The 57671-nt window shown below is 52.9% G+C and carries 50 protein-coding genes (2 of these 50 cut by a window edge); 8 read left to right on the top strand and 42 right to left on the bottom strand.

From position 1 onward, the window contains the following. Nucleotides 1–1235 carry the 5' portion of a gamma-glutamyltransferase family protein gene (locus CJP46_RS05660; protein ID WP_094594585.1) on the bottom strand. 373 nt of this gene lie to the left of the window's left edge, so the window shows 1235 of its 1608 coding nt (coding positions 1–1235); its start codon is at nucleotides 1233–1235; the stop codon falls past the left edge of the window. A 368-nt stretch (nucleotides 1236–1603) separates the two neighbouring features. On the opposite strand from CJP46_RS05660, the gene CJP46_RS36455 reads away from it, so the two are divergent. Beyond that, nucleotides 1604–1747: a hypothetical protein gene (locus CJP46_RS36455; protein WP_179281042.1), complete on the top strand. Its 144-nt coding sequence runs from the start codon at nucleotides 1604–1606 to the stop codon at nucleotides 1745–1747. Here the strand turns inward: CJP46_RS36455 and CJP46_RS05655 are convergent. Next, nucleotides 1728–2693 (bottom strand): DMT family transporter, encoded by a 966-nt coding sequence (locus tag CJP46_RS05655; RefSeq protein ID WP_094594584.1) that lies wholly within the window; start codon nucleotides 2691–2693, stop codon nucleotides 1728–1730. The two genes, CJP46_RS36455 and CJP46_RS05655, sit on opposite strands and share 20 nt — an antisense overlap. Before the next feature lie 124 nt (nucleotides 2694–2817). Here CJP46_RS05655 and pdxR point away from each other — a divergent pair, with 124 nt between their 5' ends. After that, nucleotides 2818–4233 (top strand): MocR-like pyridoxine biosynthesis transcription factor PdxR, encoded by a 1416-nt coding sequence (pdxR, locus tag CJP46_RS05650; RefSeq protein ID WP_094594583.1) that lies wholly within the window; start codon nucleotides 2818–2820, stop codon nucleotides 4231–4233. On the opposite strand, the gene CJP46_RS05645 is transcribed toward pdxR, so the two are convergent. The 10 genes from CJP46_RS05645 to CJP46_RS05600 form a co-directional block, all read right to left on the bottom strand. After that, a complete protein-coding gene (locus CJP46_RS05645) occupies nucleotides 4230–5051 on the bottom strand; it encodes an isocitrate lyase/PEP mutase family protein (RefSeq protein WP_094594582.1) in 822 nt (273 codons plus the stop codon). The two genes, pdxR and CJP46_RS05645, sit on opposite strands and share 4 nt — an antisense overlap. A 257-nt stretch (nucleotides 5052–5308) precedes the next feature. Next, entirely contained in the window at nucleotides 5309–7678 is a 2370-nt protein-coding gene (locus CJP46_RS05640) for a glycoside hydrolase family 2 TIM barrel-domain containing protein (protein ID WP_094594581.1), read from the bottom strand. Nucleotides 7679–7720: 42 nt separating this feature from the next. Next, complete coding sequence (locus tag CJP46_RS05635) at nucleotides 7721–9802, bottom strand: alpha-glucuronidase family glycosyl hydrolase (RefSeq protein WP_256992198.1); 2082 nt, start codon at nucleotides 9800–9802, stop codon at nucleotides 7721–7723. A 20-nt stretch (nucleotides 9803–9822) separates the two neighbouring features. After that, nucleotides 9823–10497: a GntR family transcriptional regulator gene (locus CJP46_RS05630; protein WP_094594580.1), complete on the bottom strand. Its 675-nt coding sequence runs from the start codon at nucleotides 10495–10497 to the stop codon at nucleotides 9823–9825. Between the two features lie 117 nt (nucleotides 10498–10614). After that, the gene (locus tag CJP46_RS05625) at nucleotides 10615–11412 is read right to left on the bottom strand and encodes a Nif3-like dinuclear metal center hexameric protein (RefSeq protein WP_094594579.1); all 798 of its coding nucleotides are present in this window, start codon (nucleotides 11410–11412) and stop codon (nucleotides 10615–10617) included. 161 nt (nucleotides 11413–11573) lie between these two features. Beyond that, the gene (locus tag CJP46_RS05620) at nucleotides 11574–13205 is read right to left on the bottom strand and encodes an ABC transporter substrate-binding protein (RefSeq protein ID WP_094594578.1); all 1632 of its coding nucleotides are present in this window, start codon (nucleotides 13203–13205) and stop codon (nucleotides 11574–11576) included. A 72-nt stretch (nucleotides 13206–13277) separates the two neighbouring features. Further along, entirely contained in the window at nucleotides 13278–14147 is an 870-nt protein-coding gene (locus CJP46_RS05615) for a carbohydrate ABC transporter permease (RefSeq protein ID WP_094594577.1), read from the bottom strand. A 13-nt stretch (nucleotides 14148–14160) separates the two neighbouring features. After that, on the bottom strand, nucleotides 14161–15123 hold the full coding sequence (locus tag CJP46_RS05610) for an ABC transporter permease (protein ID WP_094594576.1): 963 nt from the start codon (nucleotides 15121–15123) through the stop codon (nucleotides 14161–14163). 522 nt (nucleotides 15124–15645) lie between these two features. Further along, the gene (locus CJP46_RS05605) at nucleotides 15646–16641 is read right to left on the bottom strand and encodes a BadF/BadG/BcrA/BcrD ATPase family protein (protein WP_094594575.1); all 996 of its coding nucleotides are present in this window, start codon (nucleotides 16639–16641) and stop codon (nucleotides 15646–15648) included. A gap of 139 nt (nucleotides 16642–16780) precedes the next feature. After that, nucleotides 16781–18082: an arsenic transporter gene (locus CJP46_RS05600; protein ID WP_094594574.1), complete on the bottom strand. Its 1302-nt coding sequence runs from the start codon at nucleotides 18080–18082 to the stop codon at nucleotides 16781–16783. A gap of 304 nt (nucleotides 18083–18386) precedes the next feature. Between CJP46_RS05600 and cypC the strand changes: the two genes are divergently transcribed. Then, nucleotides 18387–19640, top strand: a complete 1254-nt coding sequence (cypC, locus tag CJP46_RS05595) for a CYP152 family fatty-acid peroxygenase CypC (protein ID WP_094594573.1) — start codon at nucleotides 18387–18389, stop codon at nucleotides 19638–19640. A 158-nt stretch (nucleotides 19641–19798) separates the two neighbouring features. Here the strand turns inward: cypC and CJP46_RS05590 are convergent, their stop codons facing one another. Next, nucleotides 19799–20068, bottom strand: coding sequence for a YrhK family protein (locus tag CJP46_RS05590; RefSeq protein WP_179281041.1), 270 nt, complete (start codon nucleotides 20066–20068; stop codon nucleotides 19799–19801). 331 nt (nucleotides 20069–20399) lie between these two features. Between CJP46_RS05590 and CJP46_RS05585 the strand changes: the two genes are divergently transcribed. After that, complete coding sequence (locus CJP46_RS05585; RefSeq protein ID WP_094594571.1) at nucleotides 20400–22136, top strand: ABC transporter ATP-binding protein; 1737 nt, start codon at nucleotides 20400–20402, stop codon at nucleotides 22134–22136. 102 nt (nucleotides 22137–22238) lie between these two features. On the opposite strand, the gene CJP46_RS05580 is transcribed toward CJP46_RS05585, so the two are convergent. The 7 genes from CJP46_RS05580 to CJP46_RS05550 form a co-directional block, all read right to left on the bottom strand. After that, on the bottom strand, nucleotides 22239–22502 hold the full coding sequence (locus CJP46_RS05580; protein WP_076166519.1) for an HPr family phosphocarrier protein: 264 nt from the start codon (nucleotides 22500–22502) through the stop codon (nucleotides 22239–22241). Between the two features lie 3 nt (nucleotides 22503–22505). Further along, nucleotides 22506–24230 carry a phosphoenolpyruvate--protein phosphotransferase gene (gene ptsP / locus CJP46_RS05575; protein WP_094594570.1) on the bottom strand — a complete coding sequence of 575 codons (1725 nt, stop codon included), beginning with the start codon at nucleotides 24228–24230 and terminating at the stop codon, nucleotides 22506–22508. A gap of 72 nt (nucleotides 24231–24302) precedes the next feature. Continuing rightward, the gene (locus CJP46_RS05570; RefSeq protein ID WP_094594569.1) at nucleotides 24303–25442 is read right to left on the bottom strand and encodes a mannitol-1-phosphate 5-dehydrogenase; all 1140 of its coding nucleotides are present in this window, start codon (nucleotides 25440–25442) and stop codon (nucleotides 24303–24305) included. Then, nucleotides 25439–25876 carry a PTS mannitol transporter subunit IIA gene (locus CJP46_RS05565; RefSeq protein WP_094595085.1) on the bottom strand — a complete coding sequence of 146 codons (438 nt, stop codon included), beginning with the start codon at nucleotides 25874–25876 and terminating at the stop codon, nucleotides 25439–25441. The genes CJP46_RS05570 and CJP46_RS05565 overlap by 4 nt, the downstream gene beginning before the upstream one ends. A gap of 5 nt (nucleotides 25877–25881) precedes the next feature. After that, nucleotides 25882–28053 (bottom strand): BglG family transcription antiterminator, encoded by a 2172-nt coding sequence (locus CJP46_RS05560; protein WP_179281040.1) that lies wholly within the window; start codon nucleotides 28051–28053, stop codon nucleotides 25882–25884. An 86-nt stretch (nucleotides 28054–28139) separates the two neighbouring features. After that, nucleotides 28140–29612: a PTS mannitol transporter subunit IIBC gene (locus CJP46_RS05555; RefSeq protein ID WP_094594567.1), complete on the bottom strand. Its 1473-nt coding sequence runs from the start codon at nucleotides 29610–29612 to the stop codon at nucleotides 28140–28142. A 537-nt stretch (nucleotides 29613–30149) separates the two neighbouring features. Then, nucleotides 30150–30575 carry a DoxX family protein gene (locus CJP46_RS05550; RefSeq protein ID WP_373557960.1) on the bottom strand — a complete coding sequence of 142 codons (426 nt, stop codon included), beginning with the start codon at nucleotides 30573–30575 and terminating at the stop codon, nucleotides 30150–30152. Between the two features lie 150 nt (nucleotides 30576–30725). Between CJP46_RS05550 and CJP46_RS05545 the strand changes: the two genes are divergently transcribed. After that, nucleotides 30726–31277 (top strand): helix-turn-helix domain-containing protein, encoded by a 552-nt coding sequence (locus CJP46_RS05545; RefSeq protein ID WP_094594566.1) that lies wholly within the window; start codon nucleotides 30726–30728, stop codon nucleotides 31275–31277. 159 nt (nucleotides 31278–31436) lie between these two features. After that, a complete protein-coding gene (locus CJP46_RS05540; protein WP_094594565.1) occupies nucleotides 31437–32096 on the top strand; it encodes an NADPH-dependent F420 reductase in 660 nt (219 codons plus the stop codon). A 178-nt stretch (nucleotides 32097–32274) separates the two neighbouring features. On the opposite strand, the gene CJP46_RS05535 is transcribed toward CJP46_RS05540, so the two are convergent. The 19 genes from CJP46_RS05535 to CJP46_RS05440 all read right to left on the bottom strand — a co-directional run bounded on the left by CJP46_RS05535 (nucleotide 32275) and on the right by CJP46_RS05440 (nucleotide 54401). Next, on the bottom strand, nucleotides 32275–32799 hold the full coding sequence (locus tag CJP46_RS05535) for a GNAT family N-acetyltransferase (protein WP_094594564.1): 525 nt from the start codon (nucleotides 32797–32799) through the stop codon (nucleotides 32275–32277). A 64-nt stretch (nucleotides 32800–32863) separates the two neighbouring features. Continuing rightward, nucleotides 32864–33193, bottom strand: coding sequence for a helix-turn-helix domain-containing protein (locus CJP46_RS05530; protein ID WP_094594563.1), 330 nt, complete (start codon nucleotides 33191–33193; stop codon nucleotides 32864–32866). Nucleotides 33194–33349: 156 nt separating this feature from the next. Then, nucleotides 33350–34354, bottom strand: a complete 1005-nt coding sequence (locus tag CJP46_RS05525) for a LacI family DNA-binding transcriptional regulator (RefSeq protein WP_094594562.1) — start codon at nucleotides 34352–34354, stop codon at nucleotides 33350–33352. A 12-nt stretch (nucleotides 34355–34366) separates the two neighbouring features. Further along, complete coding sequence (locus CJP46_RS05520) at nucleotides 34367–35257, bottom strand: CehA/McbA family metallohydrolase (RefSeq protein ID WP_094594561.1); 891 nt, start codon at nucleotides 35255–35257, stop codon at nucleotides 34367–34369. Nucleotides 35258–35291: 34 nt separating this feature from the next. Further along, the gene (locus CJP46_RS05515) at nucleotides 35292–36200 is read right to left on the bottom strand and encodes a carbohydrate ABC transporter permease (protein WP_094594560.1); all 909 of its coding nucleotides are present in this window, start codon (nucleotides 36198–36200) and stop codon (nucleotides 35292–35294) included. A 17-nt stretch (nucleotides 36201–36217) separates the two neighbouring features. Beyond that, a complete protein-coding gene (locus CJP46_RS05510; protein ID WP_094594559.1) occupies nucleotides 36218–37942 on the bottom strand; it encodes an extracellular solute-binding protein in 1725 nt (574 codons plus the stop codon). A 95-nt stretch (nucleotides 37943–38037) separates the two neighbouring features. Continuing rightward, nucleotides 38038–38988 (bottom strand): ABC transporter permease, encoded by a 951-nt coding sequence (locus CJP46_RS05505; RefSeq protein WP_094594558.1) that lies wholly within the window; start codon nucleotides 38986–38988, stop codon nucleotides 38038–38040. 601 nt (nucleotides 38989–39589) lie between these two features. Further along, nucleotides 39590–40588 carry a LacI family DNA-binding transcriptional regulator gene (locus CJP46_RS05500; RefSeq protein WP_094594557.1) on the bottom strand — a complete coding sequence of 333 codons (999 nt, stop codon included), beginning with the start codon at nucleotides 40586–40588 and terminating at the stop codon, nucleotides 39590–39592. A gap of 78 nt (nucleotides 40589–40666) precedes the next feature. After that, complete coding sequence (locus CJP46_RS05495; RefSeq protein WP_094594556.1) at nucleotides 40667–42133, bottom strand: CoA-acylating methylmalonate-semialdehyde dehydrogenase; 1467 nt, start codon at nucleotides 42131–42133, stop codon at nucleotides 40667–40669. A 21-nt stretch (nucleotides 42134–42154) separates the two neighbouring features. Beyond that, nucleotides 42155–43156 carry a 5-dehydro-2-deoxygluconokinase gene (gene iolC / locus CJP46_RS05490; RefSeq protein WP_094594555.1) on the bottom strand — a complete coding sequence of 334 codons (1002 nt, stop codon included), beginning with the start codon at nucleotides 43154–43156 and terminating at the stop codon, nucleotides 42155–42157. After that, nucleotides 43153–43977 carry a 5-deoxy-glucuronate isomerase gene (gene iolB, locus CJP46_RS05485; protein WP_094594554.1) on the bottom strand — a complete coding sequence of 275 codons (825 nt, stop codon included), beginning with the start codon at nucleotides 43975–43977 and terminating at the stop codon, nucleotides 43153–43155. Before iolB ends, iolC begins: the two co-directional genes overlap by 4 nt. 14 nt (nucleotides 43978–43991) lie before the next feature. Then, the gene (gene iolE, locus CJP46_RS05480) at nucleotides 43992–44903 is read right to left on the bottom strand and encodes a myo-inosose-2 dehydratase (RefSeq protein WP_094594553.1); all 912 of its coding nucleotides are present in this window, start codon (nucleotides 44901–44903) and stop codon (nucleotides 43992–43994) included. Between the two features lie 23 nt (nucleotides 44904–44926). Continuing rightward, on the bottom strand, nucleotides 44927–46789 hold the full coding sequence (gene iolD / locus CJP46_RS05475; RefSeq protein WP_094594552.1) for a 3D-(3,5/4)-trihydroxycyclohexane-1,2-dione acylhydrolase (decyclizing): 1863 nt from the start codon (nucleotides 46787–46789) through the stop codon (nucleotides 44927–44929). A gap of 66 nt (nucleotides 46790–46855) precedes the next feature. Next, entirely contained in the window at nucleotides 46856–47881 is a 1026-nt protein-coding gene (gene iolG, locus CJP46_RS05470) for an inositol 2-dehydrogenase (protein ID WP_094594551.1), read from the bottom strand. Between the two features lie 335 nt (nucleotides 47882–48216). Beyond that, on the bottom strand, nucleotides 48217–49350 hold the full coding sequence (locus CJP46_RS05460) for a Ger(x)C family spore germination protein (RefSeq protein ID WP_094594549.1): 1134 nt from the start codon (nucleotides 49348–49350) through the stop codon (nucleotides 48217–48219). Continuing rightward, complete coding sequence (locus CJP46_RS05455; RefSeq protein WP_094594548.1) at nucleotides 49347–50441, bottom strand: GerAB/ArcD/ProY family transporter; 1095 nt, start codon at nucleotides 50439–50441, stop codon at nucleotides 49347–49349. The genes CJP46_RS05460 and CJP46_RS05455 overlap by 4 nt, the downstream gene beginning before the upstream one ends. Nucleotides 50442–50478: 37 nt before the next feature. Further along, nucleotides 50479–51900: a spore germination protein gene (locus tag CJP46_RS05450; RefSeq protein WP_179281039.1), complete on the bottom strand. Its 1422-nt coding sequence runs from the start codon at nucleotides 51898–51900 to the stop codon at nucleotides 50479–50481. Between the two features lie 162 nt (nucleotides 51901–52062). Next, entirely contained in the window at nucleotides 52063–53943 is a 1881-nt protein-coding gene (locus CJP46_RS05445; RefSeq protein ID WP_179281038.1) for a WG repeat-containing protein, read from the bottom strand. Between the two features lie 266 nt (nucleotides 53944–54209). After that, nucleotides 54210–54401 (bottom strand): hypothetical protein, encoded by a 192-nt coding sequence (locus CJP46_RS05440; RefSeq protein ID WP_094594545.1) that lies wholly within the window; start codon nucleotides 54399–54401, stop codon nucleotides 54210–54212. Nucleotides 54402–54724: 323 nt separating this feature from the next. On the opposite strand from CJP46_RS05440, the gene CJP46_RS05435 reads away from it, so the two are divergent. Beyond that, nucleotides 54725–54880 carry an aspartyl-phosphate phosphatase Spo0E family protein gene (locus tag CJP46_RS05435; RefSeq protein WP_094594544.1) on the top strand — a complete coding sequence of 52 codons (156 nt, stop codon included), beginning with the start codon at nucleotides 54725–54727 and terminating at the stop codon, nucleotides 54878–54880. 69 nt (nucleotides 54881–54949) lie between these two features. On the opposite strand, the gene CJP46_RS05430 is transcribed toward CJP46_RS05435, so the two are convergent. Continuing rightward, entirely contained in the window at nucleotides 54950–55702 is a 753-nt protein-coding gene (locus CJP46_RS05430; RefSeq protein ID WP_094594543.1) for an SDR family oxidoreductase, read from the bottom strand. A gap of 128 nt (nucleotides 55703–55830) precedes the next feature. Between CJP46_RS05430 and CJP46_RS05425 the strand changes: the two genes are divergently transcribed. After that, nucleotides 55831–56697 (top strand): pentapeptide repeat-containing protein, encoded by an 867-nt coding sequence (locus CJP46_RS05425; RefSeq protein WP_256992254.1) that lies wholly within the window; start codon nucleotides 55831–55833, stop codon nucleotides 56695–56697. Nucleotides 56698–56776: 79 nt separating this feature from the next. Here CJP46_RS05425 and CJP46_RS05420 read toward each other — a convergent pair whose 3' ends face one another. Both CJP46_RS05420 and proP read right to left on the bottom strand, forming a co-directional pair. Then, nucleotides 56777–57088 carry a hypothetical protein gene (locus tag CJP46_RS05420; protein ID WP_094594542.1) on the bottom strand — a complete coding sequence of 104 codons (312 nt, stop codon included), beginning with the start codon at nucleotides 57086–57088 and terminating at the stop codon, nucleotides 56777–56779. Nucleotides 57089–57326: 238 nt separating this feature from the next. After that, nucleotides 57327–57671, bottom strand: the 3' portion of a protein-coding gene (gene proP / locus CJP46_RS05415; protein ID WP_094594541.1) for a glycine betaine/L-proline transporter ProP. Its footprint extends 1152 nt past the window's final position; 345 of the gene's 1497 nt are visible here — the last part of the coding sequence; the start codon falls outside the window, past its right edge — the gene reads right to left on this strand; the stop codon is at nucleotides 57327–57329.

Raw genomic sequence — 57671 nt, 5'->3', positions numbered from 1 at the left:
CGTTTTCCCGGACGCAAGCGGTTGGTATGATCCTCCTCCAGCGAAAATTCCAGTCCGCGGTTCTGGAGAGCGATCCCCGTACCAGGAACGACGATCCCCGAACCGAAGCCGGTATAGTTGCTTTGGATAAAAGAGACCATGTTGCCTTCCCCATCTGCCGTCGCCAAGTATACCGTTCCGCTCGCCCGCGGCTCGCCTGCCGCCGGAACCAGCGCCTCGCTGCCGATCAGCCCTCTTCTAAGCTCTCCGTATTCTTCCGTCAATAAAACCTGCGGATCTACGGACATATGCGCAGCATCCGTTATGTACCGGGCACCGTCTGCGAACGCCAGCTTCATCGCCTCGATCTGGCGGTGGTAAGACTCAGGCGATTCCTGGGACGTTGCGGGAAATCCCTTTAAAATATTGAGCGCAACCAGGGCGATCAAGCCTTGTCCGTTCGGGGGAATCTCCCAAATGTCGTAACCGCGGTACGACACCGACATCGGCTTCACCCACTCCGGCTTAAAAGCAGCCAGATCTTCCTTGGACAAAAAGCCACCCGATCTGGAGATAAACCCGTCGATGATCTCTGCCAGCTCGCCGCGGTAGAACGCTTCCGCTTCCGTCGAACCGATCAGGCGGAGCGTCCGCCCATGGTCGGGCGAGCGCCATATCTCGCCGGCCGCAGGCGGCTTGCCGCCAGGCGCAAACAAGCTCAGCCATGGCGCGAATTCTTCGCCTTCGAGCGTGCTGTAGCGCCGGAAGGCGGCGTGCCAGTTGGCCGCGGCCGTGGGCGATACCGGGTAGCCATCCTCCGCGTAGCGGATGGCCGGCTCCAGCGTCTCGGCCAGCGGCAGCCGGCCAAAGGTGCGGGACAGCTCCGCCCAGGCCGCCGGCGTGCCGGGCACCGTCACCGGAACCGCACCGTAGCGCGGCATCTCGCGATGCCCGAGCGCTTTTACCGCCTCGATCGAGATCGAGGCTGGTGCGGGACCGCTGCTGTTCAGCCCGTGCAGCTGCCCTTTCGTCCACACAAGGGCAAAGGCGTCACCACCGATTCCATTGGAGCAAGGCTCCACAACCGTCAACGCCGCGGCGGTGGCGATCGCCGCATCGATGGCGTTGCCCCCGCGCTTCAGAATGTCCATGCCTGCCGCTGCGGCAAGCGCCTGTGAGGTGGCCACCATGCCTCTATTGGCATAAACCGGCAGCCGGTAGGAAGGATACGGATGATACAGAGGATCAAAGGACATGAATGCTTCAACCTCCTAATTTCTTCGGTTTTGCCGGTTAACATATCACTGAGGTTTTAAACTGTCAATCCTCTTTTCATATTCTGTTTACCGGTCCCGGCGACTGGCGCCGTTCTTACACCCTGCCTTCAGGCATATATTGAACAAGACGAATGAATCAGAAGCTTTGCGGCTTTCAGACCGCAGCAGCTCCCGACTCTTATCAGAAGCGATTCTGATCAGAGTCTTTTTTCAATCACTAAAAACACGGCCCGTTCTTTAGAAAAACATTCGCCAAGCTCAGGTTATTATTTTTGCTGGTTCGGTAATCGTCATGAATCCGTATTTCGCTCTGAAGAATATTAAGAATTTCGAAGGGGTGATCAAGTATGAGCTTGTTGACCAGATTCCTCCTCTACTTCGGCAAAGGCCTGCTGATCGCGGTCATCGCGGTGCCTTTCCTGCTGTTCGTCATTATCGGCAGCTATGAAGACACAACGGCCATTGATGAGTTTATGTCCCGCTTCTTTTAGGTAAAGCTGCGCGGTTTTTGCTTTGCCCTGTAGGTTTGAGGTCCCGCTCGCTCCCGATCAAGACCATGCCGGCGATGACCAGCAGGCCTCCCGCCCATTGCGGCCATCCCGCATGTTCTTTGAGCAGCCATACCGAAAGCGTCAGGGAAGTGAACGGCATCATGCCCGAGAAAGCGGCTGCGGCTCCGGCGCTGCAGCGCCGTATGCCGGCATACCAGCAAATAAACGCCAGAGCGGTTACGACAGGCCCATACCACACCAAGGCCAGCCACCCTTGCCATCCCATACTGGAGAGAGCCGCGAATGGCTGTTCCGCCAAGCAAGGGATCAGGCTGATCAGCCATGCCATCGCGGAGACGAGCGTCGTCTGCACAACAGGATGAACAGCCTCTTGCTTTATGCTGCTTGGGACTGCCGATGCGCGGGAAAGAATATTAAACATCGATTCGCAGCCGGCAGCACACAGGACCAGAATGTTTCCGCTAATATGATCATTGGAAAAATGGCTCACCGGCATAAACACGCCCTGGATCAGCAGAATCCCGCAAACCGTGCCGATGACGCCTAAAAAGTGGATGGCTTTCATCTTTTCACGCAGGACCAGCACGGCCAAAAAAACAGTGATCGCGGGGGTTGCGCCGGTTAAAATCCCGGCCTCGACTGAGCTTGTTCGGCTGAGACCGTAGAGCAAAAACATGCGGAACAGCAGAACGCCAAACAAGGCCTGGCAGAACAGCAGCAGCCATTGTCTTGGCGGCAGTAAACGGATCGTTCTCAGCAGCTTGGCCATACAGAACGGCAGCAGACAAACCAGTGAGAACAAGAGGCCCATGCAAGTAATCGTAAACGTCCCCAGCCTTCCGCTCACAAACGATGCCGCGATGACAGAAGTGCCGGCAAGCCCAAATGCGCATAACAGGTAAGCATAACCTTTGATTCGTTCCATTCTTAAGCATCATCCCCTGCTCAGTAGATTCGTTTCCAAATGATTGTTACAATCATAATGGAACAAACTGGTACGAAAAAGAACCAGTTCATCCCGAAATCATACCAACCAGTTGGAGGATGCCATGTGGGGAATCGAGTTGGACCGGAGCTTGGACATTTCTTTGAAACGCCAAATCTATCAAAGACTGAGGGATCAAATGATAAACGGGACCCTGAAGGCAGGCGCTCCCCTTCCCTCTACCCGCGAGTTGGCCCAGACGCTTTCCGTGTCACGGAATACCGTGAATGAAGCGTATGACATGCTGATCGTCGAAGGGTATGCGGAGAGCCGGCAAGGGGCACCTACCCGGGTTGCAGGAGGATTGGTTCTCGATCATGCGAAGCAGAGCTCAGCCCAGCAGCTTCAAGATACAGACCCCGTTCCTTCATTCCTGGCGGATTTCAGGACAGGCCAGCCGGATCTGCGCCAGTTCCCGAGATATGTATGGCAGCGGGTTTCCCAGAAGGCCATGGGCGAAATGCCGTTGGAGCTGCTGGGCTATGGCGGCCCTCAAGGTTTGGCGCAGCTGCGTGAAGAGATTGCCGCCTGGCTTTTGCGCAGCAAAGGACTGACCGTTGATGCCCGTGATATTTATATTACCGCCGGCGCCACGCAGGCGCTTCACTTGATCGCAGACCTTTTGCACACGGATCATCCGGAAATTTTGGCCGAAGATCCCTGCAATATCGAAATGATTCAGACGTTTATTCAAAAAGGCTACACGGTGACGTCGGTACCCGTGGATGCCCACGGGCTTCAGACGGATGCCTTATCCATGGATCATCAAGGACCGATTTACGTTACACCGTCGCATCAGTTTCCTCTTGGGGGCATTTTGCCTGCAGCAAGGCGTGCCGCTCTGATCCGCTTTGCGCGCCGCTGCGGCAGTTACGTCATTGAAGACGACTATGACAGCGAATACAGATATTACGGGGAACCGGCAACGCCTCTGTATGCGATGGCCCCGGATCGGGTCATTTATATCGGTACGTTTAGCAAAGTTCTCTTTCCCGCGCTCCGGATCGGGTATGTACTCGTTCCCCGCGAGCTTCAAAGCCGCTGGCGAAGGCTGCGCACCTATACGGATGTGCAGAATCCGCCTTTCGAACAAGCGGCGCTGGCCGAGTTTTTGCGTACCCGGAAATTTGACCGGCATATCGCAAGGATGAAAAAGCTATATAAGGAACGACGCCAGGCTCTCCTTGATGCGTTGGGGGACCGTTTTGGAGAACACTGGCGTCCATGGGGAGATGCGGCAGGGCTTCATTTGGCCGTCGAGTTTTCCGGTATGGCCTTCGATGAGTCATTTCGGACACAAGCGCGGCAGAGACGGATACGCACGGTGCCGGTGGAACATCACTGCATGCGGAAAGGAAGGCATACCGACAAGCTTCTGCTTGGCTACGGTCATCTGGAACCCGATGAAATTCGCCTGGGCGTCCAATGTATTCAGCAGTTTATAGAGGAGTATTTTAAGGAACATGCGCGTCGTCGCTAGAGTTGCAGTAATTCATCATACGTGAGTACGCTCGATGTCATTCGCTCAAACGAGCCGTGTTCCAGCATTTCGCCGCCGATCCGGTTGAGCAGCGAAATCACGGCACGAAAAGGGCCGGAGCCGGTGCTGATTCGTTCAATCCCGAGCGACTTAAGCTCATGAAGCGGCGGCATGCCGGCACCCGCCAGCAGATTGATCGGACCGCCGATTTCACTCCGGAGGGTCCGGATCGGAGAAATATCCGCAACGCCTGGCACAAAGACGCAGTCGGCTCCCGCTTCCTGGTAGGCCCTAGCCCGTTTCAGCGTTTCCTCCAGCATGTTGGCCGGCGTCCCTTGACGAATCCAATACGGATCCGTCCGGGCGTTAATAAAAACTGGAATGCCTAATGGATTCACGGATCGCCGGATGGCAGCTATTTTCTCCTGCTGTTCCGAGATGTCATACAATCTGGCTTGGGGATTCATCGCGCTGTCCTCCAGATTGATCCCTACTGCGCCTGATTCGATCACTTGTCTTACCGACATCGCGACTTCTTCAGGCGACGATCCATATCCGTCTTCCATATCCACGGTAACCGGAATAGTCACGGCCTGAATGATCTCATGAATCGCGGCCAGCATCGTTTCAAACGGCATGTTCCGGTCCGCATAACCATGGGCGGCGGCAATGCCGGCGCTGGTCGTGCCTACGGCCTTGAATCCGCATTGCTCGAAAATCTTCGCGCTTGCCGCATCCCATGCGTTGGGTAATACGAAGGTCTGCGAATGGAGCTCTTTAAAAGCGGCTCCTTTTCGTTTTTGTTCCGTCCTATCCATATTTTCTGCCTCCGATCGATGTGATCTGCTATACGCGCTGTTTGCATTATACCCCCGTATTCATTCGGTACTCATCGAAGTGTGGAATGCACCTTGTCCTTCAAATCTAAGGGAGCGGCAACTGATTTGTTCCGGTCGTCGATGCCCCTGGTATTTATCCGTGAAAAGAAAAAAAGCCTGCAGCCCAGGCTTTTACATGAAATAAATCTTGAGAATCGATTTTTTTCAAAGAAGTTTATCGTCAGACGATGTTCATTTTATTCTTCGACCTTGATCCGCAGTTCACCCTCCGCCAATCCGTCCGCAGCTGCGCGGATTACCAGTTCGCCGGCTTCCGGTCCAGATTGGACGACCACAAGGCATCGGCCCCCGCGGGTTTCCCTGCGGCTGCCCTTATAAGGCCCGTGATCGCGCAAGTCCCCGTTATCGACGCCAATGATCTCGCCTTCGCCTTGGAGGTCGAAGCTTAGCTCGAAGTCCGTATTCGGGACGATGATCCCCTGCTCATCCACGACTCTGACTTCAATATGGGCGATGTCACGACCGTTCGCACTCAACGCGGAGCGATCGGCGTCCAACACAATTCGGCACGGTGTGCCTGCCGTCTTCATCGTATGCTCGGATACAACCGCATCGCCGTTACGTCCGACTGCACGTATGGTGCCGGTATGGTATGGTACATGCCATTCCATGAAGCGATTCGGGTAATCCGACAGCTTGCGCACGCCATACGATTCGTCGTTGATAAACAGCTCCACGCTCTCACAATTGGTGAACGTGACGAGCCTGATCAATCTGCCCGCCTGCTCGGGAAAGGTCCAATGGCTCGCGAGTCCCGGCGATTTCCAGTGCAGCGTCCACTGCGCACCGGCGTCCTCTAGAGACGAATCGAACACGGCAATGTGAACCATCGGCTCCTCGGACCATAAGCTTTGCTGCAAATAGGAGATCGGTTTGCGGAATGCGCAGGTATCGATTAATCCGGACGCCCATCCTTTATACGGGTACGACGCTTCCCCCAAGTAATCGATCCCGGCCCAGACGAATTGCCCGATCACATAGTCGTGCTTCTCAACATCAAACCACGGATTGACCGGAAGATAACCTTTCACGCGGTTCCCTTCCCCACGGTAGTACGGGAACGTCTCGGTGCCGACAATCAGCGTATCCGGCATAGCTTCCCGGTATTGCTCATACCACTGCTCCTGATAATTAAGCCCCAGAATGTCGACCAGCTCCGCCATCTTTTTCGTATGCTCGACCTTGTCTTCAATCGGACCTTCGCGCAGGCTAATCGGCACGTTATGAGGTTCGAGCGCACAGGTAACGGGACGGGTCGGATCCAGCTTGCGGCAGTAATCGGTGAGCTGCTTCAGCATGGCCAGCATAGAAGGCTGTCCCTGGTTCTCAACCTCATTGCCCACGCTCCACAGGAAAATGCTCGGGTGGTTCCGGTCCTGGAGCAGCATCGCTTCCAGGTCCTTCTCCCACCAATCGTCATACAAGTGTTCGTAATACAGCGACTTCCACTTATCAAACGCTTCATCAATGACCAGAAAGCCCATTCGGTCGCACAGATCGAGCAGCTCTGAAGCCATCGGGTTATGGGCAAAGCGAATCGCGTTGCAGCCCATTTCCTTCAGCTTCTCCAGCCTGCGCTTCATGGCTTGATCATGGTAGGCCGCGCCCAGGCAGCCCAGATCGTGGTGGATGCAGACGCCTTTCAGCTTCAGCGGCACTCCGTTAAGAATAAGTCCCCGTTTCGGGTCCAAAACGACTTCCCGGATACCGAACGGCGTTATATATTCATCGGTTTCGGCTCCGTCCCGAACAATCGTTGTCCGGGCGTAATACATTTCCGGCTGCTCCGGTGACCACCGTAGCGGTGAATGGATCACGATCTCCTGATCAACCACAAGATCATCCGATGCCGGCACCGTCACGGGTGACTCGCTCTTTCCTACCGTCATTCCCCGGCTGTCCTTGAACTCAGTAACGACCGTGCAATCCGCCGGATTTCCGCCATGATGGCTTACTCGGATTTGCGCCTTGACCGTGGCTTCATTCGAAAGGATCTCAGGCGTGGTAAAGAACGTGCCCCAGGCTGCGATATGCAGTTCATGGGTACGAATGAGCCACACGTTGCGGTAAATACCCGAGCCCGAATACCATCGATCGGAAGGTATCGGCGTATTATCTACTTTCACCGCGATCACATTGTCCTGATCCCATTTCAGATAAGGTGTCAGATCATATTGGAAGCTAATATATCCGTACGGGCGCTTGCCAACGAAATGACCGTTGATCCATACCTCGCTGTTATGGTGAACGCCATCAAACTGGATATAGACGCGCTCGTTGGCGGACGCCGGCTTGATATGAAAATGCTTTCTGTACCATCCGACGTTCCATCGCGGCAGGTAAGCCTGCATGCCGCCAAATTCCATGTCGGGATCCACTTTCTGCTCAATGCTCCAGTCATGCGGAACCTGAAGCTTCCGCCACGTCTGATCTTTAAAATCCGGCTGCTGGGCGCCGGCATAATTCCCCAAGGCGAACAACCACCCCGTATTAAACGAGGTCATTTTCCTGCTGCGGGTATCCGCTTCCATTGTCAGTTCTGTCATAAGCCTACCTCCTGCTCTCCCGTAAGGATGATGGTTGAATGACTAATAGATGGTTCGGCCGGATGCGTCCGGGATACCGGATTTACGGTAAAAATACGTATTGATGACATCCCGCCATTCCTTGGCATGCTCCAGTTGGATATGCAGCCGCTCCAGGACATTCCGGTAGCGGCGTTCATCGATGTAGTTCTCCAGCTTCTGCCAACACCCGATCAGCTGCTCCACGCCTTCCACCCCGTTATAATGGGTGTCGTAGATATGCTGGATCACGGTCTTGCCGGAATGGAGCACATGGCTGTAAGGAACATGATGGAAGAACAGCAGCAGCTCATCCGGACAAGATTCCAGCGATTCATAACGCTGTGCATTTTCAGGGAAGTATTGGGAGACGTAGCCGGTCCCGTCCTGGATCGTCCGGTTCACACCAATGCCGTGGCAATCGGCAAAATGGTACGTCCCCCACACCGAATACTCATAACCGTCGACATTCGGTCCGTAGTGATGACCCGGATTAACCATCCAGCCGACGCCAAGCGGTGACGTGTAGCTCTCATAGATGTGCCAGGAGTCTGCCAGCATGGACTTCACTTCTTCGGAAACCAAGGATTCCCCGCCAAAAGTCAGAGAAATCCACTCGTCTGTGATATCCACTTCAGTCAGATCCGGATTCCAGGCGAGGCGTCCGTAGCCGTAAAGATTGGCTTGCGCCAGCGTATGTCCGGTCCAGTTGTGGTCGTCGCCCACGTTGATCACTGCAGCAATTCCGGAGGCACGGTACGGATATATTCCCCCAGAGACCACTTTCTTGACCTCGGTGCCTTGACCTTGGGCGAACGTGTCAAAGTCCAGAATTTCCTTCCACTGGGGAATGAGATAGCACAGATGCTTCTGCTGCCCCGTATACTCCTGCGTGATCTGAAACTCCAGCATCTGATTCGTGCCGGTCATCGCTCCAAGAAGCGGGGATACCGCTTCACGGACCTGAAAATCCATCGGCCCGTTCTTGATTTGGAGAATGACATTGTCTTTGAACTGCCCATCCAACGGCTTAAAATGGTCATACGCCGCGCGGGCCCGGTCCGTTGAGCGGTCTCTCCAGTCCTGCAGGCAGTTGTACACGAAGCATCTCCAAATGACAAGCCCGCCGAACGGCTCCAGCGCTTCCGCCAGCATGTTCGAACCGTCCGCATGCGTACGGTCATATGTAAACGGCCCCGGCCGGTGCTCCGAATCCGCTTTGACGACAAATCCCCCGAAATCCGGAATATAGCCATAAATTTCCTTTGCTTTTTCCTTCCACCAATCACCTACGCGGGAATCCAGCGGATCAGCCGTATCCAGTCCCCCCAGCTCGATGGGACTTGCATAGTTGATGCTGAGAAACAATCGAATGCCGTAGCGGCGGAAAATGTCCGCCACGTTCGCCACATCCGGCAGAAACGGCTCTGTAATTAGCTGCGTTTCCGTGCGGTGAACATTGACATTATTAATCGCGATGCCGTTCACGCCGATGGACGCCATCAGCCTGGCATAGTCCCGGATCCGGGACTTATCATCCACAAAGCGGTTATTCTGAAAAAAAATCGACCGGCCGGCATACCCCCGCTCAATGGAACCGTCCATATTGTCCCAATGGTTCATCATGCGCAGCGGATTTCGCGGGCTGTCCGTCACATCTAAACGGTTCAATTCTTGCCCGGTCCGCAGGATCCGCAGCAGATGGAATGTGCCGTACAAGAGGCCCTTGTCCGTATTCGCAATCACATAAAGCGAGTTTCCGCCGTTCTCGGAGTGAAGCCGGACGGTATACCCTTCATCCCCCAGTTCCTTGATTCGCGCTGCATTCATCCAGTCCTCCTGTAAACCGATCTCGTCCAATAGAGCAAGCCGAATCAGGTTTGACGCCCGCCGTTCCGGGTCTGACACTATCGCGGGGAGGGTGCCGGTCATTTCACGAATGCCGTGCGTGAGTTCGGTGAGCGCGGAATCTATCACATCCGAATCGCCATATACCGCGATTTGGGTCAGTTCCTTCATCCCGCCGAGTGATGCATTTTTCGTATAGCTAAGCCAGCCCTGATCCGCTGACGAGTATGGAAGCCTTGCCTCTTGTGCCATAAGCATCTCGTCCCTCCTGCTGTTCTTTATATGAAATAATGCGGATATTTCTCTTTTAAAAAGTCCTGCTCCACGACGACTAGGCGGAGATGCTGCTCCATCACCTTCATCGCATTTGCTTTCTCCTGCTGAATGATCAGCTGATAGATCTCCTTATGCTGACGAATAATATTTTCCCAGTTGGAATCTTTGGAGAGCCGCAGCAGCCGCAGCCTGTTAAAATGAATGTTCAGCTGCTGCAGCATTTTCCAAGTCCGTTGTTTGCCCGTAGCGTCGAACAGGATCTGATGGTACTCTTCATCCAGCTCAAACAGTCTGTAAAAATTGTTCTGTCCGGCGCATACATCCTGCATTGCAATGTTGGCTTCAATGCTGAACCGGGCATCTTCATCCAATTGGTCGCAGGCCAGCGCCACGATTTCCTTTTCCAGCTTCTCGCGGATAAACCGGCCTTCCTCCACATGCTTCAGGTTGATGCGGGACACAATGGTGCCGCTCTGCGGGATGATATCCAGCAGTTCCTCTTCAGCAAGCTTCATGAACGCTTCCCTGACAGGCGTTCTGCTGACGTTCAGCTCGTCCGCAATTTCCTTCTCCGAAATTTTGGTGCCGGGCTCCAGCTCCAAATGAAGAATTCTTTCCCTTAACAGGTTATAGGAATAGGCCCTGGTGGAACCTTTGATTTTCTGCTCTGTCGACATTACGGTTACCTCTTTCTCCTTGCATTCATTTCATCGCACTTGAAGGTTGAAATGAATGCCAATTACTCTTTTATTAAGACAAACATTCGGACCACTTAGCGGTCACTTATAAGCCACTTACAGGATTTCAATCATAGAGCCGGTGGGAATAAAGTGAACCGGCAGTCCAGGAAACCTGCTGACGAGACGTTCGCTAATCCGCTTCATCCCCGGTTCCTCGCTCGCCGCATGACCCAGCATCAGCAGCGCTCTGGATCGTCCCTGCGCGGCCGCATCCCAAACATATTCGGGCGTTTCCCACTCCGGCCCTTCTCCAATGATCATTAGATCCAAACCTTCTTGCTCATACAAGGGGATTGCATGCTGTCCTCCACCCCTGTACCCGACGGCAATTCCGATATGCCTGCAGAACGCCTCGGGATCGCCGACGGCACGCAGGTATGGCAAGTTCAGCTTCTGTTTCACATGCTCAGCGATCTCGGTTAACTTACGGCTCTGCGGCAGCCGCACTACGGAAGCTGTTCCGAGGTCCTTGTGCTCATAGCCCTCCCATTCCAACGCGCGCAGCAGTCCTGCTGTTATGATATCCGGCCGATAGCTGTGCGGATGATCGTGAAACCGGTAAATGACCAAGTTTTCCGACTCGATGAGATTCCACTTGGCAGAGTGGACGGATTCTTCCGGATCGTTGCCCCTCTCCTCCTGATGACTGTAGAAAGCCCCTTCGTGCGTTATCAGCAGGTTCGCCCCAAGCCGGACCGCTTCTCGGACAACCTCATGGGAAGCAACGAACGCGACCCCGATTCCGCGGACCACCGCATCGTGCGATCCGGTAACGATCCCGTCGATCCGGGATTCCAAAGCGCCGGCAGGTGCCGTTAAATACGATATGATCTCCTGAGCGGTAACACTCAAACGCAATCACTCCTTCGGCCCATTGAGGCATGGGTATTAGGTACGGATGTCAGGCAAAATGACGGCGCAACATCCTGCGAGGTTGAAAACAGGCTGCCATTTCGCTCGCGAAACGGCAACCCGATTCGTGTGACTTCCTAAAGGTTCGTGTTTGGGATTACTTACTTCTTTTCTTTATATGCTTTATACGTCTTGTTGGCAAGCTTCACATAATTATCCAGTCCCTGTCCCTTGAGTTCGCTCACAAATGTGTCGAATTGGGACAAAGGACGTTCGCCGAGAATGAATTTCAGCGTGTTTTGATCCGAGTAATCTTTCAGCGGCGTGCTCAGCAGTGTAGCCTGCTCACGGTCCTCCACGGAATACGGGATCGGCGGCTCGGCCGGTACGACGGTTTTCGTCTGTTTCATATCTTCCTGGAACTTCTTTTCTTCATCGCTAAACATCGATTGCAGCAGCTCCGTCGTTCCGCCGTAGGCGAACACCCCGCCGGAAAAGCCGTATTCGATCCGCAGGTCCTTCGTTCCTTTCGGATTCAGGCCGTTATAGTTGATATCGTCGACCAGCTTCCGGACGCCGTTCTCCTTGGTATACGTTACCCCTTCAACGCCCCACTTGGCAAACTCTTCGCCTTCGTCGCTGTAGTAGAGCCAGTCAACAAACTGAAGGATCGCTTTAAAGTTCGGGTTTTCCTTTGCTTTAGCCAGAATCATGACGCCGTTCTCAAGACGGGAGCCGGACATCAGCTGACCCGCAGGTCCTCCAGGTACCGTAATTTTGGCAACGGAGAATTTGCCCTCGCCAAGCGATTTGTTCATGTCCGTGCGGTGCAGCACGACAGTCTGGGAGTTGCCGTTAATGACGAACGATTTGCCGGATACGAACTTCTGAATCGCCTGGTCATCCGTTTGCGTAAAGCTTTCCTTGTCCAGCAAGCCTTCGGATACGAGCTTGTTGAAATAGGTCAGCATATCTTTGTATTCCGGCGTGGTAGATGTGTACACGAACTCGTCGGCGTCCGCCTTGTAAGTGAGTCCGTTGCCGAAGCCCCAGCCGCCTTTCGTTCCGAATCCGGTCGCCGCAATATTCAGCGTACTGTTGAACTGGAAACGGTCGGAGAACGGAATCGAGTCCGGATAAATTTCCTTTAGCTTCTTGAGGGCGGTGTACAGCTCATCCCAGGTCGCTGGAATCGGAATGTTGTTCTTTTCAAAAATGTCGGTCCGTACGAGCAGCGTATAATCCGGCCATACCTCTTCATGCAGTCCAGGAAGCACATAATATTTGCCGTCCTCCTGCCGGAGGCCGTCCAATTCCTCTTCCATGCCCCATTTCTCGACTTTGTCCTTAAAGTTCGGCATCATGTCGATGTAATCGCTTACCGGCAGAATCGCGCCGGATGACACGAAAGAGGCTTCCTCGCCCGGATACGTTTTCGGAATGACCAGCGGAGCATCCCCCGAACTGATCAGCAGCGAGCGCTTCTGGCTGTAATCGCTCATCGGAACGATAGTTGGCTGCAGGGTGACTCCCGTTCTTTTCGTAATTTCCTGGAACAGCATCCAATCCTTCTTGTAAGGGTATGCCGGCTGGTCGCTGAACAGGATCGGCAGGTTAAACGGCTCGGATGCCTTGAACGAAACGTTGGCGCCGTAATTCTCCATTGCGCCTTTGGATTGGTCCTTGGCTTCTCCGCTGCCCCCGCCAAGATTGTTGCTGCAGGCTGCTACCGTCAGGCTCATCACCGCGGCCATCAGCGTCATTCCCCACTTTTTACGAGAACGCTTGAACATTTGTATAACTCCCCCCATGAATGGATATCGTACTGCAAAGCTATGAAATGAATGCAGTGATCCGGATCGGATTCATCCTTTCACGGAACCCAGCATAACACCCGACACAAAATACTTTTGCACAAAAGGGTAGATCAGCAGAATCGGCAGAATGGTCAGAACCATGGTGACCGATTTAATATTCGCGGATATCTGGGTCAGGTTATCCGCAGATGCCCCCGCGGAAGCTCCGCCCGTTGCCCCGGCAATGAGGTTCCTCAAGTAAACGGTGACCGGAAACAGTTCTTTCTGATCCATGTACAGGAAGGCGGAGAACCATGAGTTCCAATGCCCCACCGCGTAGAACAGCATCATGGTGGCCATGATGGCCTTACTAAGCGGAAGAATGATGCGGAACAGAATACCGTACGTATTCAAACCGTCGATAGAAGCCGCTTCTTCCAGCTCCTCCGGCATGTTCTCGAAAAAAGATTTCATAATAAGCATGTTGTAGATGCTGATGGCTCCCGGGACAACGATCGCCCAGATCGAATTGGCAAAGCCAATGCTGTTAATCAGCACATAGTTCGGGATGAGTCCGCCATTAAAGAACATGGTGAACACCGCGAACATCGTCAAAAACTTGCGTCCCATCAATCTTTTCTTGGACAAGGCATAAGCGAAGATCGTTGTCATGAACATCGAAATGGCCGTTCCGACCACCGTATAGACCACGGTGTTTTTGTAGTTCGTCCAGAACATTGCGTCCTTAGCCACCGTCCGGTATGTGTCGATATTGAAACCTCTTGGAATCAAGTTGACCTTTCCCGCATTGATATAAGCCTCACTGCTGAAGGATTGGGCAAGCACGTTAATAAAAGGAAACACCGTAATGAAGACGATCAGCAGCAAAATAACCGTGTTGACGACGTTAAACACTTTATAAGAAACGGAATCTTTCACTCGAGGCACCTCCCTACCATAGGCTTCTTTCCGTTACTTTTCTCGAAATCGCATTGACCGAGAACACCAGGATGAGTCCGATAACCGATTCGAACAATCCAATGGCCGTGGCGTAGCTGAAGCTGCTGGATTGAAGACCGACCCGGTACAAATATGTAGAAATGACGTCGGAAGTTTCGTAGATGACCGGATTGTACAGCAGCAGTATTTTTTCAAAGCCGATCGCCAGGAAGCTGCCCATGTTCAGGATCAGCAGGGTTACGATGGTCGGCAGAATGCCGGGGATCGTAACGTGCAGCGTCTGCTTCCAGCGGTTGGCGCCGTCGATTTTGGCTGCTTCGTACAGCGACTCGTCAATCGTCGTCAGTGCGGCCAGATACAGAATCGCTCCCCAGCCCATGCCCTGCCACACTTCGGAGGTGACGTATATCGCCCGGAACCACTCGGCCCGCTGCATGAAATTAATGCCGTCCCCACCGAAGAAACGAATGAGTGCATTGATGGAGCCGCTCGCCGAAGTCATCTGCAGAATCATGCCGGCCACGATGACAATCGACAGGAAGTGCGGCATGTACGAGGCGGTTTGAACGAATTTCTTGAATTTCTTGTTCTTCACTTCATTGAGCAGTAACGCAAAGATGATCGGAATCGGGAACGTGAACAGCAGGGTCAACGCGCCGAGAATCAGCGTGTTCGTAAATACTTTCCAGAAGGTGGGATCCTGGATAAACATCCGGAAGTAGTGAAGCCCTACCCATTTCTCTCCATAAATGCTCCCGCCGGGAACAAAACGACGGAAAGCGATGACGTTGCCGATCATCGGGCCGTATTTGAAAATGAGCAGGTAAATGATCGGTAATACCAAGAGCGAATACAACTGCCAGTCTTTGCGTAAAAGCCTACCCACGGAGCGCTGCTTCTGCTTCTTGACGGCTCTCTCCTGAGTCAAGGCGGGGCTTACGGCCTTCGTTTCCATTCTTCAGATCACTCCAATCCACGCAGAACATGTCGCTGTTATTTTTACATTTCTCGTACCAATCCATCTGATGTCTCGCGCAACCATTTCCAATATGAACATTCATCCCAGACCCGGCAGTCATCCGTTAAACCGCTTACAATTTGCCTGCTGACTGCGGCCGTCGAAAGCTGCGAAATGACCTCCCCTTTCCTAAAGCGCTTACAATTAATCTTCAAAAAACCCATTTACACATAGCCGCAAAGCTTTGTTGACCTTCATAAATAAAAGACCGGGATGAACATGGTGAGGCAGTTCAGAAGAAAATTGGAATACTAGTATAACTAGTATGGTAGTTGAGTTGTTTTTATTGTAAAGGACCTTTTCCTGGATTTCAATATTTTTCTTTGGGTCCCCATAAAAAAAGTTACATCGTCTGGTAAACAAAAAAAACAAAGCCTGTTGCAGCAGGCTTTGTTTAGTAAATGTATCATATCGGTTTCATGTCTTCCGTGACGTTAGGATCGGTCCCCTTCAAATTCTTTAAATAAGCCTGCTCGTCCAGATGCCAGCTGAGCAACTTAACCTCTTAAGGACACCGTCCGTAACTGGAAGCCCCAACTGCTCCATTGCATATAGGAAAGAGCCTACTACGGGAGGAAAATGCGGCGCCATCAGAGTAAAAGGTCTCCCCGGATCACTCAAGGCGATATGCCCAAGTTTTTTCTGAAAATAAGCGCTGTTCGCTACGCTGCCGATACACGCAACCTGCAGGTTTTCCGCCCGAAAATGGCTGCCGATCAAGCGGATCCCGACCACGATCTGATGAATGGATCGGTCGCAAACCGCCTGGGCTAATAAACTGCCTTCTGTGGCAGCCTCCGTGACATAAGGGGCGAAGGCACCAAATATCCGGTCTCTTTCCCGGCGATCCTCATGAAAACCGTTCCTTCCCATAAATGCGAGCTCCCCAAGGTCGGCTGCGCCCCAATGCGAAAGCATGTTAAGAATCAGGTCCGCGTCGGTATCGTCCGTATGCCCGGCAATCGCTTCATAAACGGCGTCATAGGCCAGAAACCTGGCCGCGCTGGCAGCGTAATGATGATAGTCATAATTGCGGATGTATTGCCCTTCTTCATTGATGCCGAAGATGATTGAGCCGGTACCGGAAATGACCACGACCCCGGGCTGTGCCATCAACGCACCATAATGGGCGGCAACCGCATCATTCACGTGCCACTTCGGACAAGCCATGTCTTGTAACTGCGTCAGCTCCTGTACCCATTCCAGGTCCTTGTCCCGATCGTAGCCGGCGATACCTGCGGCCATGCCGCAAATATCTCCGGGTGAACATCCCGCGATGGAAAGTGCCTTGCGGATGGCTGTCTTGACATTGTCCGTAGCCTGATCATCCCGATGATGCGATGCGGCTTTCTGATCCTCTACGTACGCTACAATGTTTCCATCCGGACTAGCGATGATCACTCTGGTGTTGGAACCCCCTCCGTCGATGCCCATAATCAGCTTGCTTTCAACCATATTGCTCCCCCTGCCCCTTTATCTTTATCTTCCTATTGCAGCTCCATGAAAGAAAACCAGATCGGTCTGAAGCCATCGAGACCAAGTACAGTGATGCTCGGAACAACAGCTCCGTAAAGCCGCCCTCTACCGCTCCGGCCTATGAATTTAGGATGACCAGCCATACATACAACCCCGTCAATGTGATCAGTAAGGTCGGAATGGTCAGTACCAATCCTGTCTTAAAATAACTCCCCCATGTGATCTTGACCCCTTTATTGCCCAGAACATGGAGCCAGAGGAGCGTGGCCAGCGAACCGATCGGTGTCATTTTGGGCCCCAGGTCCGAACCGATTACATTCGCATACACCAATGCCTCCCTGATGACACCCGCCGTATGAGTCGTATCGATCGCGAGCGCGCCAATCATGACGGTCGGCAGATTGTTCATCACCGATGACAGCACCGCCGAAAGAAATCCCATCGCTAATGTAGCTGCGAACAAACCATGATCGGACGCAGCCTGGATCACTTTTGCCAGCAGATCCGTAAGTCCCGCATTTCGCAAGCCGTAGACGACGACATACATGCCCACCGAAAAAAAGACGATGGCCCACGGAGCCCCCCTCAAGACGGCTTTCACCGGCACAGCCGGACTTCTTCGCGCCATGAGCAGGAAAAATACGGCGACGATTCCGACGACCAAGGACACCGGAATATTCAAAAACTCACTGGCAAAATATCCGACCAAAAGGACCGCCAGAACGATCCAGGACATCCGGAACATCCGGCGGTCCTTAATCGCTTCCTCCGGAGCAGCCAAATCCCCGGCTTCGAAGCATTTCGGGATACTTTTCCGGAAGAACAGGTACAAGACCATGGTACTGCCCGCCAGGGCAAACACATCCGGCACGATCATGTGACCGGCGTACTCCATAAACGTGATGCCAAAGAAATCCGCTGAGACGATGTTGACAAGATTGCTGACGACAAGCGGCAGCGAGGTCGTATCCGCGATAAACCCGCTCGCCATAATAAAGGCAAACACTTTCTTCTCGTCAAAATGCAGCGCCCTGACCATCGCGAGCACAATGGGCGTCAGAATAAGGGCAGCCCCGTCATTGGCAAAAAATGCCGAAACGATGGCTCCCAGGAACGTTACATAGATAAACATGCGTAAACCGTTTCCCCGTGCCGCTTGAGCCATATGCAAGGCGGACCATTCAAAAAAACCGATGCGATCCAGAATAAGAGAAACAATGATGATGCCTATGAATGCCAGCGTCGCATTCCACACGATCTGGGTTACATCCCATACATCGCGAAATGTAACGACGCCCGCAAGCAGCGCAAAAACCGCTCCGCCGCAAGCCGACCAACCGATGGACAGCTTTTTAGGCTGCCAGATAACCAAAGCGATGGTAGTCATAAAAATAAGAATGGACAAAACGACCGATAACAACGCTGCTAATACCTCCCGTATGATCCGCTGCTGAAAAGATTCTCCAAATATAGTCACTCATAAATTATAGCGGCCCCTGAAGTTTCGTCCATCACAATTTTTCAAGCCTCTCCGAACAAGCAGTCATTCACTTTCCGCTCCTTGTTCGCAATTGTCTTTTATCCCGCGTACTAGATGGGAATACTTGTATCCGTACTCTGTTTATCCGGAACTATCCCATGTCCTTGCCGGATACGATCAATCTCGTGCGGTTCGGGTATGTATAAATTATGCGGTTAACTAGACGAAGGAGGTTGCGTTCATCATGGAACAATTCAGACCGATTCCGACAGAAGAAGGCTTGGATCACAGTTTGACACTTTTAAAAGAAGGCTATCTATACATCACGAATCGAACCCTTGGATTTCAATCGGACGTGTTCGAGACACGTTTGCTGGGCCAACGAGCTATATGCATGCGCGGGGAAGAAGCCGCCCGGCTCTTTTATGACGAGGATAAATTTATCCGTCACGGTGCCGCCCCCACGCGCGTGCTTAAAACGCTGTTCGGCGAAAACGGAGTTCAGACGCTGGACGGCGAAGCCCATCGCCACCGCAAAGCGATGTTCATGTCCCTCATGTCCGACGAGGCGATGCACCGCATACGTGAGCTGACCCGGAAGTATTGGGAGCTTGCGGCCAAACGCTTTGAAACACAGAAAGAGATCGTAATATACGAGGAAGCCAAACCATTGTTATGCCAGGCGGCCTGTGAATGGGCAGGGGTTCCGCTGCCGCCGGAAGAAGTTCCCGAGAAAACCGGGTGGCTAAGCGCCTTGTTCGATTCCCCCGCATCCATTGGGATCACTTATGTGAAGGGTCGGAATGCCAGAACCAAGGTGGAGAAATGGCTTGGCAGCCTGATCGAGGATGTACGCGCCAACCGCTTCACGGCGACGGAACATTCGGCCTTAGCCGTCATTTCCTTCCACCGCGATTTGAATGGCGAGCTGCTCGACATCAATACCGCGGCTGTGGAATTGGCAAATATCATTCGCCCGATCGTTGCGGTCTCCATCTACGTTGCTTTTACGGCACTAGCCGTCATTCAGCAGCCGGAGGAGCGGGAGAAATTGGCCGGCTCGAATGAGGTGAAACTTGGTCATTTCATACAGGAAGTCCGCCGTTTCTACCCCTTTTTTCCGGTCCTGGCGGCACGCACGGCAAGGGATTTTATATGGAACGGCTATCGGTTTGAAGAAGGTACGTTAACCATTCTTGATTTGTACGGCACAAATCATCACCCGGACCTGTGGGACAAGCCCGAGCGGTTTATGCCGGATCGTTTCCATCAGTGGAAAGGAACCCCTTTCAGCTTTATTCCTCAAGGCGGAGGCGATCACGATATGGGGCACCGGTGCGCCGGAGAATGGCTTACCCTGGAAATGATGAAGGAAAGCCTTGATTTCCTGGCAAACCGCATGAGCTATGACGTGCCTCAGCAGGATGTAAGCTACAGCTTCAACGATATTCCCTCGCTGCCTCACAGCAAAATCATCATTCAAAACGTTCGCGTTTAAGGAAGCACTTCAATCAGGGCAGCTTCCCATCGTTCACGAAACAGAGAAAAAGCCGCAGCAATGCGGCTTTTTAACTTGCAAAGAAATGATCGTTTCCGTGGTCCATGCAAAAGATCTGGATTCACATCGCAGCCAGATCTCTTCTATTGTGGAGTGACTTAGCGCTCTTTCCAATCCATTTTGCCCAAAATGCGCAGGATGCTGCGTACAAGCATTTGGCAGCTGCCCATCACGAACAGCCACACGCCCGCCGTCTGCGTCGAATTCTGAAAAAACAGCATGCTGCCGGCGATGTAACACAGCGAAATGATAATATCGCTTGCGATCCGCAAAACCTTGCCGGGATCATGGACCACTAGCCGGTGGTGAGGGAACTTGATCACCCAATGCCCGTTGTGCTCATCCTTGTGTAGCTGCTCAAATTCCACGAAATGATGTCGGATAACATATCAGCTCCTTTCGAGTTACACGAAGAGGACTGCCTGCACAGGAGCCTGCCATCTGTTTGTATAGAAAGAACGTTTTATTTCATTACCCGCCTCATATTCAGTGAATCAAATCGCGTGGCGTAGGTAAGGCACGCCCAGGCAGCAGTAATTTTTAGTTATAGGCAAATATTACTCCTAAAAGGAAATCCCTTCGGATATGATGAAAGTAAACCTAACGGAAAGGGTGTTTTCTATGAAAAAATTCGCCGTCTTACCTACCAACAGGAGGGCGACTATACTATAACCCTCCTGCAATACGGGAGGAATCCAATTGAATTCCAAAATCCATAAATTCATTTCCTACTATAAACCCTACAAGGGACTGTTTGCCGCCGATATGGCATGCGCTTTTATTTTGTCGGCGATTACGCTTGTTCTTCCGCTCGGTGTCCGCTACATCACCTCGGAGCTGCTTGACGGAACTTATTCGGACGCCCTGTCCCGAATCTATGCTGTCGGTGCGGGATTGCTCACATTGGTGATCCTGCATATCGTCTGTGAGGTATTTGTAGATTACAAAGGCCATATGATGGGTGCCATGATGGAAGGCGACATGCGGAGCGAACTCTTCGAACACTTGCAGAAGCTTTCGTTCCGCTTTTATGACGAACAGAAAACCGGCCAGCTGATGACCCGGACCACGAACGACATTTTGTCCCTTGCCGAGCTGTACCATCACGGACCGGAGGACCTGCTCATATCCATCCTGAAATTTACAGGTGCGTTTATCATTTTAATCGCGATCGACGTCAAGCTGACCCTGATCGTCTTTCTGTTCTTGCCGGTGATGGCTGTGTACGCCTTTTATTTTAACCGGAAAATGAACGCGGCCCTGCGGGTCAGCCGGGACCGGATCGGAGACATTAATGAACAGGTGGAAGACTCGCTCTCCGGAATCCGCGTCGTCAAATCGTTTACAAACGAGCAGGTGGAGATCCGCAAGTTCGCCCGTGCCAACGACCGCTTTCTCCAAAGCCGTAGCGACGGGTATAAGAGCGAAGCGATCTTCTCAGGCGGGATGATCGGCTTTACGCAGCTGATTACCGTCGCCGTCATCGTCTTCGGCGGAGCCGCCATCGTCCATTCGTCGATGAAGCTGCCGGACTTGCTGACTTTCTTTTTGTGCATCGGCATTCTGATCGAGCCCATTCAACGAATGGTGAATTTCGCAAGGCTGTATCAGGAAGGCATGACGGGGTTTGACCGGTTCATGGAGATTTTGGAGGTGGAGCCGGATATATCCGACGCGCCGGATGCCAGCGAGCTCTCCCATGCCGAAGGACGAGTGGAATTCCGGCAGGTATCCTTCAAATATAAAGTAAATCATCGTGAAGTGCTGACCGACCTGTCACTCACGATCGAAGCGGGCGAATATGTTGCGCTCGTCGGGCCGTCCGGCGTCGGAAAAACGACGCTGTGCTCCCTGATCCCCCGGTTTTATGAAGTGAGCGGAGGGACGATTCTTCTGGACGGCAATGATATCCGCAGTTTGACTTTGCGTTCCCTGCGGCAGAACATCGGCATCGTCCAGCAGGATGTTTATTTATTTGCCGGCACTGTCATCGATAATATCCGTTACGGCAACATGGAGGCGACCCGCGAGGAAGTCATTGAGGCTACCAAACAGGCCTATGCCCACGATTTTATTATGGGGCTGCCGGACGGCTACGATACCGACATCGGCCAGCGCGGGGTGAAGTTATCCGGCGGTCAGAAGCAGCGGCTCAGCATTGCAAGAGTGTTTCTCAAAAATCCGCCCGTGATCATCTTCGACGAAGCCACGAGTTCCCTCGATAACGACAGTGAGCAGGCGGTTCAAGCATCGCTGGAGAAACTGTCCGACAACCGTACGACTTTGGTGATCGCCCATCGGCTGTCCACGGTCCGGAATGCAGAGCGGATCATCGTTCTGACCGATGACGGGGTTGCGGAACAAGGCACGCATGACGAGCTATTGAAGCACAACGGCACCTATGCGCATCTATATAACATGCAGCTTAAGCTGTAGAAAAGAAGCCAGACCGCATCAAGCTTTTCTTGCGATATAAAAAACCATCCAGTCCATCAGGGACTTCTCCCTGAGGCTCTGGATGGTTTTTGCTGCTTCAGACTATTCTTCGTAAATTTTGGTGAGCATTTGGCCCAGCTCCTGCAGTGCCTGCTCTTCCTGCTCGCCGTCCGCTTCCAGTCGAATTTCATCGCCTGCGGCAATTCCCAAGGTTAGCAAACCGAGGGAGCTTTTGCCGTTGGCTTTCTTCTCGCCTTTGAACAGCGTGACTTTACAAGGAAACGTATTTGCCTTTTCTACGAACAGTTTCGAAGGACGGGCATGAAACCCTTGCGGGTGGATGACGGTAAAAGTTTGGGATACCATAGCTTATGCTTCACTCCTTAGTTGTTGGTTGACAAAATCAAGTACCTCTTGCTGAGTGCTCATGCCGAGCGCCTGCTCGGCCAAGCCTGCCCATTCCTCCCGGGACAAGCGGGAAATCAGCTCTCGGGCAGGGAGTATGGACGAGGCGCTCATGCTGAATTCGTACAGTCCAAGCCCGAGAAGCAGCGGAATCGCTGCCGAATCTCCGGCCATTTCGCCGCACATGCCGGCCCATTTGCCGTGTCGGTTGGCCGCCTGGATCACGAGCTGCACCAAGCGGAGAATCGACGGGTGATGCGGCTGATATAAATAGGCGACCGATTCGTTCATGCGGTCCGCGGCCATGGTATATTGAATCAGATCGTTCGTGCCTATGCTGAAAAAGTCCACTTCCTTCGCCAACACGTCGGCGGCGATCGCTGCAGCGGGAATTTCGATCATGATGCCAACCTCGAGCGCATCGGACACCTTCGTCCCCTCCTGCTCAAGCTTGGTACGTTCTTCTGCGAGAATCCGCTTGGCTTCGCGAAGCTCGCTCAGAACCGCAATCATCGGGAACATAATGGCGAGCTTGCCGTGTACGCTGGCCCGAAGCAGCGCTCGAAGCTGCGTACGGAACAGATCCTCCTTGTCCAGGCATAAACGGATGGCCCGCTGGCCCAGAAACGGATTCATCTCCTTCGGAAGCTGCAGATACGGCAGCTCTTTGTCACCGCCGATGTCCAGCGTACGGATGACGACGCGCTTGCCGTTCATTTTCTCCAGGACGTGCTTATAGACTGAATACTGCTCTTCTTCGGAAGGGAAGGAATTGCGCCCCATGTACAGGAATTCGGTACGGAACAAGCCGATGCCGTCCGCCCCGTTCGCAACCACCTTCTCCAGATCGTCAATGCCGCCGATATTGCTGGCCAGCTCCAGCTGAACACCGTCTGCAGTGACCGACGGCCGATCCACGTAGCCGCGCATGCGGGTCTTATATTCCTCATATTCAGCCTTGCGCACGGAATATTCCCGAAGCTGCTCATCCGACGGGTTCACGATGACCTGTCCGGCCGTTGCGTCTAGAATGACCGTATCCCCCGTCCGAATCGCAGACGCCCCCGCGCCGGTCCCGACGACGGCCGCCAGTTCAAGGGAGCGGGCCATGATGGCCGAATGCGACGTTCGGCTTCCGATCTCCGTGACAAATCCACGAACGAATTCCAGATTTAACTGGGCCGTATCGGAAGGGGTCAAGTCTTTGGCAATCAGAATGGTTTCGGCGCTCAGCTCGGACAGCGCGCTGTGTTCCCGTCCTTCCAGCTTGCTGATGACCCGCCCCGTAATATCCTTCACGTCCGCCGCGCGTTCCCGCAGCAGCTCGTTATCCATGGACTGCAGCGCTTCGATGATGCTGGAAGCCACTTCGTGCAGGGCATATTCCGCGTTAACGCCTTCGCTCTCAATTTGGTCCATAGCCGTGTCGATCAAGTCCGGATCGTCCAAGAGGAACAGATGGGCTTCGAAAATCTCGGCCTTCTGCGGTCCCAGCCGCTCCAGCGTCGTTTCCCGAATCCGGTCGATATCAGCCTTAGCCGCATCCACGGCGCTGCGCAGCCGCTGTTTCTCGGCCGCAGGATCATCAACCTTTCTCTGCTGCGGGATGGTCTCATCCGCTTCCAGCCGGTACGCTGTGGCAATGGCGATGCCCGGTGATGCGGGCACGCCGGTCAGCAGTTGGCTCATAATCCATACCTCCTTATTGTATATTGCTTTGCGTTTGAATTCATCTATCATGAACGACTCTATCTCGTACGATTATTGATGATTGTATGCCTTCAGGACTTTCTCGGTCAGCACATGGTCTTGATCAAGTCCGCTCACTTCGGCAAAAGCCTGGCGTACGCCTTTGTCCGCGATCAAACCCTGAAGCTTTACGGCCTCCGGATCTTCCGCATAGTCAAACTGAAGCGCCAGCGCCATGACTTCGGTCAAGTTCTCGAAGGAGCCGCCCTGCTCCCAGGCCCGAAGCGCCGGCCGGACCAAGCGGTCTTCCGGGGACAGCTTCCGAATGGGTGACCGGCCTACCCGGACAACCTCATCGCTCAAATAAGGATTGCGGAAGCGATCCATGATCGTGCGGATATAGTTCTCATGCTCCGCAGCGTCAAAGCCGTAAGCGCGCATGAGCATGCTTCCCGTCTCCTGCAAAGCGCCTGTAACCAGCCCGGCGACTTCCTCATCTTTCATCGCTTCCTGGATCGTCGCATATCCTTTCCGGTATCCGGCGTATGCTGCACTGCAATGACCGGTATTTACAGTAAAGAGCTTGCGCTCAATATAAGGAATCAAGTCGTCAACGTAATGAACGCCCTGGATTTCCTGGGTGCCCGGGAACATTTGGGAATGATTGATCACCCATTCGTAGAATCGCTCTACCGTGACCGCGAGCGGATCCTCATGATGCTGCAGCGGCACGATGCGATCCACCGCCGAATCCGGGAAAGCCGCATAAGAAGCGGCTTTTTGCTGTTCTTCCAGGGACAGATGGCCCATGACATGCTCTTTCAGCTGCGTGCTGGCGCCGATCGCATTTTCGCAGGCGATGACATGAAGCGGGCCTGCACCGCGTTCCATGCGAAGCTTCAAACCTGCAGCAATCCCCGGAGCGATGTGTTTCAAAATGTTGACTCCGACAGCCGTCGTGACCAAATCAGCGGAAGCCACCGCCTCCGCAACTGCGGCGGGATCTCGGCCGTCAATAGCACCAACACCCTCTACAGGGATGACCTCCCCGCTTTCGTCGGCAATCGTGACGGTATAGGAACCTCGCTGCTGGATCGTTTGAATCAACGTTTCGTTCACGTCGGAAAAGACGACCTCGTAGCCTGACTGCGAGAGCAGCAGTCCGATAAATCCCCTTCCGATATTCCCAGCGCCGAAATGTAGAGCTCTCATTCTTCCATCCCGCTTTCAAAGATGCTCAAAATTTCCTCGGCGGTTTTTGCCGTACGGATGCCTTCCATACTGTCCTCATCCGAGCAGACCATGGCGACTCCGGTCAGAATGTCCATATGCTCTCCGTTCTGGGCGGCGATCCCGACGACGAGCACCGCCGGCTCATCTCCGCCAAAATCGACCCCATCCGGAATTTGCAGCACAGCCAGCCCGGTCGACTTGATCATTCCTTTGGCTTCGTTCGTTCCATGGGGAATGGCAAGGCCAGCACCCATATAAGTGGACAAAGCGTTTTCGCGTTCAATCATCTTCTCGACATATTCCTGATCCACATGCCCGGCATCGACGAGCATTTGTCCGGCAAGGCGAATGGCTTCGTACTTGTCGGATACTTTAACGTTCAAACGAATTTGATCTGCAGATAAAATACTCATGATGATCACTCTCTCTCCAATTTGTTTTTTAAGTATGCACGGAGGTGGGCGGACATCAGTTCCCTAATGCGCCCTTCATCCCCCTCCGCGAGGGCTTCAATCATATCGGCATCCAGCAGAGTTGCGCTGATTTCGCTCAGCACCTCCAGGGTCTCCCGCTCAAGCTGCCGCGGGGCCAGCATGAGCAAAAAGCGTGACAATTCAACATCGGACGAGTCATCCAGCCTGAAACTATGGTCCAGTTCAAAGAGCATCAACGCCGGCCGTTTCACCGTATCGCTGCGCGTATGAAACAGCGCCAGCTCCGTGCCAGGAATAAGCTGAGTTCCTTGCTGTTCCCGCTGAAGCAGCAGAGCCGCGACCTCTTCCGGGTTCAAAATTACGTCCCGGAGCACCGGCGCTGTGCAGGCTGCGCGCAGCCAGCGATCTAGACTCGGCCTCCCCTCAATCCGCAGCGGAAGCACTCGAAAGTCTTCCAAAAGCTTAACACTCTGCTGGAGGGTTCTGTTCAAAGAACGCAAGCCGTCCATATCAGCTGTGCCGGCCGCTTCCCTGCGGTCGGCAGGCATCTCTTTAAGCTCCGGGGCCAAATCCTCCAGCAGTCCGGGCAGCGGCTGCGCATCCGCCGATGATGCGCCCGGCAGCGGCTTCACGCCACGAAGCCGGATATAATCCCGAAGCCTCTCCGCTTCGGTTGGAGTAAGCAGCGGACTCAGTTTCAAATATTGTTCCTGTGGCAGAGGCAAATCGACGGTACTGATGATTAAATCGTAGTCCGTTCTTGGGATTCTGGCGGCCTCATACCATGAAGCCTGTTCGACGATCTGCAGCTGCGGAAATTCCTTGCGGAGCCTGACCGCCAGCATTTTGGAAGAGCCGATTCCGCTCGTGCATACGATTACCGCACGCAAATGCTGAGGGATCTGGCCGATCCGCTCCCGTGCGGCTCCGAAATGCATCACCAGAAAAGCGATCTCCTCGTCCGGGATGCGAACGGAAGGAAAGACGGCATCCGCTGCCTGCCGGACCCGGCCGAACAGCTCGGCATAATCTTTGCGGATCGTATCCAGCAGAGGATTTCGGATCCGCTGACCGGCAATAATTCGTTCCATCGCCGCTTTCAAATGCATGAACAATCCGTCCCGGAGGGAGCGGTCAGCGGTATAGTCGTTCGCATCCAATTCCCGCATCTTGCGGATGAGCGACCGAACGGTTCCGGCAAGCTCCAAATCATCCGCTGGAAGCATTCCGGACGAATGCGCCGAAGCCCTTTCGAGAAGTTCCGCGGTATACCTCACTTCTGGCAGCGGAAAATCCATGTTCAGAACCTGACTCAGTTCCCTGCAGAGAAGTTCAGCGGATTGTATTTTGTCGTCTTGAGCCGGTACGGCGGATGGCTGATCAAACCGCCTCAGATTGACGAGACGTTCAGCTTCCGCCTCGGTGACTACGATGCCGCTTTGAATGCGGGCTGCCGCGATGGACAGCCGGATCAGCAGATCGGTATAAGCTTCCTCACTGAAGGATTCTTCCTGATGCCGCTCCTCCCACTTCCACAACGTTTCTTCGATCGCCGAAATCCGGTCCGTCCCCGCCATTGAAGCGATTCGGGCATCCACGGGGTGAAGCGGCTTCTGCTCGGAATATCCGATCAGCGACAGGTCATCGAGCCGGAAGCGGACGAGCGTACGAACCGCCTCGCGGATTAAAGGTTCTGAACCGCTAATCTCCACCCCGTAGCCACGCCGGCGGATAAGCAGAAGGCCTTGTTTGCCGATCCAGTCGGTCAAATCGTCCAGGTCCGCGCCTACGGTCGGAACGGTGACCTTCATCTCGTGAGCGAGCGCAAACAGCTTCACCGGTTCCCGCGAACCAAGCAGTCTGGCAAGGAGGTATACCTGCCGCTCATCCGCCGAGTATTCGATCTCGGCGGGCATGAGCAGCTCCGAGCGGACTTGTTCAATCTGAGCAGGATCTCCTTCCACACTGAGGCCGGAACCGGCTTTGCGGTGTAGCGTAATCCCGTGCCGATGGAGATAGCTCTCGACCGCGTCCAGCTCCCTGTGCACCGTCCTCGGGCTGACCCGAATGCTGCTGGCGATTTCGGCAACCGTACTTTCCGAAGGGCTGCGCAGCAGCAAATCCAAGATCTGTCTTACACGGTGTGACAATTCCATGGCCATAAGCCTCCAAAACGACCGCAAAAGGCGCTTGGATGCCGGCCCTCATGCCCGCATCCATTCGCCTCAAGCGTTTTTTATAGTTATTTCAAGCGTTCAACAAGTTCGTCATATTCCGGACTCTTCAGGAAATTGTCGATGGAAATATGCTCTGCTTGCGGCGCTACCCCGCGTGCACGGTCTGTCAGCGTTTTATGCGTAACGACGATATCCGCATCGGACGGAATGTCGCTGATCGCCGTGTTTGTTACTTCGATCGGCGATCCGGCGGCCTTCATTTTCTTGCGAAGGATGGAGGCACCCATGGCACTGGAACCCATTCCGGCGTCGCAGGCGAAGACGATTTTATGAACCTCGTCTTTGCTCTTCTGTCCTTCGGCACTTGCCGCCGCAGGAGCCGTTGCTTCTTTTGCTCCTTCTGTTGCTACAGCAGCCGCTGCAGCCGGAGTTCCGGCGGCTTTCATGTCTTTCATGCGTTTTGTTGCTTCTTCAAGATCGTCCTCGTCTTCTTCCGTCTTCTTGCTGGTTTTAAGCAAAAGCGCAGCGACGACGAAGGAAACGATCGCAGCGGTGATAACGCCGCTCAGGACGGGAAGAATTTCTCCCCGCGGTGCCATGGCCAGGTAAGCGATGATGCTGCCCGGAGATGGCGGGCCAACGAGTCCTGCGTTCAACAGCGAGAACGTGAATGTGCCTGTCACACCACCGGCCATAGCTGCCAGAATGAGGCGCGGGTTCATCAGAATGTACGGGAAGTAAATTTCATGAATCCCGCCAAAGAAGTGGATAATCGCTGCGCCCGGTGCAGATTGGCGCGCAGATCCGCGGCCTACGATCATGTAAGCGAGCAGAATGCCGAGTCCAGGACCTGGGTTCGATTCTAGCATGAACAGGATCGACTTGCCTGCGCTCTGTGCCTGTTCAATGGCGATCGGACTCAGAACACCGTGGTTGATGGCGTTGTTCAGGAACAGCACCTTCGCCGGTTCGATCAAAATATTGACGAGCGGAATCAGGTGGTGGTGAACCAGAAACTCGACGCCTGAGGAAAGCACGTTTGTGACGGCTTCGATGATGCGTCCCACGATCGAATAAGCGATAAGGACGAGCACGCCGCCGATAATACCAAGCGAGAAGTTGTTGACCAGCATTTCGAAGCCGGACTTGATTTTGCCTTCGACGGCTTTGTCAAACTGTTTGAGTACCCAGGCAGCTCCCGGTCCGACGGCCATCGCGCCGAGGAACATCGGAATATCGGTCCCGATGATGACGCCCATGGTGACGAGGGCCCCGATCACGCCGCCGCGCTGCTTGTGCACCATCGTACCGCCGGTGTATCCGATCAGCAGAGGGAGCAGGTACTTGATCATCGGATCGACCAGTTTGGCGAGATATTCGTTCGGAATCCAGCCGGTTGGAATGAACAGTGCCGTAATCAAGCCCCACGCGATGAACGCTCCGATGTTTGGCATGACCATGCCGCTCAGGAAGCGCCCGAATTTTTGAACTCCGACCCGGGCAGCGCCGGATGCGGAGGAAGAAGTGGTTTGGGCCATGAGGATAACCTCCTTGTAGACTTTTGTCGAACGTTGTATTTCAATACGTCGTTCGTCCTATATCCATCCTAGCCGACAACAACCTGACACTCAATAAAATGAAAACGCTATATTGTCAGGAGCCTTGATGACAAAACTTTATGAATCCAGTCTTAACCCTTGCAGTTCCAGGCTTTTGGATGGAAAAGGAGAAAGCGACAAGCAGAGTAAACGATGGGGTTGCGGTCGCGGTTGCGGTCATTTTCGCCCACTCACTCATTGAAGTGAAGCCAGGATTCATATGGTGTTTTCCAAGGAACGGACTTTGCATCTAAGCACCTGATCATGGGTAGCTTTTCCCAATATGCGGTCCTGATTCAAAAATCATAGCTGTTCCCATCATCTGATCGATCTGCTTATAGCATTCTCATCGTTCGTTCTGGCAACATAGACGAATTGCACGATAAAAAAGCACTCACACGGAGTTCGAATGAGCATCATGGATGCGCTGAATTCCAGTGAAAGTGCTTGGATGGATAGTTATTTCAATTTATTGCTTTAATGACTCACCATGTCATTGAATGCTTTTTTTTTCTTGAAAAGAAGGCGGTCAACAGAAATCGAAGCGGGTCCATACACAACCAAATACGAAGATAGAAGGAACAGGCTGAGCTCCACCTCATATCCTGCCGCGCCATCCGTACCCAATAGCCCCCCGGACAGTTTAACCGTCACAATGGCTACAACCATCATGATAAGGAAGACCGCGGATACGATACGCGTCAATAATCCAATGATCAACAGAATGCCACCGGCAACCTCTATGATAGCTGCGGCATACGCCATAAAGCCGGGAAGACCTATGGAGCTGAACCACTGTTCAACATTGCCCAGCCCCATTTGAAATTTGCTGATACCATGCGCCAAAAATATTATACCAAGCACCACTCGTATTAACGTTGGCACCCAAGTTCGCTGCAGCACTTCATTTCACTCCATTCTGAAATATTAGTAATAATTAATTTTGTTTTATATTTGTAATTTACCTGATATTTTTGTGGCATGTCAACAATAAAATTGTTAATATAAAATTAAAATTGATAATACTAATATTTAAAAGGACGCGTGAACGACATGGACATCGGCTCCAATATCCGGGCGATCCGGAAACGCAAAAACATAACGATTGCCCAAATTTGTGAAGATACCGGCTTGTCCCAAGGCTTTTTGAGCCAAGTCGAGACCAATAAAACCTCACCTTCCATCGCTACTCTGGAGAACATTGCGGAGGCACTGAAAGTGCCTCTGGCCTACCTGCTATTGAAAAAGGAAGAGCGGATGCAAATCGTTCGCAGGGACGAGCGAAAAATGACTACAAGCGGAACGGAACATCTTAAAGTGGAACATCTCAGTTCCTCCAAAAATATGCGGATGAGAATCGTCGAAATTCCACCGGGAGCTTCAACAGGCAAAGCCCCGCATGCTCATGAAGGAGAAGAAATCCATCTGGTGATCAGGGGCAAAATTTATGCAGAGCAAGGAGAAGATTCAGCCGAATTCGGCGAAGGAGATTCTTTTTCATGGAACGCCTGTACTCCCCATCTGGTCAAAAATATCGGCAATGACCTTGCAGTCATCCTGATATCCGTCTACTCCGAAACCGAGGATGCGAGTGATCTTCTTTGATACACATTTCCGAATGAGTTTCCGAATAAAAGGGCCGCCTTTAACTCCGAAGGCATAGCCCTTTTTTCTTTGGCAAGCGTTCCTCTTTACAACGATAACTATTTCTGTTACAGTTTTAATGTGCAATACATACTAATTCGGGAAAGGAAGTCGGAATAAATGAAGATTGCGATTATCGGTGCCGGAAATATCGGCGGAAATCTCGCCCGCCGCCTGACCAAACTCGGACATGAGGTGTCCATTGCCAATTCAAGAGGTCCACAGACCTTGGCTGCGCTTGCCAAAGAAACCGGGGTAACGCCCAAGGAAGTCACGGAAGTGGCAAGGGCTGCAGAAGTGGTCATTGTGACGATTCCTCAGAAAAATATTCCTGACCTTCCTGCGGGAATTCTTGACCACACCGCGCCGAATGCCGCGATTATCGATACAGGGAACTATTACCCACGCCAACGCGACGGTTTTATTGCGGAAATTGAAGCAGGATTGCCGGAGAGCCGCTGGGTTGAGAACTACCTGAAGCGGCCTATTAATAAAGCTTTCAACGGTATTTCCGCCAAAAACCTGCTGGAACGCGGGCTACCGAAGGGCAGTCCTGGACGGTTGGCGCTGCCGATAGCCGGAGACGATCCCGCCTCGAAGCAAGTCGTGCTTGACCTCATCGAAGAACTGGGCTTTGATGCGATCGATGCGGGCGGACTGGATGAGTCCTGGCGCCAGCAGCCGGGCACGCCAAGCTACCGCGAGCACGACGCGGAGAGCCTTCGCCAAGCGTTGGCTGAAGCCAGCCTAGAGCGCCCATCTGATTTTAAAGCCGGATGACCACAAGAAAAACGCCTATCGACGTACATTCATAGAAGACGGACCTCATTGATCTGAAATTTTTCGAACGTATATAGAATGGTTTAGCTCCGATATATATGTATAAATTCTATAATCTAAAACAAAAGTCCCCTTTTCTTCACGGAGAAAAGGGGACTTTTCCTGAAATGATAACGAGTTACCTTGCCGACGAGTGTACAAACACCTTTTCAAACGCCGGAAAGCCCGCTTCCCGTCCCGGATAGTTAACTTCGCCTCTCTGATCGTAGCCGAGTCCCCGGTACAGCTTCAAAGCAGGGCCATTTTTCGCGTATGTATCCAATCTGATGCTCTGATATCCATTCTCTGTGGCGAAGTGTTCCGCAAAAGCGACCAGCTTGCGCGCGACCCCTCGTCCTTGGGCCATCGGGTCCACCGCGAGCCGGTGCATCATCAGATGAGGTCCTTTCGTATCAGCCCAGTCAACCGTATCGTACTGCTCGTCCTGATGATGATCCAGCACCATGATGCCGGCAATGCTTCCATCTAAGACCGCGACAGTAAGTGTTCCTTGTTTCAGGTCCTCCCCTATCACGCCGCGGTTCGGGTACTGCTCGTCCCATTGGTCGCTGCCCCCGTCCTGCATAACCTTGACGCACCGGGCGATCAGCCCCATGATCTCTTCCATGTCCCCGGTGGCTCCTGTGCGAATCTGTATTTCCATGTTGTGCTCCTTTCCAGACTTCATTCCTAATCTTCACTTCATGTTCGAATTGCTTTTCGCCATTTCACTCCGAGACGAGTTCTCGGATGCCCCGGATGATCCGCTCCCTTGCCTTCAGCTTATCTTTGAGCCGCTGGATCTCGGTATCTGCATCTTCGGACCTGCCCTTGGCGCTGAATTCAAAACCAGTAATGATCCAATCCGTAGACACTTTGTACAAGTCGGCCAGCCTGGACAGCGATACCAGATCCGGTTCGGTTTTTGCGGTTTCATATCCGCTCAACGTTTTATTGTTGATTTGTGTTAAACGATACACTTCCATTTGGGTAAGTTTGCGGTTAATTCGGGCGGTTCGCAAGCGTACCGCTATATCCTCCAATTGCGTCCTTGCCATGCATCGTCACTCCTCCAAGGAAATTCGGTCAAACTTTGGCCTGTCTAGGGATAGAACGCGTAAAAAGCGGAAAAGTCTTTCGCTTAGGCTACCCTTCAAGAAAATAGGCAAAAATGATTTAGACCGATCCCTCGAAAAAAGACAGGAAAATACCGCCTAGACAGGCCGGCAGCTGTCGCGTACCGCAAGCCGATGACCCAGAATGATATCTTCCTCCGTTCGCTTTTCTCCTGCAATGAACTGAAGCAGCGTTTCGACAGTAACTTCGCCCATGCGCTGAATGGGCTGCTCCATGGATGTGATTCGCGGCCGGACGAGTTCCGTCATCTGGCTTCCGTCGAATCCAATGACCGATATATCTCCCGGGACCTTCAGGCCGTGGTCCATGATGCAGTTGACCGCTCCGATCGCCATATCGTCGCTAACGGCAAAGACCGCCGTCGGTTTATGTCGGTAACGCAGAAACTCACCCATCAGTTCGTAGCCGCTATTCACCTTGTAATCCCCGAAACGGACCAGCTCATGGACAAATTTGATCCCGTGGTCCGCCAAGGCATTTCGGTAGCCGCTATACCGATTTTGGCCGGAAGTCATATCCCGCATATCCCCGCCAATGAAAGCAATTTGCTGATGCCCCAGCCCGATCAAATATTTCGTCGCGTCATATGCGGCGGCATAATCGTCCACAATCACGGAAACGAAGGATTGGTCCATCGGCTTTACGCTGGAGAAGATGACGGGGATCTTGAGCTTGTTGATGAAATTCCGGATATCCTCATTGATCTTCTCGTGCATGATAATGATGCCTTCTACGCGCATTTCCTTGAAAATGTTCAGGTACTTGAGCTCCTTATCGATATCCTCGCTAATATTACAGACAAGCAGATTATAATGATTGGATGCCGCGGTCTGCTCGATAGAGCTCAATATGGTCGAATAAAAGCTGGAGGTGAGATCAGGTACGATCACCCCCAGCAGATTGGTTTTGTTCCTGACCAGGCTTCTGGCAATTTGGCTTGGCGCGTAGCCCAGGTCGTCAATCGCCTGATTAACGCGATCCTTCAGTTCTTCCCTGACGTATTTTTCTCCGTTTAAAACACGGGAGACCGTTGTCGTTGAGACACCGGCCCGTTTGGCAACATCCTTGATTTTTACACTCATTACGTTTCATCCCTAACGCTGGTTAATGAACAAGGGTTGAGAGAACGCCGCATAGCCCCCTTCGATATAGGCGCTGACGCGGACATACCCTTCGTCTCCCGAACACGAATAGGTCACTTCCGTAATCCTTCCCGTTTCTTCATGCAGCACCCTGCCGTCTTTCCCGAACAAGGTCACGTATTTGTACATCCTGTCCAGCAGCTTGTTCGACTTCAGCCGGATGCGGATTTGACGATCCCCGGCTTGAATCGATTCAAAGCCGTATCCGGTCGAGACATAAAAGCTGCCGCTGCGAATCGCATCCAGAATGGCCTGCTGCGAATTTTCTTCGGCCAGCACCACGTTCCAGGCTTGTTTTTCCTGTCCGTATACATGCGAATCGTCGTTACCGAACCCCCATACCCGCCGTCCGGCCGAGAGCATCGCATCCCATTTATCAAACGCGATATCGTATTCGATGTTCCCGTCCCCGTTGTAAACCTCGATGCCGGTCACACGCTCCATCCGCATCATGTCCTCGAGGTTCCAGTAATTTGAAAAATACCGGTTCGGGTGAACCAGAACGCAGATTCCGCCGTTATCAAGGGTCGCGTCAGCAAGCCTCTGGTAGTTCCCGATCGTGAATTCGCTGCTGTAACCCTCCATAATCGAGCGAGGGGGAGCGACTAGAAGCATATGGGGTTCGCGGCTGCTGACCTCGATCGCTTCAAATACGGTGGGAATGCTTCGTTCCCCAGCCAATTCCGTGATTTTGTCATGATCCGAAACGGCCAGAAAATCGTAATCGGCGTACATTTGATACACCGTTTCCAGCGGAAACCAGCCGTCGCTGTTATTCGTATGATTGTGAAAGCTTCCGCGAAGCCACGTTCCTTTTTTATCATAAGGGTTTTCGATGCGCATGCCAAATCCTCCCTCGCCATTCATCTGCCTGTGCTTATTCCTTGATCGAACCGATCATGACGCCTTGAGCAAAATACTTCTGAATAAACGGGTAGATGATAATAATGGGTGCAACGACGATGATGATCGTGGCCATCTTCATGGAATCGCCCGTCACCTGCATCTTCTCCAGCGCGTCATATTGGTTCATGCCAGCGGCCGATTCCAGCTTGCTGCGCATCGCTTCCGCCCGCGTGAGCATCTCTTGAAGGAGGGTCGAAAGCGGCCTCAATTTTGCCGACCGGACATAAAAGGCGCCCGTAAACCAGTCGTTCCAATGACCGACGGCGTTAAACAGCGCAATGACGGCGATCACCGGCTTGCTGAGCGGCATGATGATCCGCATGAAAATGGCGAAATCGTTGTAGCCGTCCATGCGCGCAGACTCTTCCAGGCTGGGATGAATTTGCTGAAAGAACGTCCGCATAATGATCAAGTTCCAGGCGCTGTACAGGCTCGTAATGATATACACCCAGATCGTATTGGTGAGATGCAGCGATTTCAGCAGCATATAATACGGGATCATCCCCCCGCTGAATAGCATCGTGAAGAACACCAGCAGCGTGAAGAAGCGCACGCCTGGCATCGTTCTGCTCTTTAGCGCATAAGCACCCATCGCGGTCAAGAACACGCTGGCGACCGTGCCGACAACGGTCCGGAACAGTGAAATGCCAAAGGCCGTCAAAATGTTCGAGGATGCGAACACTTCCTTAAAGTTTTGGAGCGACCATACCCGCGGCAAGAAGTAGATGCCCCCTCGCTCCGCGTCCTTCCCCGCATTGAAGGAGAGGGCCAATATGTTCAAAAACGGCAGCACGATGGACAGACACAGCAGCGTGATCAGCAAATAGATGACGAAGATATATACTTTTTCACCAAGCGGCGTCCGGTAAAATGACTTCATCCGCATGATCCTCCTAACTAGAATTTCAAGTGTGTTCTGGCATCGGCATCTTTTTGCTTCAGGATCTCCAGGAACGCCGGGAGTCCGGATGCGTCCAGCTGCTTGGATGCGGATTCGAGGATTTTCTTCGCTTCATCCAAGTTCTTTGCGTAATAAGCCCGAATCAGACTGTCATCATAATTTTCGAATGCCGCCTTCAACTCGGTACCCTGATCAAACTCCCCGATAAATGACAATGGGGTGTAGCCGTCTACGACATTCGCGGTTTTGCGTTTGGTATCCCAGCCCCAGTAGTCGGCGATCTTCAGCGCGCCCGCATTCACTTCCGGAGCCACGGCGTCGCCGTATTCCATTTCACCGAAGTCGGCCATCCGATCGATGTCCGTCGAGCCCAGCAGCTCACCCCAGTAATTGCCGACGCCCGCAAAGCCCAGCTTCTTCGCTTCCTCGGGATTGCTCTGCTTCAAATCCAAAATGTCCTTATTTGCCAAAGGATTGCCCTTGGCATCCAGGGTGTAATCCCTGCCTTCGATCCCATACTGCCACAGTAGCTTCCCTTCCCGGCTTGCCAGGAAGTCCGCAAGCTTCATGATGTCTTCCGGATCTTTGGTCGTTGCCGGAATCGCCCAGGCCGAGTAGCCGGATTTATAATCGACCTGCATTTGGTACGGGCGGTCAACGTAATTGATCGGTCCAAGCGGCAGGTAATGCATATCACGGTTAAATTCCTGATAATTGTGCATATCTCCGATAATTCCCCACGTTCCATTCAGGGCACCTTCGGTCGCCCGGCTTTCGTCCATCGTGAAAAATTCGGGATGCAGCAGTTTCTCGCTCAGAAGCTTTTGCACATACTCGACTTTTTTCAGTGCGTATTCGGTCTGGCTTTCATGCAAAATGTTTCCTCCTGCATCTTTTTTGATCCGCTGGTCGTCGCTGCCCCACTCCAAGTCGTTAAACAGGGCGCCGACCTCCTTGCCTCCCCAGTAAGAAGGACCGATCGGAACGACGTCCTTGCCGTTTTTATCCTTGAAGCCGCCTGCCTTGATCTTTTGCGCAAGCTCATACAGCTTGTCCGTCGTATCGATCGTGCGCGGATCCACATGCAGGGCATCGGCAATGTCCTTACGGATATAAGGGCCGCCGGCATATTTGCGTGTCGAGTAGCCACCTTGTCTGGCTATGTTCATATGGACAAAATAGGACGATCCGCCGAATTCGGGCCGGAACATGACGCCGTATTTCGTGTCAAGCGGTAGGTAGTCGTCCTGTAAATACTTACTGTAGATCTTCGTGTCTTTCATCAGCGGCGTAAGGTCCGCAAACATTTGCTCTCTCGCCGCCTTCAGGACGACTTGCATTTCAGGCCGTCCGCTGTTGTTAAGGTAGAACGTAATAAAATCGGGCAAGTCGTTTGACGCCAGCCCCGCAATGAGTCCGTCGATGGAATGGTCCGCCACCATGATTTCGATTTCCAGGTCAATGCCTGTCATCTCCTTCAGCTTGGCTTTGATCTCCGCATTCATATCCTCCGTGTAATCATCCGTCCCCATGAAAACAAGACCTTTCACTTTGCGGTCCGCAATCCAAGTTGCGGGGTGATTCGCTGAATCCGCATCCTGATTTGCTGCTGTAGGTTCGCTGTTTGGATCGCTGGAATCAGTTCCGCTGCATCCGGTCAGAAGCATGGAAACGATCAGCGGCATGGATAAAAGTTTAATCCACGTTTTTCCTTTTAGCATGTCGACATCCCTCTTTTCAATGAAATGGCAGTTGGCCTTGCATTTGTCTTTCATTCAATGGATAATCAAATGCTGCTGCAAAGCATATGGTATCGTTACCATACTGAGGTGTCGGAAACCTTTCTTGAGATGCGGTTGGCGGCAACGACCAATATCAAACCGATGATGCCCTGCATTAATCCCACGGCGGTTGCATATCCGTATTGGCCACCTTGAAGACCGATTCGAATGACATAAGTATCCAAGATTTCAGAGAGCTGCATGTTGCCGGGAGTTCTCAAGAGGTACAGCTGATCGAATCCGGCGGACAAAATGCTTCCCAGCGACAGAATGAACAAAATGAGGATGGTCGGGCGGATGGAAGGCAGCGTAATGTACCAATGTTCCTTCCACTTGCTGGCCCCATCGATTTTCGCCGCCTCGTACATATCCGGATTGACGCCGGCGATCGCTGCCAGATAGATAATGGAGTCCCATCCGATCGTCTTCCATAAATGGCTGCCGAACATGATGGAATAGAAATATTTCGGTTCCATCATATAAAAGGTGCTTCCGTCCCCGCCGAAATAAGACACTACCTGGTTGACTAATCCGTTATCCGGAGCGAGAAGCCGTTGAGCAAGCCCGACCACCACCACCCAGGACAAAAAATGCGGGAGATAGGCAATGCTCTGGGCGATATTACGAAAATAACGGTTACGGATCTCGTTGAACATCAAGGCCAGAAGGATCGGAAAAGGCAGGCCGATGAACAGCTTCATGCAGGAGATGATCAACGTGTTCTTGATGAGCATTGCGCTCTGATAGTCATTGAAAAAACGCTCAAAGTACTTCAGACCGACCCACGGGCTTCCGAGGATTCCCGTATTGAACTTGTATTCTTTGAAGGCTAGGATCAGGCCGACCATCGGTATGTAGGAAAATATGATAAAAAAAGCGAGGCAGGGTAAAAGCATGATGTAGAGGTATTTATGCAGAAGAATGTTTTTCCATCGTTTGCCGGGTGTCTTTCCAGGGACGACCGCTGTTTTCACCTGGGTTTGCATGGACTGGGATCACCTTCTTTTTGTGGATGATTGCTGATGAATCCAAATGGTGACTTTCATGAACGCTCCATATTTTCTGCTCTCTCCTGGGTTAGATCCCCCCCTTCACAAAGGACCGGATCGCAAATCCGGTTTACATGGAATATAGTCCCTCACTATGAGGTGAAGATCAAGAAGGATGGTTTATTTTGTAAAATTTCACAGCAGCATTCCCTTGGATCTAGTACCGATACCCCTCCCAGTTCGTAGAAAGTCTACCATTAATAAATCATTAATCAGCACGATATGGTATCGATACCATATTCATATTTTTTAGTGCACTGTTACAACCTGATCGATTCTCGGTATATAGATCTGTTCCTTGATCTTCATGAAAAGCCTATGGCTCTCCATTAGCTTTGAATCATGAGGTAAGCGCTTTACCTTAAGGGAATTATAATCTACCACAGTATGAAAGCGCAATCATTATTTTTGTAATAAATTATGTTTCTACACAGAATTGTTGTAGCTGAACACTTTCTTGGAAAATCCCCTGAGATCACCCACATGTTTCGCTTGAAATGAATGCCAGCTTGTTTTCATTACACAAAAAAAAGCGCCGTTACACGGCGCTGGTCGTTCCTCGGACTACGAGTTCCGGCAGCAGAACCAGGCGCTGCTTGGAAGGCTTGCTCCCGTCGATTTCGCCCGTGATCAGCTGGACGATTTCCTTTCCCATTTGCTGGACTGGCTGGGCCACTGAAGTGAGCGGCGGATCGATAATCGTCGCCAGCACCGTATTGTCAAAGCCCACGACCGATATATCCTCGGGCACGCGCAGGCCTAGCTCACGGGCAGCCTGCACGACTCCGATCGCCAGCAGATCGTTGCAGGCGAAGATGGCGCTTGGCGGGTTGGATCCGCTAAGCAGCTCCTTCGCCGTCGCCTTGCCCCCTTCCACATGAAACGGGCTGACCGCCACCAAATTCTCGTCATAAGGAATGCCGGCTTCTTCAAGCGCTTTCCGGTAGCCGCGGACCCGTTCCTTCGAGCTCATCACGGCCAAATCCTCCGCGATCACGGCAACGCTCCGGTGTCCGAGCGCAGTCAAGTGGGAAGCGGCCAGGTAGCCCCCTAAATAATCATCGACGAGCACCGTGTCGACCGCAAGCAGCGGCATTTCCCGTGCAATGACGGCGACCGGCAGCTTATATTTCATCAGCTGCTTCATCATGGCGTCGTTTCGCGCCCCCGTAGCGATAATGATCCCGTCGGCACTCTTTTGCCGGAGAACGTTGACGTACCTTTCTTCCCGGGTCAAGTCGTTGTCTGTGCTGCAGATGACCAGACTATAACCAAGCTCTTGGGCATGATCCTCGATGCTGCGGGCCAGTTCGGCAAAAAACGGGTTCGCGATATCCGGAATCAGCAGTCCGAGCGAATACGTTCTTTTCTTGGTCAAGGCGGATGCAACGACGCTCGGCTGGTAGTCAATTCGTTTCATAACGTCCTGCACATGTTTTCTCGTTTTGTCGCTGATCCGGCCTGTGTGGTTGATGACCTTGGATACCGTGGCAATAGACACCCCGGCTTCCCGGGCAATATCGTATATCGTCGCCACCCTCGTGCCCCCTTCCTCTACTATGCTCTGTACTCTAAGTATAGGGAAAGTTCCAATCCGTGGCAATTTACACCTTGATCAATACCGGGCCACAACCATTTTCTTGCGGGTATAGAATTCCACCCCGTCCCTGCCGTTGGCGTGAAGGTCTCCATAGAAGGATTTTTTGTAACCTGAAAACGGGAAGAACGCCATAGGTGCCGGTACGCCGACGTTCACCCCAAGCATGCCGGCGTCGATCGTTTCCCTGAACTCCCTGACCGCCTTAGCGCTGTCCGTATAGATACAGGCCCCGTTGGCAAACTCGGACTTGTTGGCAAGGGCGACGGCTTCCTGAAGACTGCTCACCCGGACGACCTGAAGTACGGGCGCAAAGATTTCATCCGTCCAAATTTTCATGCCTGGAGCAGCGTGGTCAAAGATCGTCGGGCCCAGAAAATAACCATCAGCATTTGCCTGGGTATGAGCCCTGCCGTCCAATACAAGCTGCGCCCCCTCCTGTATTCCCTTCTCAATGTATCCGATGGTCCGGCTCTTATGAGAATCACGGATCACAGGCCCCAGGAAGGCATCCGGATCCATGCCGTCCCCGACGCGCATGTCCTTGGCAGCTTCGGCCAGCCTGCTCACCAGCTCGTCTGCGATGTCGCCGACGGCCACAACGACCGAGCAGGCCATGCAGCGTTCGCCTGCAGAGCCGAAGGCTGCGGCCGTGATCTCTTTGACCGTCAGCTTGAGATCAGCATCCGGCATGACGATGGAGTGATTTTTCGCGCCGCCCAGCGCTTGTACCCGTTTGCCATGGGATGCCGCCGTCTTATACACATATTCGGCCACGGGCTGGGAGCCGACAAACGAAATCGCCTTGACGTCTTCGTGCTCAAGCAGGCCGTTAACGACGTCATGTGCACCGTGAACGATGTTGAACACGCCGTCCGGCAGGCCGGCTTCCTTGAGCAGTTCCGCCAGCCGGTTCGCGAGCAGCGGCGTCCGTTCCGACGGCTTCAGTATGAAGGTGTTGCCGCATACGATCGCAAGCGGAAACATCCAGCACGGCACCATCATCGGAAAGTTAAAAGGCGTAATGCCGCCGACGACGCCGATCGGATAGCGGTACATAGCCGACTCCAGTCCCGACGCGATATCCGGCAGGTTGCTGCCCATCAGCAGCGTCGGAGCGCCGGCGGCGAATTCCACGCATTCGATCCCTCGCAGCACCTCGCCATACGCTTCCTGGTAGCTCTTTCCGTTCTCCTGCGTAATCATCCGGGCAAGCTCATCCCAGTGCTCTGTAAGGAGCTGCTGGAACTTGAACATAATCCGCGCCCTGCGCGGCACCGGGGTGCCACTCCAGGCAGGAAACGCCTCCGCCGCAGCGGTGACGGCCAGGTTCAGATCCTCCAGGGTGGACAAGGGGACACGGGCGATCTCTTCCCCCGTGGACGGGTTATACACCGGTTCCGATCTGCCGCCGTCCGAAGGGACCCAGCGGCCCCCGACGTAGTTGTGAAGCCGCTGCACTTGATCTTGCACTTGATCCGTCATGTAGATACCTCCATGGTTTCGTCAAATTCCTTGCTGCACGAAGCGGTCGATCCGTTCCTGGATTTGCTTGGCCGTCGGCATCGCGTCGGAGCAGCTGTGGCTGGAGACCACGATCGAAGCCGAGGCGCTGCCGAACTGCTGGCACCGGTCCAGGCTCCATCCCTGCATCAGGCCATAGATAAAGGCACCAGCAAAAGAGTCGCCCGCGCCGAAGGTTTTCACTACTTGTGCCGGAAAAACGGCACCTTCGTGCTTCTGTCCGTCCGCCGAGAATGCCGTCGATCCATCGCCGCCCCGCTTGACGACCACCAGCTTGGCCCGATGCTTGAACCACTGCCTTGCGGTGGCTTCATCGTCCTGCAGGAGCGGGCCGTCCAACGCTTCAATCAGGTCAAACTCTTCGCGGCCGCCGATGATAATATCCGATTTCTCGGCAGCCAAACGATAATACGTGCCGATTTCATCGGCCGAGGTCCATGTATACGGACGGTAATCGATATCAAAGACAATGACAACCCCGTGTCTTATCGCCAGTTCCATCGCTTTGAAGGCCGCTTCCCTGGACGGGCTCTTCGCGAGGGCCGTACCGGAAATGAGCAGCGCTTTGGCGCTTTGAATATATTCCTCGCTAACGTCGCCTGGCTCAAGTTTGAGATCCGCTACGTTATCCCGGTACATCAGGATGCTGCAATCCTTCGGCGACTTGATTTCCGTAAACGTGAGTCCCGTGACACTGCCCGACCGATCGACGATGACGTGTTCAGTGTCGATGCCGGAATCCTGCAAGTACCGGGTGATGAAACGTCCGTGGGCATCGTCGGAGACCCTTCCGATGAAGCCGGTACGCAATCCCAGCTTTGCCATGGCGATCGTAATATTGGCAGGGGAACCGCCGACATATTTGGTAAACGTGACTGTTTCCTCCATCGGACGATGGATTTCGTTGGCATTCAGATCGATGCACAGCCGACCCAGTCCGATGAAGTCCAAGGAACGATGGTTTGGAAAGGAAATAGTGGTCAACGCTTAGGCACCTCCTGTTCCGGAGTCATCAGCCATTCATGTTGAGGGTCGTTATGAAACTTCCAGGTTCGCACCGGCCCGGCCATGACGTTGAGGTAATAAACGTCGTAGCCGGGTGGCGCCGATACCGGATGGTAACCGCGTGGAACCAGGACGGCATCCCCGCTCTTCACGGCGAGCGTTTCATTCAGCGACAGATCGTCCGTATATACGCGCTGCAAGGCAAATCCTTGACCCGGAGACACCTTGTGATAATAAGTCTCTTCCAGCAAGGATTCATGCGGAAGATCAAGTTGGTCATGCTTGTGCGGAGGATAGCTGGACCAGTGCCCGGCCGGCGTATAGACTTCCACGACGAGCAGGCTTTCCGCTTCCTCCTTCTCCGGCAAAATATTGCGGACGGTCCGCTCCGTATAACCCGAGCCTCGCTGCTCCACCCCGATCTTTTCCGGCGGGATGAGCCTTGCATCGAGCCGCCCTTCGCCCGGAGCGCTGCACACGGCCACCTCCGTTAAGGTAATGGCCTCCAGCCGGAAACGGTCATGGGCCGGAACGTATACCGCATAAGGGGCAAGCGATTCAAACACGCTCATTCGGCTGCCGATCCGCTCAAAGCTTCGTCCGCCTGCATCCACATTCGCAAACCCGCTGAGCAGCACCAGGCAGACTTCCCGGTTTTCCGTCTCCTGATCAATGGATTGACCGGGTTCCAGCCGGTACACTTCAAAACCTACGTACTCCCAACCTGCCGATTCGGGAGTGATGCTGAGCAATCTGCCATTCTTATCCGGCTGTCCGCCGGGAACGATAAGCTTGGACATATTCCTTCCTCCTTTCAGCTGTTCCTCTCCTGAACAATTTGTGCGAGATACTGCTTGGACTTGCTGGCATACTCATATGGATTTGCCTGTCCCGGATCCTGCTCTGCCTCCAGTATCATCCAATCGTCATAGCCATGCCGCTCGAAGCTGCGAAAAATCGGCGCAAAATCGATGCATCCGTCGCCCGGTACGGTAAATACGCCTTGGATGACCGCTTTCTGAAAAGGGATCCCTTCCCTTTTCACCCGATCCAGCACATCCTTCCGGACATCCTTTAGATGCACGTAAGCTACGCGATCCGCATATTGTTCGTACAGCTCAAGCGGGTCGGAACCGCCGTAATAGGCATGCCCCGTATCCAACAGCAAATAAACCAGCTCAGGATCCGTCGTCTCCATCAGCCTATGAATTTCGTCCGGCTGTTCAACCACGGTTCCGATGTGGTAGTGGTAGACGAGCTTCATCCCGTTTCGTCTGCAGATTTCACCGGCTTGATGCAGCCCCTCGACCATGTGGTTCCATTCCTCATCCGTCAGGGGATGAACGTCCTGAACGCCTTTTGGTCTTCTCGGGTCGCCGATGATCGAACCTCCAAGCTCGCAGGTAACGACATGACGGCTGCCCATCGTTTTCAAAAATTCAACATGCTGCCGATACGCTTCCAGCTCCGACGCCCTGCGGCGGGGCTCGGAGAACAAGACGCCCTTCCACTGCGAAGCCATCTGGAGTCCGTGCTCAGCCAATGCTTGCTTGAGAACGGCGGCGTCTTTCGGGAACTTCCGGCTGTTTTCGGTTCCGCTGAACCCCAGCTGCGTAAAATCCCGCATCAAATCTTCGAACGTGTAGTGATCACCCAGCTCAAGAACATCTTCATTCACCCAATTGATCGGGGAAATGCCCAATTTCATCGATCGGAGATCCGCCATCTTTGTCGTATCCTCCCTTGGACTTATATTTTCAGCGCCTGCTGCAAATGTTCGTTCATCGTTTCCCGGGCGGCCCGCACCTTATCGCTGGTCGATACTTCAGGGACATCCACTCTCCACCAGGACTCGTACCCGCCCGACTGAGTACCCGGCAGCACCTTGATTTCGATCAGAGTGGAGCCCTCCTCCTCCCCAGCCTCTCGGAGAGCTTCCCGCAGCTCGGCAATGCCGGAAGCGGTATATGCCTTCATCCCCAAGCTTCGCGCATGAGCCGCATAATCGACCGGCACGTACTCTCCCGTCAGGCGCCCCGTTTCAGGGCTGCGCAGACGGAATTCATTGCCGAAGCCGTCGCTCCCGTTCTCCCGCTGCAGGCCGTGTATACATTGGTAACCGTGATTGTCCAGCAGGATGACGTTCACCTTCACGCCTTCCTGGATACTGGTTAAGAGCTCGGAATGAAGCATAAGGTAGCTGCCGTCGCCAACGAGCGCGTACACTTCCTTGTCCGGATCGGCCAGCTTCACGCCGAATGCCCCGGCAATTTCGTACCCCATGCAGGAAAATCCGTATTCCATGTGATAGGATTTAGGCGCTTCCGACCTCCACAGCCGATGTAAATCACCCGGGAGACTCCCGGCCGCCGCAACGATCACTTCGTTCGCCATAAACCGGTTCAGCTCACCGAGAACGCGGGTTTGCGACAATCCTTCTTCCGCCTCCAGGCTGTACAGCCGGTCGACCTCCTGGTTCCATTCCGCTTTTAGGCTGGCAAGTACCGGCTCGTCATAAGCTGCCTTGTAGTTCCTTGCCTGAAGCGCTAAACTTAATTCCTTCAAAGCCGTGGCCGCATCCGCTACCACCTGGCACGCATTCAGCTTCAACGCATCAAATCCGCTCACGTTGATATGAACGAATTCTGCCTCGTGACTCGTAAAAGCGGTTTTGGAAGCCGTCGGAAAATCACCGAGCCGGGTCCCCACGCAAATGACGGCGTCCGCTTCCCTGGCAAGCCGGTTGGCAGCAAGGGATCCTGTAGCGCCGATGGCGCCCATATTCAGCGGGTGGTCCCAAGGGACCGCACTCTTTCCCGCCTGTGTCTCGGCCACGGGAATGCCGAACGCTTCCGCGAACTGTAGCAGCTCCTCATAGGCCAAGGAATAATGAACGCCGCCGCCGGCGATCAGGATTGGCCTTTGCTTGCGCGAAATCAGATCCGCCGCCCGCTCGATCGCTGCCTGGCTGGCCGGCTTGCGGTCCAGGTAATGCACCCTTTTGCGGAAAAATTCCTCAGGATAATCGTACGCCTCCGTTTGCACGTCCTGCGGCAGGCAAATCGTAACCGCACCGGTTTCGGCCGGATCGGTCAATACGCGCATCGCCTGGATCATCGAACTCATCAGCTGCTCGGGACGCGTAATTCGGTCCCAGTACCGGCTGACCGGTTTGAAGGCATCGTTTACGGACACGGTATAATCCATCGGGTGCTCCAGCTGCTGCAGAACCGGGTCCGGCTGCCGGCAGGCGAAAATGTCGCCTGGGAGGAGCAGTACGGGAATCCGGTTGACCGTCGCCGTCGCGGCGGCCGTGACCATATTCAGCGCACCCGGGCCAATCGAAGAAGTGCAGGCGAAGATTTCCAGCCGGTTCTTTTGCTTCGCGTACGCAACAGCGGCATGCGTCATGCCCTGCTCATTTTTACCTTGGATGAATCTGAGGTTTCCAGGCTCACGTTCCAATGCTTCACCGATCCCCAGCACGTTGCCGTGACCGAAAATGCCCATCACGCCTTGAACGAATTTGTGTTCCTTGCCGTCCAGCTGCACGTACTGCTGGTCAAGGAAACGAAGCAAGGCTTGAGCCATCGTTAATCGAAGTACGCCCATTCTTAACCATCCTTTCGCCGGATATTTCATCAGGTTAATCGCTTACCCTAAAGACAGACAAAAAACTCATGAGGTGGACATGGAATACTCGGACAAGCTGACGGGGCGCTTCTCCAGCCACGACTTCTTGGCTGCATCCGCCAGCAGCTCCGCTTGATAACCGTCCTCCCCGCTGACGGGCACGTCCTCGTTGTTGACGATGGCCTTGACGAAGCTTTCGATTTCGAGACGGTATGCGTTCTCGTAACGTTCCAGGAAAAAATGCTTCGGCTTATCCCGGTACACGCCGCCAGCTGTGCTGATTTCCGCAGAGTTCGGAAAATCGTTCTGCACGTTGACCTGGCCATGCGAGCCAAAAACCTCCACGCGCTGATCGTACCCGTAGGCAGCCTGCCTCGAATTGTCGATGACACCGAGCGCTCCGTTTTTGAATTTCAGCGTGATGACCGCCGTATCCACGTCGCCTAGCTCTCCAATGACCGGATCCACCAGCACCGCCCCTTGAACGTACACCTCATCCACTTCGCTGCCGCTCAAAAAACGGGCCATGTCAAAATCATGGATCGCCATGTCCATGAACAGCCCACCGGATACCTTAATGTAGTCATGCGGAGGCGGACTGGGGTCGCGCGATGTGATCTTGATCAGATGGGGATCTCCGATCTGGCCGGATGCGACGATCTCCTTAACTCTGCGGAAATTCGGGTCAAATCTGCGGTTGAAGCCCAGCTGAAATTTGACTCCCCCGTCGGCAGCGGCTTGCAGCGCAAGGCGGGTTCCCCGGACATCGAAGGAGATCGGCTTCTCGCAGAAAATGTGCTTGCCTGCCCTGGCCGAGCGCTCGATCATGTCAATATGGGTATTGGTCGACGTGCAGATAAAGACGGCGTCGATGTCCGGATCATTTATGATCTGCTCCGCATCCTGCGTCTGCACGGCGATGCCAAGCCCTTCCGCCCAGGCCTTGGCATGATCGATCTGCAGGTCTGCAATCGCTTTCACGTTTACCTGAGGATGTTTGATCAGGTTTTCGGTATGCAGCCTGCCGATCCTCCCCGTACCGATCACACCGATATTCAGTTGTTTACTCATGGACATTCCACCTTGTTCTCTCGGTATCGTTTCACATACAAATTAGGGTAACCGCTTTCCTTGATCGGATTATAACACCGCGACGAACCTTTGCAAACCCTTTTTTTGCAATTTAATGCAATCCATTATTTCGCCGTTCACTTTACAACCCTCGTCAGCTCTGCTTCTGATCAGGACATCAGTAAAAACGGTTTCCATGACATATATATGAGTTTCCGCAAGTTAACATTCTATTTCAGCGAATCGGAAAACCAAAAAAAAGGCGGCCGGCCGCAAACGGCCAAACCGCAACATATCGTTCGCAGCCAAGTCCCAAGAAGCATGAACGCCAGCTGTTACTGAATGACTCCGGTATCGATAATGGTCACCTGAATTTGGGTATGAAACTCCACGTTACGATACTCCTTGTTCCAATCGATCCGCTTCCACAGTTTAGGATGATAGGCCATCAGCTGTCGGCCTACGCCGAAAATGTCGCAGTTCGCCTTCTGCAGTTCCCGGACGACTTCCCGGGCATCATTGGTCATCATGGACGATAGCTCCCGATTCACCCGCTTTACAGCCTTGTCATCAAGCAGCTGCGGTCCGGTAAACTCCTCGATGACAGCTTGAAGTTTGAGGCTCAGCGTCACATGAACATCGCCGTTTCGGTCGACCCTCACGTGAAACTCATGCTCGCTCTTCTTATTACCAACGTTGTAACTGATCGTTCCTCGAATCGGTTTGGAAGTATCCAAATTCACGGTTTTGGTAAATCGGGCATTGCCTCCTGACTTTCCTTTCATCAAGACCAGCATGATCGACTGATCTTTACTAAGCGATCCGCTAATGCTCTGATCGTGAAACAGGGCGACCCCTTTGGCAACGATTTCAGAGCCTTGTACCCCGATATAAGGAAGAGCGAAATCCTGGCCGGGATCCGTCAAGGAACGGAAAACCGTATTCACCGTCTCCGGCGGGTAGAACAGACTCATTTTCTCCAAACTGCTGATCTTCTGCGTCAGAAATTCGCCGATTTGCAGCTCCCCTATTTTTTTTATCCTGATAATCTCTGAAGCATCATTCTCCGTCACGATCAGCCGTACGTCGGAAGAAGGGTTTCGAGGATCCCGGAAATTAACGTCCATGGGTGCCTTCAGCCCTTCTTCGGCCAAAGATCTGCCGATCAGCTGCACACTGTTCTTGATGACACGCATATTCCCTCTTACGCGGGCCCGTAGGATGTTGCTCGCCCCGCGGGTCGATAACCCCACAGCCGAATGGATTTCATTCGTTGTTGGGCTCTGTTCGGTTTTCGGCGGGATGATCAGCTCTACGGTTTCCTTGATCTTATGGTCCTTGGTCAGATCAAAACCAACACTGTAAGCCAGATTCAAATCCTTCAAGTATTCCCGGTCCCAGCATCCGGTCAAAAGCTGCGTGCTTAGGCCGAGCATTGCACAGCAAAGTACCCAGCGGCAGCGTTTCATGCGGCTTCACCCGCTTTCTTTTTGACGAATAAAGTAAACAGCATCAGCAGGAAAGGAATGGCCGCTATAAACACGTACGCGGCAAATTCGGACACCTTGTTGATCCGGTCGATCGCCATCGGCGTGGTCGGCAGAAGAGCGATTAAAAAAAAGGCCACATTAATCCAAGGGGCAAAAATGTGGTGATTCTTTTTGTTAAGCAGAATCGCAAGCCCATCGGCCGCCGCAAAGCTGTAGCTGGCGATGGAACATACCAACGTAATCGACCAAATCGACAGAAACAGGATGTCAGCGCGATCGATGATATAGAAATTCAACGATTTGACGAGATAAATGACAGGCTCCGGTATCATCGCCAGCTGCGTCTGGTTAAACACCATGAGACAGGTGCACACGACAAACGCATAGAACAGCGTAACGAACAGATTCGACAAGCTGATCATTTTCAGTTTCTTGCTGTCTGAAGCGTCAATAAAAGGAAAGATGATCAGGATCATCTCGAACCCGTACATCGATATCGTCGTATCCTTGGTTCCCTTCAGTATGTTGAGCAGACCTGCTTCGGCTAACGGCAGCATATATTCGATCTTTGCCTGCGACAGGCCATAACTGACAAAAATGATCAACGGAATGAACAGCATGGACGAAAGACTGTAAAACCGGGCCAATACAGTCAGCTTTTCCTTGGCCAGGTAATAAGTCATGATACAGAACAGGATAAGCACCACCCACTTGGGGGTGGATTGCAGAATCCAGCGCTGGAGCACCATGTAGGCATTGAGCAAAACATTGCTGCCGAGCAAACTAAAATATCCGACGTAGCATGCGATCAGGAATCTGCCCATCATCGGTCCGGCAAGCCGGAGACAGATCTGGAAAAGATTCATCCCGGGGAACCTGCGGAGGAGAGCCCACATCATCAGAATGATGATCTGGGTAATAACGCCGGCGATCAGGACCGATATGCCCGCGCCGCTCTTTGCGGTCTTGCTCAGGTCAAAGGGAATCGAAAGCACGCCGACCCCGATTTGGGCTTGGACAATGAATAGAAACAGCTGCCTTGGGGACATCTTTTTTTCAGCCTGCTCCACCTTGGTCCTCCCCTTCCGAATCGGTGTCAACCCGACGTTAATTATGCTTTTTCTCGCCGTGCCTGCTGCGAATGGCCCAAATCGGAAAACGCAGGAACGTATCCTTAAATCCTTTGATTTTCAAGGGGGCCAGCGGCGACAGGTAAGGCTTTCCGAACGACTCCAGCTTGCACAGATGTATGAACAGAATCGTCAGTCCGAAGGAAATGCCGATAAATCCGAATATCGACGCGCATATCATTAGCGGGAACCGCAGGATCCGGATCGCCGAGCTCATTTCGTTGGACGGGATTAAGAATGATGAAATCGCGGTTAGAGCCACAACGATAATCATCGTATACGATACAAAACCCGCCTTGACGATCGCATCCCCGATGACCAGGCCTCCGACGATACCGATCGTTTGCCCAACCCGGCTTGGCAGCCTCAGTCCTGCCTCCCTCAACAGCTCAAAGATCAGCTCCAGCAGCATGGCTTCGACGAGTGGGGGATACGGTACCCGGGTCAATGAACCCTGCACGGTAAAGAACAGCTGGATAGGCAAAATGTTCGAATGAAAGGCTACGATGGCGATATAGAATGCCGGCAGCTGAAACGCCGTAACGAAGCTGAGCAGCCGGATGAACCGCACAAACGACGCGATCATCCACCGGTTACTGTAATCGTCGGGCGTCTGATAAAAGCAAAAAAAGCTCATCGGAACGATCAAAGCCGTCGGATCGCCCTCCAGCATGATGACCACATGTCCATCCAGCAAATACGAGCCCGTATGATCCGGCCGTTCCGTGTTCAGGAACTGGGGAAAGATCGAATACGGCTGATCCTCCATAAACTCCTGGATAAAACCGGTCGACATCACGGAATCGATCGAGATGCTCTTCAGCCTGTTTTCCACTTTATCGATCACGGCAGGATCAGCCAGGTTATTCATATAGATCACTGCGACTTTGCGCGGAGCCGTGCTGCCGATATTGTGATAATGCACCTTCAGCTCCGTAGAGCTGACCTGCTGCCGGATCTGAAACAAATTGACCGTTAAATCCTCAATATAACCGTTGTGAGCCCCGCGTATAATTCCTTCGTTTTCCGGCTCCGTAATGCTTCGATCGTACTTGGCCGGTGTGGTCAGGACATAAAACTGCACCATGTCCTGGGTGAAGAACAAGCAGTTGCCCGACAGAAGAGATTGCGCTCCCTTGTCCAGTTTGTGCTCGGTCTCAAGCCGTAGCGTAAAGAACAGCTGGGATAAGTCCTCATCCCCGCACTGCCGCAGCGGCCGGATAACATTACGCTCAATTAGGGTTGGGTCTACTGTCGACTCTAGATAAATCAGCGCCGATGACTGCCCGCGGTAGGTCAGATGCCTGACTTTCAAATCGTCGGTGTGGAGCAGCTTGTCCCGAATGTAAGAAACGTTCCGTTCGAGCGAAGGATACATATTTTGCTCTGTTGGAGTCACCGTCCGCCCTCCTGCCATAAATAATAAGACTCCGGTTAATTTTCCCATCCCTATGTAAAAATATTCCTAACTTCCTATCGCTTCCAAATAATAAAAACCGCATGCCTTCAAGGCAGCGGCTCGTCAAGCTTATAACAAGTTGAACGGTTTCATAAGCAAAAATCAGCCTGTAGGATCCTCATCCCGCCAGACGGTTCTTCCTTCGCGGGTTAAATACGACAGTCGCTGATCCACCTTCGCCTCGATTAGGCCGTCTCCCTTCAGGGTCAAGCAGCCACTACCTTCCACATGAGGGTAACCCGGCGCGGCTTGGCCGCTCTGATCGATAAAATAGGTGGCTTGTGCATCCGTGACCGAGGCCAATCCATCTCGAAATTCCGACACACTCGTGTACACGAAGTCAGTCAGCAGCATCCCTTCGTAATCCGCAATCGCATATTTTGGGCCGACAGATGGCTGCTTCGGCCCTACAGAACGAGCAAGTGCCAGCCGTTCCTCGCCTAGATCACGAATCTCGTTATATTCAGGGGGAACGACGAATCTGCCCGATTCATCGATGACGCCGTATCTCTTCAGCTTACCCTCCGCCATGCTAATGACGGCCCGCTGGCAGCGGAAAGGGAAAGCGGCAGTAAATGCGGGATGTAACCGGACTTGGCCGCGCAAATCGATATATCCGTATTTTCCGCCGGCTTGCTGCTGATAAGCGAGCAAGCCGGCGCCGGGAGGGCCAGCGTATGCAAACTCGTATTCGTTCAGACTACGGCCATCCAGCCCGATGAGCGCGTATCCGCCATCCCTTATTTTGACCCAGGCTCTGCCGTTGCCAAAATCGCCTGCTTCCCCGTATCTTGCCGGGATGATCTCATATCCCTGGGAATCAAGGTATCCGTAACGGCCGGGATGTTTCGTTTCCCCCGCATGGTCTGTCCCACGAAATACGGATCTGCCCTCCCGCATATCCGAAATGTACGAATACGCGCGCCTGGTCACAACCTTGCCCTGTTCATCGATCAGTCTATATGCATCGCCTTCCGTCACGATAGCCCGATGCTCCGAAAAAGGACGGATCGAATCATACGTCGGGGGCACGATCCATACTCCGGCCTGATCGATCAACCCATATTTTCCGTCTTCACGGACAGTGGCAAGGCCGTTCTTCTGAAAATCTGCCGCGTCTTCGTATCTGGCCGCAATCACCATTTTACCGCTCGTATTGATATACCCCCAGCGGATCCCTTCCGCGGTTCGGATCGAAGCACGCAGCAGCTCCGCCACGCGGGGCATCTGCATAATTTTCCTCTCCAGCGTCAAAAGAACTTCCCGGGAAGGATACGGCTGGGCAAATCCCAGTGCTCTTCGCACCGAATGCAATGCTGCCTGCGGGATACCGGCACGATACTGGGCCTCGGCCAGATAGTACCAATAGAACGGATAATCCGGGTAGGACTCGGTCATTCGCTCATAGTAGCGCGCCACCTCAGGATAATAGGCGGGATAAACATCTTGTGCCGGATGAAAACCTCCGTCCCGCCAGCGCAGTACCTCCGTGCGGTAGGCTTCACCCGTATCGTGAATCCAGAGTGCCAGCTCAGCTTGCCCGTCTGGACCTCCGGGTCCCGGCCAATCCGATACGTCGATATAGCTGTAGCTCATCTCTGCGGGCGCCACATTCGCCAATCCATGCTCTGTCCATTCGTAAACGGACAGCTTCGACCAAATGGAACCGATCTGCCAGCCTACAAGCAGGTTGTTCCTCCCAGGCTTGGTCACGGGTGCGGCGGTCAACAGCGTAACGCCATAGCCGGGTCCTTGGATGCGGGCCATCGTTCTCCATGCCCCACCGCTAAACGTAAGCACGAGCAAGTACAGCGCATCATTCAACCGATAAACCGCGGATATTTCCGGTACCCGGTCTCCCGTCAAATCCTCGGCAATCACAGCAGGTTGTCCGGCTGGCGTACTCATCGTGACCAGTTCGGCCCCTTCCGGCAGATGCGTGCCGACAAGCTGTACGGGACTTTGCGGTTCATTTACACTCATCCGTATCCTTCCTCTCTCCCTATGCTTTTGCCTAATGGTATGCCGAGAGCGTGAAGATATGCTATTCCCTAGACAGAAAACCGCCGAACTTGAACTGATCCCCATGTCGTTCTGGTTTCGCTGCACGTTCTTTTAGTCCGGACAAGATGCGATCCAACTGCATCTGGATCTCGATGATCAGGTCCAGCAGAAGAAACTTTCGATATATGCAAAAAAAGCCTAGCCCTTCATGGGTTAGGTTATTAAGAAACAGCACACGGGTGGTTTCAGGCAGTCTTTGCGACCTGCCATGCCAAAATCCGATCCTGTCGGAAGGTTCTTGGGGCCTCTGTCTTCAGGCATACTGCCCTCACGATATTCCCGCGCATCCCTTTCACTTCAATTTTACGCTGCGTAATGTTTCCGGCCTGGTCCAAATAAACGATCTCCACGATTTGCCCTACATATTTTTCTGACATGTCAGCCCCTCCTATCCAAACGTATGTTTTTATTATATACGAACATCCGTTCTTTATTCTATGTAAATATTGCCCATTTATAACGAATTTCGCCGGCATCAAACAGCGATCGATTACAAGCTCTAATTAATATTTTCATCATCGGGTAACATTTCAACAATATGTCAATTTCACGGAAGGGTTTTGAGGGGAATTTATCGAAAAATGTAATACCATTCTTTTTCAAATATGAAGTGCTGGATCGAAATTGTGTTGGCGCATCAGTCGTCGCGGTATGCTGCGAACGTAAAGAGGATGCAAAACTTCAAAGGAGCTGTTCAACCATGGATAAAATTATTCGTAAAATTGAAGAGCTTCGGTTGGAATTGAATAAACTGTCCGATAGAAGATGTCTCACCGATCCGGAACTGGTCAAGGCCAGTCAGAAATTGGACCGGGTACTGAATGACTACGACAAACTTTTAAAAGAAAACATGTAAACCAAACGGACCTGCTGATGCTATCAGCAGGTCTTCTTCCTGTAGTGTATTTTGTTGCCTGATGTTATGTTATGTTCCGGACCGGAAGCCTTCGTACATCCGGGTTGCTGCTTCCCTAGCCTGAACCGCTGACATGAGCAGCCTCTCCTCTGTACCGCCGTAACCGATCTCCTCTTTGCCGGATTTCAGGTCCCCGAATACAGAGTCAGCAAATTCATCTAGCGGCGCGCCGAAGGTATGAAGCCCTACCCCGCCCAAATCGGTGTTAACCGCCGGCGGCAGCACTTCAATCACTTTTACGTTCGTTTGAGCCAACTGGATCCGGAGGCTGACGGTAAAAGAATGAAGGGCAGCTTTCGTGGAACTGTAAATCGGTACCCAGGCTCCTGGCGCAATGGACAGCCCTGAGGTGACATTGACAATAACCGGGTCAGGTTGATTTAGCAAGTGAGGTATAAACAACATCGTTAAATGAAACGGGGCATCCACATTAATGGCGATTTCCTGGCGGTAGTGATCCCAATCTGTTTTCCCGTCAAGCAAATGAACCCGCTGCTGGATGCCCGCATTGTTGATCAGGACGTTCAAGCCCGGAAATTCGGATGTCACCTTTTGGAATAATTCCAGCCGCTGGGACTCCACTGACAGGTCACACACCACGGTATGGATATCCGCATAGCGTTCCTTCAGCTCCTGAAGCTTGTCTGCGCGCCGTCCACAAATGATCACGGTGTTCCCCGCCTGAATGAAGCGCTCTGCCAAGGCAAGACCGATTCCGGATGCGCCCCCGGTAATAAGTACGGTATTTCCGCTAATTTTCAATTCGCCATCACTCCCTTTCAACTAATTACTCACGATCTCGGCATCGATAAACTCCCAATTTTATTGTAAAATAACCAAAGGTAAAAGAAAAACAGCCCTGATTTTAATTGAAGGAGATAACGAAATTGATCGTACCTACCCCCCATCATTCTGAAGACTCAGGAGACTACGGCCGGGATACTCTGAAAGCAGACTGCGCCAAATGCTTTGGTTTATGCTGCGTATCCCTGCCCTTTGCCGCCTCCTCCGATTTTGCCATGGACAAGCAAGCGGGACAGCCATGCCGCCATCTTCAATCCGATTTCCGCTGTGGCATCCATGACAGTCTGCGGGAAAAGGGATTTCGCGGATGCACGGTCTATGACTGTTTTGGGGCCGGCCAAAAAGTATCCCAGGTAACCTATAGCGGCACAGACTGGCGTCAAGCGCCGGAAACGGCGAAGCAAATGTTTGAGGTATTCCCCGTCATGCGTCAGCTGCACGAGCTTCTGGCCTATTTAACCCAAGCGCTCAGTTATGAGGATGCCCACCTGATCCACGAGGAGCTTAGAGAACAGCTGAGCGCAACGCAGCAGCTCACCGAGCTGCCGCCAGAGAAAATATTGGAGCTCGATATTCCCGTTCACCGGGCCGAAGTAAATATACTGCTTCTCAAGACTAGTGAACTTGTTCGGGAGGAGGCCCGCCGACGCTACAAGGGAACTGCCCCTCGCAAGAACCTGAAGGGGCGCGGGGCAGATCTGATCGGCGCGAAGCTGAAGGGCGCGGATCTCAAATTCCAGAGCTTTAGAGGCGCGTATCTGATCGCAGCAGACCTTCGGGACGCAGACCTCCGGATCACCGATCTGATCGGCGCCGATTTCCGGGACGCGGACATCCGTGGCGCGGATTTGAGCAGAAGCCTTTTTCTGACCCAGTTCCAGATCAATGCTGCCAAAGGGAACGCTGCTACCAAAATTCCACCGGCTCTGGAGCGCCCTTTTCATTGGGCCTAGCGTTACGAAGTATGCCCCGTAAAAAACAAAACAACCGCTGGAACCTCGTTGTTCCAGCGGTTAATGATTTCATGTGTTATTAGGCGCGTTCTCCACGCAAATCAGGGAGTGACGGCTCAAAGGAACTGATATATCCGTCCTTCTGTTTCTTCTTGTGGTTCTTCTTCATGACACCAAAGAGTGTAATGACGGCATACATCGGTACAACATAATAGAAAATCAGAATCAGATAGAATAAGCCGCCTGAGCTCAAATGCATTCCGGACGCAATCGCAAGCCCCGTAAGCAGCAATGTATTCATGACGTTGGCGATCAACACCTCGTGCTTCTTCCCGAAAAACAAAACACCGATCAGCGCAGCGGTAAACACAATCAGCAGTAAAAAGGTCATGATGAATTCCTCCTTAAAAACATTGGATGCTATATCATACGCTTTGAATCAGCAATGATTCACAATTTCGACAAATTGCCTTCACATTTTAGACACAATTAGATTACCTCAAAGATAACATATTTAAACATCGTTGAAAAGGCTTACACAAAAATAAATGGAAAAAGCAGCAAAAAAAGCGCCGGAACCCTTGTTCCAACGCCTTTTTTTATGTTTTGCATGACGCAAAGCCTATTCCTTAACGCCTTGGCTCCGAATCGGACAATTGGTCTTGAATGGCTGCCTGCTCCTTATGCCACCATAGCGCTTCCTCCGGTTCCTGGAGCACCTCATGGACTTCGTGCGGTTTTTCCACCGCCGGCGCAGACCCACGCAGTGAACGGCCCGAAGTCTCCGTAAACCACATGGTCACAATGACGAAGCCGATGAGCGATACCGCAATCAAATAATACGCCGGAACCAGCGGTTCCCCGGTAAGATTAATCAGCCAAGCCATGACCAAGGGGGTTGTCCCGCCGAACAGGGAAGCTGAAATATTATAAGTAATCGCCAGCGCTCCATAACGGACCTTGGTAAAAAATAA

Source organism: Paenibacillus sp. XY044 (assembly GCF_002257645.1).
Classification (GTDB): domain Bacteria; phylum Bacillota; class Bacilli; order Paenibacillales; family Paenibacillaceae; genus Paenibacillus_AQ.
The sequence above is the reverse complement of the archived record's forward strand: the minus strand, read 5'-3'. Positions and strand labels throughout refer to the sequence as shown.

Bases quoted from the DNA above. Each gene is read 5' to 3' on its own strand.
- CJP46_RS05610 (WP_094594576.1), bottom strand. From the start codon at position 15,123: ATGGAAACGAAGGCCGTAAGCCCCGCCTTGACTCAGGAGAGAGCCGTC.
- CJP46_RS05460 (WP_094594549.1), bottom strand. From the start codon at position 49,350: ATGAAACGCTGCCGCTGGGTACTTTGCTGTGCAATGCTCGGCCTAAGC.
- CJP46_RS05420 (WP_094594542.1), bottom strand. From the start codon at position 57,088: ATGACCTTTTTACTGCTGATTGTGTTTACCGCTGCGCTGATCGGTGTT.
- ptsP (WP_094594570.1), bottom strand. From the start codon at position 24,230: ATGAGCCAACTGCTGACCGGCGTGCCCGCATCACCGGGCATCGCCATT.
- CJP46_RS05605 (WP_094594575.1), bottom strand. From the start codon at position 16,641: ATGGTTGAAAGCAAGCTGATTATGGGCATCGACGGAGGGGGTTCCAAC.
- iolD (WP_094594552.1), bottom strand. From the start codon at position 46,789: ATGGGCGTACTTCGATTAACGATGGCTCAAGCCTTGCTTCGTTTCCTT.
- pdxR (WP_094594583.1), top strand. From the start codon at position 2,818: ATGTGGGGAATCGAGTTGGACCGGAGCTTGGACATTTCTTTGAAACGC.
- CJP46_RS05630 (WP_094594580.1), bottom strand. From the start codon at position 10,497: ATGTCGACAGAGCAGAAAATCAAAGGTTCCACCAGGGCCTATTCCTAT.
- cypC (WP_094594573.1), top strand. From the start codon at position 18,387: ATGGAACAATTCAGACCGATTCCGACAGAAGAAGGCTTGGATCACAGT.
- CJP46_RS05495 (WP_094594556.1), bottom strand. From the start codon at position 42,133: ATGACGGATCAAGTGCAAGATCAAGTGCAGCGGCTTCACAACTACGTC.
- CJP46_RS05555 (WP_094594567.1), bottom strand. From the start codon at position 29,612: ATGGCCCAAACCACTTCTTCCTCCGCATCCGGCGCTGCCCGGGTCGGA.
- CJP46_RS05530 (WP_094594563.1), bottom strand. From the start codon at position 33,193: ATGGCAAGGACGCAATTGGAGGATATAGCGGTACGCTTGCGAACCGCC.
- iolE (WP_094594553.1), bottom strand. From the start codon at position 44,903: ATGGCGGATCTCCGATCGATGAAATTGGGCATTTCCCCGATCAATTGG.
- CJP46_RS05620 (WP_094594578.1), bottom strand. From the start codon at position 13,205: ATGTTCAAGCGTTCTCGTAAAAAGTGGGGAATGACGCTGATGGCCGCG.
- CJP46_RS05560 (WP_179281040.1), bottom strand. From the start codon at position 28,053: ATGGAATTGTCACACCGTGTAAGACAGATCTTGGATTTGCTGCTGCGC.
- CJP46_RS05645 (WP_094594582.1), bottom strand. From the start codon at position 5,051: ATGGATAGGACGGAACAAAAACGAAAAGGAGCCGCTTTTAAAGAGCTC.
- CJP46_RS05570 (WP_094594569.1), bottom strand. From the start codon at position 25,442: ATGAGAGCTCTACATTTCGGCGCTGGGAATATCGGAAGGGGATTTATC.
- CJP46_RS05445 (WP_179281038.1), bottom strand. From the start codon at position 53,943: ATGAGTGTAAATGAACCGCAAAGTCCCGTACAGCTTGTCGGCACGCAT.
- iolG (WP_094594551.1), bottom strand. From the start codon at position 47,881: ATGAGTAAACAACTGAATATCGGTGTGATCGGTACGGGGAGGATCGGC.
- CJP46_RS05440 (WP_094594545.1), bottom strand. From the start codon at position 54,401: ATGTCAGAAAAATATGTAGGGCAAATCGTGGAGATCGTTTATTTGGAC.
- CJP46_RS05535 (WP_094594564.1), bottom strand. From the start codon at position 32,799: ATGGAAATACAGATTCGCACAGGAGCCACCGGGGACATGGAAGAGATC.
- CJP46_RS05525 (WP_094594562.1), bottom strand. From the start codon at position 34,354: ATGAGTGTAAAAATCAAGGATGTTGCCAAACGGGCCGGTGTCTCAACG.
- CJP46_RS05640 (WP_094594581.1), bottom strand. From the start codon at position 7,678: ATGACAGAACTGACAATGGAAGCGGATACCCGCAGCAGGAAAATGACC.
- CJP46_RS05505 (WP_094594558.1), bottom strand. From the start codon at position 38,988: ATGCAAACCCAGGTGAAAACAGCGGTCGTCCCTGGAAAGACACCCGGC.
- CJP46_RS05540 (WP_094594565.1), top strand. From the start codon at position 31,437: ATGAAGATTGCGATTATCGGTGCCGGAAATATCGGCGGAAATCTCGCC.
- CJP46_RS05510 (WP_094594559.1), bottom strand. From the start codon at position 37,942: ATGCTAAAAGGAAAAACGTGGATTAAACTTTTATCCATGCCGCTGATC.
- CJP46_RS05565 (WP_094595085.1), bottom strand. From the start codon at position 25,876: ATGAGTATTTTATCTGCAGATCAAATTCGTTTGAACGTTAAAGTATCC.
- CJP46_RS05515 (WP_094594560.1), bottom strand. From the start codon at position 36,200: ATGAAGTCATTTTACCGGACGCCGCTTGGTGAAAAAGTATATATCTTC.
- CJP46_RS05520 (WP_094594561.1), bottom strand. From the start codon at position 35,257: ATGCGCATCGAAAACCCTTATGATAAAAAAGGAACGTGGCTTCGCGGA.
- CJP46_RS05635 (WP_256992198.1), bottom strand. From the start codon at position 9,802: ATGCTTATGGCACAAGAGGCAAGGCTTCCATACTCGTCAGCGGATCAG.
- iolB (WP_094594554.1), bottom strand. From the start codon at position 43,977: ATGTCCAAGCTTATCGTTCCCGGCGGACAGCCGGATAAGAATGGCAGA.
- CJP46_RS05655 (WP_094594584.1), bottom strand. From the start codon at position 2,693: ATGGAACGAATCAAAGGTTATGCTTACCTGTTATGCGCATTTGGGCTT.
- CJP46_RS05545 (WP_094594566.1), top strand. From the start codon at position 30,726: ATGGACATCGGCTCCAATATCCGGGCGATCCGGAAACGCAAAAACATA.
- CJP46_RS05435 (WP_094594544.1), top strand. From the start codon at position 54,725: ATGGATAAAATTATTCGTAAAATTGAAGAGCTTCGGTTGGAATTGAAT.
- CJP46_RS05580 (WP_076166519.1), bottom strand. From the start codon at position 22,502: ATGGTATCCCAAACTTTTACCGTCATCCACCCGCAAGGGTTTCATGCC.
- CJP46_RS36455 (WP_179281042.1), top strand. From the start codon at position 1,604: ATGAGCTTGTTGACCAGATTCCTCCTCTACTTCGGCAAAGGCCTGCTG.